General features: G+C 42.8%; 54 protein-coding genes, 1 rRNA gene and 1 pseudogene (2 of these 56 running past the window's edge). 8 read left to right on the top strand and 48 right to left on the bottom strand.

What is annotated here, in order from left to right; all coding sequences use genetic code 11:
* From NQ503_RS01475 to NQ503_RS01360, 24 genes are all read right to left on the bottom strand, one after another.
* On the bottom strand, window positions 1–1,122 hold the 5' portion of the coding sequence (locus NQ503_RS01475; protein ID WP_005425236.1) for an acetyl-CoA carboxylase biotin carboxylase subunit. Its footprint begins 225 nt before the window's first position; only the first 1,122 of its 1,347 coding nucleotides appear in the window; it begins with the start codon at window positions 1,120–1,122; the stop codon falls past the left edge of the window.
* A 10-nt stretch (window positions 1,123–1,132) separates the two neighbouring features.
* Complete coding sequence (gene fabZ / locus NQ503_RS01470; protein ID WP_005425235.1) at window positions 1,133–1,561, bottom strand: 3-hydroxyacyl-ACP dehydratase FabZ; 429 nt, start codon at window positions 1,559–1,561, stop codon at window positions 1,133–1,135.
* A gap of 93 nt (window positions 1,562–1,654) precedes the next feature.
* Complete coding sequence (gene accB / locus NQ503_RS01465) at window positions 1,655–2,125, bottom strand: acetyl-CoA carboxylase biotin carboxyl carrier protein (protein ID WP_005425234.1); 471 nt, start codon at window positions 2,123–2,125, stop codon at window positions 1,655–1,657.
* 5 nt (window positions 2,126–2,130) lie between these two features.
* Entirely contained in the window at window positions 2,131–3,372 is a 1,242-nt protein-coding gene (fabF, locus tag NQ503_RS01460; RefSeq protein WP_005425233.1) for a beta-ketoacyl-ACP synthase II, read from the bottom strand.
* Window positions 3,369–4,118: a 3-oxoacyl-[acyl-carrier-protein] reductase gene (gene fabG / locus NQ503_RS01455; RefSeq protein ID WP_044925725.1), complete on the bottom strand. Its 750-nt coding sequence runs from the start codon at window positions 4,116–4,118 to the stop codon at window positions 3,369–3,371. Before fabG ends, fabF begins: the two co-directional genes overlap by 4 nt.
* Before the next feature lie 62 nt (window positions 4,119–4,180).
* Window positions 4,181–5,101: an ACP S-malonyltransferase gene (gene fabD / locus NQ503_RS01450; RefSeq protein ID WP_005425231.1), complete on the bottom strand. Its 921-nt coding sequence runs from the start codon at window positions 5,099–5,101 to the stop codon at window positions 4,181–4,183.
* The gene (gene fabK / locus NQ503_RS01445) at window positions 5,094–6,032 is read right to left on the bottom strand and encodes an enoyl-[acyl-carrier-protein] reductase FabK (protein WP_005425230.1); all 939 of its coding nucleotides are present in this window, start codon (window positions 6,030–6,032) and stop codon (window positions 5,094–5,096) included. Before fabK ends, fabD begins: the two co-directional genes overlap by 8 nt.
* Window positions 6,033–6,066: 34 nt before the next feature.
* Window positions 6,067–6,294, bottom strand: coding sequence for an acyl carrier protein (acpP, locus tag NQ503_RS01440; RefSeq protein WP_005425229.1), 228 nt, complete (start codon window positions 6,292–6,294; stop codon window positions 6,067–6,069).
* Between the two features lie 162 nt (window positions 6,295–6,456).
* A complete protein-coding gene (locus NQ503_RS01435; protein WP_005425228.1) occupies window positions 6,457–7,458 on the bottom strand; it encodes a beta-ketoacyl-ACP synthase III in 1,002 nt (333 codons plus the stop codon).
* Between the two features lie 118 nt (window positions 7,459–7,576).
* Window positions 7,577–7,996, bottom strand: a complete 420-nt coding sequence (locus tag NQ503_RS01430) for a hypothetical protein (protein ID WP_022388393.1) — start codon at window positions 7,994–7,996, stop codon at window positions 7,577–7,579.
* Window positions 7,997–8,209: 213 nt separating this feature from the next.
* Window positions 8,210–9,313, bottom strand: coding sequence for an RNA-guided endonuclease TnpB family protein (locus NQ503_RS01425; protein WP_117628856.1), 1,104 nt, complete (start codon window positions 9,311–9,313; stop codon window positions 8,210–8,212).
* Window positions 9,310–9,717, bottom strand: a complete 408-nt coding sequence (gene tnpA / locus NQ503_RS01420; RefSeq protein WP_005421991.1) for an IS200/IS605 family transposase — start codon at window positions 9,715–9,717, stop codon at window positions 9,310–9,312. The genes NQ503_RS01425 and tnpA (NQ503_RS01420) overlap by 4 nt, the downstream gene beginning before the upstream one ends.
* A gap of 794 nt (window positions 9,718–10,511) precedes the next feature.
* A complete protein-coding gene (locus tag NQ503_RS01415; protein ID WP_005422001.1) occupies window positions 10,512–11,180 on the bottom strand; it encodes an energy-coupling factor ABC transporter ATP-binding protein in 669 nt (222 codons plus the stop codon).
* 29 nt (window positions 11,181–11,209) lie between these two features.
* The gene (locus NQ503_RS01410; RefSeq protein ID WP_005422002.1) at window positions 11,210–12,034 is read right to left on the bottom strand and encodes an energy-coupling factor transporter transmembrane component T family protein; all 825 of its coding nucleotides are present in this window, start codon (window positions 12,032–12,034) and stop codon (window positions 11,210–11,212) included.
* A 6-nt stretch (window positions 12,035–12,040) separates the two neighbouring features.
* Complete coding sequence (cbiM, locus tag NQ503_RS01405; protein WP_044924742.1) at window positions 12,041–13,045, bottom strand: cobalt transporter CbiM; 1,005 nt, start codon at window positions 13,043–13,045, stop codon at window positions 12,041–12,043.
* 344 nt (window positions 13,046–13,389) lie between these two features.
* Window positions 13,390–13,962 (bottom strand): DJ-1/PfpI family protein, encoded by a 573-nt coding sequence (locus NQ503_RS01400; RefSeq protein WP_005422007.1) that lies wholly within the window; start codon window positions 13,960–13,962, stop codon window positions 13,390–13,392.
* Window positions 13,963–14,009: 47 nt separating this feature from the next.
* Window positions 14,010–14,768 carry an ABC transporter ATP-binding protein gene (locus NQ503_RS01395; RefSeq protein WP_005422008.1) on the bottom strand — a complete coding sequence of 253 codons (759 nt, stop codon included), beginning with the start codon at window positions 14,766–14,768 and terminating at the stop codon, window positions 14,010–14,012.
* Between the two features lies 1 nt (window position 14,769).
* Window positions 14,770–15,570: an ABC transporter ATP-binding protein gene (locus tag NQ503_RS01390; RefSeq protein ID WP_005422010.1), complete on the bottom strand. Its 801-nt coding sequence runs from the start codon at window positions 15,568–15,570 to the stop codon at window positions 14,770–14,772.
* Window positions 15,571–15,593: 23 nt separating this feature from the next.
* Complete coding sequence (locus NQ503_RS01385) at window positions 15,594–17,129, bottom strand: ABC transporter substrate-binding protein (protein ID WP_005422012.1); 1,536 nt, start codon at window positions 17,127–17,129, stop codon at window positions 15,594–15,596.
* A 26-nt stretch (window positions 17,130–17,155) separates the two neighbouring features.
* Complete coding sequence (gene nikC / locus NQ503_RS01380; RefSeq protein WP_005422014.1) at window positions 17,156–18,031, bottom strand: nickel transporter permease; 876 nt, start codon at window positions 18,029–18,031, stop codon at window positions 17,156–17,158.
* The gene (nikB, locus tag NQ503_RS01375) at window positions 18,028–18,972 is read right to left on the bottom strand and encodes a nickel ABC transporter permease (RefSeq protein ID WP_005422015.1); all 945 of its coding nucleotides are present in this window, start codon (window positions 18,970–18,972) and stop codon (window positions 18,028–18,030) included. The genes nikC and nikB overlap by 4 nt, the downstream gene beginning before the upstream one ends.
* Window positions 18,973–19,129: 157 nt before the next feature.
* Entirely contained in the window at window positions 19,130–20,038 is a 909-nt protein-coding gene (locus tag NQ503_RS01370) for a LysR family transcriptional regulator (RefSeq protein WP_005422017.1), read from the bottom strand.
* Between the two features lies 1 nt (window position 20,039).
* Complete coding sequence (locus tag NQ503_RS01365) at window positions 20,040–22,493, bottom strand: methyltransferase domain-containing protein (protein ID WP_259893035.1); 2,454 nt, start codon at window positions 22,491–22,493, stop codon at window positions 20,040–20,042.
* 87 nt (window positions 22,494–22,580) lie between these two features.
* The gene (locus NQ503_RS01360; protein ID WP_044925851.1) at window positions 22,581–23,123 is read right to left on the bottom strand and encodes a VanZ family protein; all 543 of its coding nucleotides are present in this window, start codon (window positions 23,121–23,123) and stop codon (window positions 22,581–22,583) included.
* 236 nt (window positions 23,124–23,359) lie between these two features.
* Here NQ503_RS01360 and NQ503_RS01355 point away from each other — a divergent pair, with 236 nt between their 5' ends.
* Together NQ503_RS01355 and NQ503_RS01350 are read left to right on the top strand one after the other, a co-directional pair.
* Entirely contained in the window at window positions 23,360–24,778 is a 1,419-nt protein-coding gene (locus NQ503_RS01355; protein ID WP_005425982.1) for an ATP-binding protein, read from the top strand.
* An 87-nt stretch (window positions 24,779–24,865) separates the two neighbouring features.
* Window positions 24,866–25,063, top strand: a pseudogene (locus NQ503_RS01350) (IS256 family transposase); the annotation flags it as partial.
* Window positions 25,064–25,145: 82 nt separating this feature from the next.
* Here NQ503_RS01350 and NQ503_RS01345 read toward each other — a convergent pair.
* The gene (locus NQ503_RS01345) at window positions 25,146–25,361 is read right to left on the bottom strand and encodes a hypothetical protein (RefSeq protein WP_005425576.1); all 216 of its coding nucleotides are present in this window, start codon (window positions 25,359–25,361) and stop codon (window positions 25,146–25,148) included.
* A gap of 101 nt (window positions 25,362–25,462) precedes the next feature.
* A complete protein-coding gene (locus NQ503_RS01340; protein WP_005425565.1) occupies window positions 25,463–26,368 on the bottom strand; it encodes an AEC family transporter in 906 nt (301 codons plus the stop codon).
* Window positions 26,369–26,941: 573 nt separating this feature from the next.
* Here NQ503_RS01340 and NQ503_RS01335 point away from each other — a divergent pair.
* The 5 genes from NQ503_RS01335 to pyk all read left to right on the top strand — a co-directional run bounded on the left by NQ503_RS01335 (window position 26,942) and on the right by pyk (window position 34,581).
* Window positions 26,942–28,270 (top strand): MATE family efflux transporter, encoded by a 1,329-nt coding sequence (locus tag NQ503_RS01335; RefSeq protein WP_005425563.1) that lies wholly within the window; start codon window positions 26,942–26,944, stop codon window positions 28,268–28,270.
* A 184-nt stretch (window positions 28,271–28,454) separates the two neighbouring features.
* Window positions 28,455–28,865, top strand: a complete 411-nt coding sequence (locus NQ503_RS01330; protein ID WP_005425562.1) for a metal-sensing transcriptional repressor — start codon at window positions 28,455–28,457, stop codon at window positions 28,863–28,865.
* A gap of 11 nt (window positions 28,866–28,876) precedes the next feature.
* Window positions 28,877–31,432, top strand: a complete 2,556-nt coding sequence (locus tag NQ503_RS01325) for a heavy metal translocating P-type ATPase (protein WP_044925776.1) — start codon at window positions 28,877–28,879, stop codon at window positions 31,430–31,432.
* Window positions 31,433–31,441: 9 nt separating this feature from the next.
* Complete coding sequence (locus tag NQ503_RS01320; RefSeq protein WP_005425560.1) at window positions 31,442–32,737, top strand: chloride channel protein; 1,296 nt, start codon at window positions 31,442–31,444, stop codon at window positions 32,735–32,737.
* A gap of 419 nt (window positions 32,738–33,156) precedes the next feature.
* The gene (gene pyk / locus NQ503_RS01315) at window positions 33,157–34,581 is read left to right on the top strand and encodes a pyruvate kinase (protein ID WP_005425558.1); all 1,425 of its coding nucleotides are present in this window, start codon (window positions 33,157–33,159) and stop codon (window positions 34,579–34,581) included.
* Between the two features lie 139 nt (window positions 34,582–34,720).
* Here pyk and NQ503_RS01310 read toward each other — a convergent pair whose 3' ends face one another.
* From NQ503_RS01310 to NQ503_RS01260, 11 genes are all read right to left on the bottom strand, one after another.
* Window positions 34,721–36,214, bottom strand: coding sequence for a hypothetical protein (locus NQ503_RS01310; RefSeq protein ID WP_005425557.1), 1,494 nt, complete (start codon window positions 36,212–36,214; stop codon window positions 34,721–34,723).
* Between the two features lie 239 nt (window positions 36,215–36,453).
* Complete coding sequence (locus tag NQ503_RS01305; protein WP_173904661.1) at window positions 36,454–37,782, bottom strand: transposase; 1,329 nt, start codon at window positions 37,780–37,782, stop codon at window positions 36,454–36,456.
* Window positions 37,783–37,881: 99 nt separating this feature from the next.
* Window positions 37,882–38,310, bottom strand: a complete 429-nt coding sequence (gene tnpA / locus NQ503_RS01300; protein ID WP_117739776.1) for an IS200/IS605 family transposase — start codon at window positions 38,308–38,310, stop codon at window positions 37,882–37,884.
* A gap of 113 nt (window positions 38,311–38,423) precedes the next feature.
* Window positions 38,424–39,179 carry a tRNA threonylcarbamoyladenosine dehydratase gene (locus NQ503_RS01295; RefSeq protein WP_005424017.1) on the bottom strand — a complete coding sequence of 252 codons (756 nt, stop codon included), beginning with the start codon at window positions 39,177–39,179 and terminating at the stop codon, window positions 38,424–38,426.
* Entirely contained in the window at window positions 39,180–40,013 is an 834-nt protein-coding gene (gene larE, locus NQ503_RS01290; protein WP_330368395.1) for an ATP-dependent sacrificial sulfur transferase LarE, read from the bottom strand.
* A 214-nt stretch (window positions 40,014–40,227) separates the two neighbouring features.
* A complete protein-coding gene (locus tag NQ503_RS01285; protein WP_044925350.1) occupies window positions 40,228–41,577 on the bottom strand; it encodes an FAD-dependent oxidoreductase in 1,350 nt (449 codons plus the stop codon).
* A 15-nt stretch (window positions 41,578–41,592) separates the two neighbouring features.
* Window positions 41,593–42,888, bottom strand: coding sequence for a TRAP transporter large permease (locus NQ503_RS01280; RefSeq protein ID WP_055066666.1), 1,296 nt, complete (start codon window positions 42,886–42,888; stop codon window positions 41,593–41,595).
* Window positions 42,870–43,370, bottom strand: a complete 501-nt coding sequence (locus tag NQ503_RS01275; RefSeq protein ID WP_005424008.1) for a TRAP transporter small permease — start codon at window positions 43,368–43,370, stop codon at window positions 42,870–42,872. The genes NQ503_RS01280 and NQ503_RS01275 overlap by 19 nt, the downstream gene beginning before the upstream one ends.
* A gap of 91 nt (window positions 43,371–43,461) precedes the next feature.
* Window positions 43,462–44,451 carry a TRAP transporter substrate-binding protein gene (locus tag NQ503_RS01270; protein WP_005424006.1) on the bottom strand — a complete coding sequence of 330 codons (990 nt, stop codon included), beginning with the start codon at window positions 44,449–44,451 and terminating at the stop codon, window positions 43,462–43,464.
* A gap of 54 nt (window positions 44,452–44,505) precedes the next feature.
* The gene (gene dapA, locus NQ503_RS01265; RefSeq protein ID WP_005424004.1) at window positions 44,506–45,426 is read right to left on the bottom strand and encodes a 4-hydroxy-tetrahydrodipicolinate synthase; all 921 of its coding nucleotides are present in this window, start codon (window positions 45,424–45,426) and stop codon (window positions 44,506–44,508) included.
* A gap of 35 nt (window positions 45,427–45,461) precedes the next feature.
* Window positions 45,462–46,343 carry a dihydrodipicolinate synthase family protein gene (locus NQ503_RS01260; protein WP_005424001.1) on the bottom strand — a complete coding sequence of 294 codons (882 nt, stop codon included), beginning with the start codon at window positions 46,341–46,343 and terminating at the stop codon, window positions 45,462–45,464.
* A 310-nt stretch (window positions 46,344–46,653) separates the two neighbouring features.
* Here NQ503_RS01260 and NQ503_RS01255 point away from each other — a divergent pair, with 310 nt between their 5' ends.
* Window positions 46,654–47,361, top strand: coding sequence for a FadR/GntR family transcriptional regulator (locus NQ503_RS01255; RefSeq protein WP_005423997.1), 708 nt, complete (start codon window positions 46,654–46,656; stop codon window positions 47,359–47,361).
* A gap of 147 nt (window positions 47,362–47,508) precedes the next feature.
* Here the strand turns inward: NQ503_RS01255 and NQ503_RS01250 are convergent, their stop codons facing one another.
* From NQ503_RS01250 to NQ503_RS01200, 11 genes are all read right to left on the bottom strand, one after another.
* Window positions 47,509–48,375, bottom strand: a complete 867-nt coding sequence (locus NQ503_RS01250) for an EamA family transporter (protein WP_005423996.1) — start codon at window positions 48,373–48,375, stop codon at window positions 47,509–47,511.
* Between the two features lie 280 nt (window positions 48,376–48,655).
* On the bottom strand, window positions 48,656–48,916 hold the full coding sequence (locus NQ503_RS01245; RefSeq protein WP_005423994.1) for a hypothetical protein: 261 nt from the start codon (window positions 48,914–48,916) through the stop codon (window positions 48,656–48,658).
* A 13-nt stretch (window positions 48,917–48,929) separates the two neighbouring features.
* On the bottom strand, window positions 48,930–49,205 hold the full coding sequence (locus NQ503_RS01240; RefSeq protein ID WP_005423991.1) for an acylphosphatase: 276 nt from the start codon (window positions 49,203–49,205) through the stop codon (window positions 48,930–48,932).
* A 2-nt stretch (window positions 49,206–49,207) separates the two neighbouring features.
* A complete protein-coding gene (locus tag NQ503_RS01235; protein ID WP_005423990.1) occupies window positions 49,208–49,738 on the bottom strand; it encodes a phosphatase PAP2 family protein in 531 nt (176 codons plus the stop codon).
* 68 nt (window positions 49,739–49,806) lie between these two features.
* Window positions 49,807–50,025, bottom strand: coding sequence for a hypothetical protein (locus tag NQ503_RS01230; RefSeq protein WP_005423984.1), 219 nt, complete (start codon window positions 50,023–50,025; stop codon window positions 49,807–49,809).
* 46 nt (window positions 50,026–50,071) lie between these two features.
* On the bottom strand, window positions 50,072–51,097 hold the full coding sequence (locus NQ503_RS01225) for a transglutaminase domain-containing protein (RefSeq protein WP_005423983.1): 1,026 nt from the start codon (window positions 51,095–51,097) through the stop codon (window positions 50,072–50,074).
* Between the two features lie 16 nt (window positions 51,098–51,113).
* On the bottom strand, window positions 51,114–51,284 hold the full coding sequence (locus NQ503_RS01220; protein ID WP_005423981.1) for a hypothetical protein: 171 nt from the start codon (window positions 51,282–51,284) through the stop codon (window positions 51,114–51,116).
* A 32-nt stretch (window positions 51,285–51,316) separates the two neighbouring features.
* On the bottom strand, window positions 51,317–53,128 hold the full coding sequence (locus NQ503_RS01215) for a DUF6320 domain-containing protein (protein WP_044925346.1): 1,812 nt from the start codon (window positions 53,126–53,128) through the stop codon (window positions 51,317–51,319).
* A gap of 20 nt (window positions 53,129–53,148) precedes the next feature.
* The gene (locus NQ503_RS01210) at window positions 53,149–54,069 is read right to left on the bottom strand and encodes an alpha/beta hydrolase (RefSeq protein WP_005423977.1); all 921 of its coding nucleotides are present in this window, start codon (window positions 54,067–54,069) and stop codon (window positions 53,149–53,151) included.
* A gap of 190 nt (window positions 54,070–54,259) precedes the next feature.
* The gene (locus NQ503_RS01205; protein WP_227235226.1) at window positions 54,260–55,930 is read right to left on the bottom strand and encodes an IS1096 element passenger TnpR family protein; all 1,671 of its coding nucleotides are present in this window, start codon (window positions 55,928–55,930) and stop codon (window positions 54,260–54,262) included.
* Between the two features lie 132 nt (window positions 55,931–56,062).
* Window positions 56,063–57,671: ribosomal RNA gene (locus NQ503_RS01200) — 23S ribosomal RNA — on the bottom strand; it runs 1,275 nt beyond the window's last position.

Genomic DNA, 57,671 nt, shown 5'->3' with positions numbered 1-57,671 from the left:
ACTGTACACAGCGGAATCAATACGGATTCCTTTTCCTCCTGGAAAATACATGTCCGTGATCGTTCCTGGTGACGGACGAAAACCTTTGGATGGATTTTCTGCGTTGATCCGGCATTCAATCGCATGCCCTGTCAGCTGAATATCTTCCTGCTTACAGGATAGTGGAAGCCCGGATGCAATGCGGATCTGCTCTTTGACAAGATCCACACCTGTCACCCACTCCGTAACCGGATGCTCCACCTGAATTCGGGTATTCATTTCCATAAAATAAAATCTGCCTTCTTTATCAAGAAGGAATTCAATCGTTCCGGCATTTTCATACCCGGCTGCTTTTGCCGCTTTCACCGCTGCCTCTCCCATTCTGGCACGAAGTTCATCGGAGATCACCTCACATGGGGACTCCTCGATCATCTTCTGATGATTTCTCTGAATGGAACAATCACGTTCCCCCAGGTGAATTACATTACCGAATTTATCTGCCATGATCTGAAATTCAATATGTCTTGGATGACGTACAAAATGCTCCACGTACATCGTAGAATCGCCAAAAGCCATCTGCGTTTCTTTCTGTGCGGTACGGAAACTTTCTTCAAAATCTGCCGGTGTATCAGCAACTCGCATTCCCTTGCCGCCTCCACCAAGAGCAGCTTTGATGATGACCGGATAACCGATCGTTTCGGCTTCCTTCATTCCCTCTTCTACTGTATAGATTGGATTTTTGCCACCAGGAATGATCGGAACCCCTGCATTTGCCATTGTATTTTTTGCCGCCTGCTTGTTTCCAAGACTTGCGATCACAGTTGACGGCGGCCCGATAAATGTAATATTGCACTGTTCACAGAGTTCCGCAAAACGACTGTTTTCGGAAAGGAAACCAAATCCCGGATGAATTGCATCCGCACCTGTAACGATCGTTGCACTGATGATATTTTCCATGCTGAGATAGCTCTCGGATGACGGTGCCGGTCCGATGCAGACTGCCTCATCCGCAAGCTGAGTATGAAGTGCATCTCTGTCTGCCTCTGAATAAACAGCAACCGTCTCTATTCCCATTTCTCTGCATGCGCGGATGATCCGTACTGCAATCTCCCCTCGATTCGCAATCAGCACTTTTTTAATCATAGTGTGTCACCTATCCAATCATAAAAGTCAGTTCTGCATCAACTACCACTTTGCCGTCAACACTTGCAACTGCATGACCGACACCAACCGGTCCTTTGCATTTGATGATCGTTGTTTCCAGACGAAGTTTATCCCCCGGAACAACTTTTCCACGGAATCTGCAGTTCTTGATCCCGCCAAAGTATGCAATCTTGCCTTTGTTTTCTTCCAGGCTTAAGATTGCCACAGCGCCTGTCTGCGCAAGAGCTTCCACCATCAGGACACCCGGCATTACCGGTTCCTGTGGGAAATGTCCTTTAAAAAAGTCCTCACGGAAAGTCACGCATTTATAACCGACAGCAAATTTGCCCGGCTCATAATCCTCGATATAATCCACAAGAAGAAATGGATGTCTGTGAGGAAGAATCTGTTCAATTTCTTTTACTCCTAATTTATTCATAATCTATACTCCTACAATGGAAACTTCGTTTATCCACATTAATTTCTCTGTACATTCGAATGATCCACATTTTTTCAGGTTTATACCCTGAATTTATGCAATCCGGAACAACGGCTGTCCATACTCCACTGCCTGTCCGTTTTCCACATAAATTTCCGCAACTTTACCGTCAAAATCACTTTCAATCTCGTTCATCAGTTTCATTGCTTCCACGATGGCAAGCGTCTGACCTTTTTTGACCTGATCTCCAACAGAAACAAACGGATCTGCATCCTCGGCAGGTGCTGCATAAAAAGTTCCCACAAGAGGAGATTTTATAAGCATACCCTCTGGTTCACCATCTGCAATATCTTTCTCTATCTTTTCTTCTGATTCCGTGATCTGTCCCAACGGCTGCACTGTTTGGAGTCCCATAACCGGTACATTTGAAGAAGTGCCAGAAACCACAACGGTTTCTTTTTTCTTCTTCAGTCGGATGCGGGTACCATTTTCTTCGTAATCAAAATCTGTCAGTTCAGAATCTGATACTGTTTTTATTAATGTAAGAAGATTTTCAAATTCCATAATTATCAACCCTCATATTTCTTTACAAGAAGTGTCGCATTGTGTCCGCCAAAGCCAAGAGAATTGCTCATTGCATAATGGATCTCTTTTTCTACCGGAGCACCGATCGCATAGTTCAGATCACACTCTTCGTCCGGATCTGTTGTTCCAACTGTCTGGTGGATAAATCCCTCTTCCAGAGATTTAACGCAGGTCACAAATTCCACTCCACCGGCTGCACCAAGAAGATGTCCGATCATGGATTTTGTAGAATTTACAACCAGATTTTTTGCCGCATCTCCAAATGCTTTGTGGATCGCTCTTGTCTCAAACAGGTCATTGTGATGCGTACTCGTTCCATGCGCGTTAATGTATTCTACCTCAGATGGCTGAACACCAGCTTCTTCCATTGCAAGCTCCATTGCTCTGGCTGCGCCTGCTCCGTCCTCTGCAGGAGAAGTGATGTGGAAAGCATCTGCTGTTGCACCGTAGCCAACCAGCTCGGCATAGATTCTTGCTCCTCTTGCCTTCGCATGCTCCAGTTCTTCAAGAACTACGATTCCGGCACCTTCTCCAAGTACAAAACCACTTCTGTCTTTGTCAAATGGAATAGATGCTCTTGCGACATCTTCGGTCTTGGTCAGTGCTGTAAGTGCGGTAAAGCCAGCCACTCCTGTCGGACAGATACAACTCTCGGTTCCACCTGCCAGCATGATTTCCGCATCCCCATACTGAATTGCACGGAATGCATCACCAATGCTGTGTGTTCCGGATGCACAGGCTGTCACAACATCTGTACATTTGCCGCGGAGTCCCAGCTGAATAGAAATATTTCCTGCAGCCATGTTGGAGATCATCATCGGAACCATCAGTGGATTTACTTTTCCAGGTCCCTTGGTGAGGATCTTTTCATAGTTGTTTTCTACCTGCGGAAGACTTCCGATACCAGAACCAACAATAACACCCACACGGAAAGAATCCTCTTTTTCCATATCAAGGCCAGCATCCTCAAAAGCTTCTTTTGCTGCTGTCACTGCATACTGGCAGAATGGATCCATACGTCTTGCGGCTCTCGGATCCATATGATCTTTTGCATTAAAATCCTTAACTTCTGCTGCGATCTTTACCTTGTAATCTGTTGTATCAAATTTTGTGATCGGTCCGATGCCGACTTTTCCTTCACGGATTCCTGCCCAGAAATCCTCAACATTATTTCCAATAGGAGTAACGGCGCCAAGTCCGGTTACAACTACTCTTCTCTTACTCATATGACCATTCCTCCATCAACCTGAATTACCTGTCCGGTAATGTATGCTGCATCGTCAGATGCCAGAAAAGCTACTGCTTTTGCAATGTCTTCCGGTCTGCCGAAATGTCCCAGCGGAATCTGTGCAGCAGATGCTTTTTTTACTTCTTCAGATAATACTGCTGTCATCTCTGTCTCAATAAATCCCGGAGCAACGGCATTTACCGTGATTCCTCGGGAGGCAAGCTCCCTTGCCGCACTTTTGGTCATACCAATAATTCCTGCTTTGGATGCCGCATAATTTGCCTGTCCGGCATTTCCTGCGATCCCTACAACAGATGCCATGCTGATCATACGTCCTGAACGCTGACGGAGCATCTGTCTGGAAACAAAACGCATCATATTGAAAGTTCCCTTGAGGTTGATATCGATCACCTGATCAAAATCTTCTTCTGACATTCCCATCAGAAGTCCGTCTTTTGTGATTCCGGCATTGTTTACCAGAATATCAATGCTTCCATGAGTTTTTACAATGTCCTTTACGGCACTTTCACAGGCTTTATAATCCGCAACATTCCACTGTCTGATCTCAGCCTCGCCGCCTTTTTCCTCAATCTCTTTCTGCACTTCTCGTGCCCGTTCCTCAGAACCGTTATAATTGATTACAACTGCTGCACCTCTGGAAGCAAGCTCCAGGGCAATGGCTCTTCCGATTCCTCTGGAAGCACCTGTTACAACAGCAACTTTCTTCTTACTCTGCTCTGCCACTTATTTCTCTCCTCTCGGCATCTGCTGTGACCAGATGTACCTTTATCCGGTCTTATCAAATTTTATTTCAATTCCTCACACACCTGAACTGCTTCTTCCCAGCTGCCAATGTGATAAGCTTTTACATTTTTATCAATCTTACGAAGGAAACCTGTCAGGGTTTTGCCAGGTCCGATCTCAACGAAGGTGTCCACCCCTTCACGGATCATGGTTTCCACACTCTGCTGCCAACGGACAGATCCACTGACCTGTTCCACCAGAAGCCCTTCGATTCTTCCACAGTCTGTGATCACTTCTGCATTAATGTTCGCCACATATGGGATCTTCAGAGGATTCATGCTGACTCTGGCAAAAACCTTTGCCAGCTCTTCTCCTGCAGGTCTCATCATCGGTGAATGGAATGGTCCGCTCACTTTAAGCGGAAGTACTCTTCTTGCTCCTGCTTCTTTTAAAGCAGTTCCTGCCTCAGCAACCGCAGCTGCCTCACCAGTAATAACGATCTGTCCCGGGCAGTTGTAGTTTGCAATAGAAACGCCCTCTCTGCCATTTAAGACATTTTCGATCACTGACGCATCCATACCAAGTACTGCAGACATTGCACCGCTTCCTTCCGGTGCTGCATGCTCCATAAAGATTCCTCTGGAGCGTACCGTACGGATTGCATCCAGGTCACACATACCGCCAGCCACAGCAATCGCACAGTATTCACCAAGACTCAAACCTGCTGTCATATCCGCATGAAGTCCCATGGATTCAACAGCTCTTGTCATTGCCAGACAGGCAGTCACCATTGCAACCTGTGTATATTCTGTTTTATCCAGAAGATCATTTTCTTCAAAGCAAAGCTTCTTAAGGTCGAGATTCACTGCCTCAGATGCCTGGTCAAATATTGTCCTGGATAAAGGACTTTTCTCATAAAAGTCTTTTCCCATTCCAACTGCCTGCGCGCCCTGTCCCGGATAAATAAAAGCAATCTTACTCATTTACACTTACTCCATTCATCAGTCTGCATGCATCGGATACAGTAGATTTAATAATATCCTCACAGGAACGTTCCTCTTTGATCATACCTGCGATCTGTCCTGCCATCAGGCTGCCATTCTTAGCGTCACCCTCCTGAACTGCTCTTCTGAGACTGCCAAGAGTCATCTTTTCCAGTTCCTCAAACGGTGCGCCCTCTTTTTCCATTTCCAGATATTTGCGTGCCATATCATTGCGAAGAACACGGATCGGATGTCCCGTACTTCTGCCTGTTACACGGCTGTCGATGTCTTTTGCTTTAAGAATACTGTTCTTATAATTTTCATGGATCACAGATTCCTTAGATGCTGCAAAAATAGTTCCCATCTGGATTCCTCTGGCTCCCAGCATAAAGGCTGCTGCCATACCTCTGCCATCTGCAATTCCGCCCGCTGCGATCACCGGGATATTCACTGCATCGACAACCTGCGGAACCAGTACCATTGTGGTAAGCTCTCCAATATGTCCTCCGGCCTCAGTACCCTCGGCAACGACTGCATCTGCGCCGCAGCGCTCCATACGTTTTGCAAGTGCTACTGATGCAATGACAGGAATAACCTTAACTCCGGCTGCCTTCCAGTCTGCCATGTATTTTTCCGGACTTCCTGCACCTGTTGTCACTACTTTGATGTCCTCTTCCAGGATTACCTTTGCAATCTTGTCTGCTTCCGGATTCATCAACATGATGTTCACACCAAATGGTTTGTCAGTCAGCTTTTTTGTCTCGCGGATCTGTTCTCTTACCCACTCTGCCGGTGCACCGCCTGCGGCGATCAGCCCAAGGCCACCCGCATTGGATACGGCTGCTGCCAGATGATAGTCTGCAACCCAGGCCATACCGCCCTGGATCACCGGATACTCAATTCCTAATAATTCTGTGATCTCTGTCTTCATAAATTTATGTCCTCTCGATCAGCCAGGTTGACGATTACGCCTGATGCTCTGTCAGATAGTTCATTACATCTGCAACTGTTGTGATCTGCTCAAGATCCTCGCTTGGGATTTCTACAGAAAATTCTTCCTCGAATGCCATTGCAAGCTCAAAGAGATCCAGGGAATCTGCATGAAGATCATCTTTAAAAGATGTCTCTGCTGTGATTGTTGCTGCGTCTGCTCCTAAGTTTTCTGCTGTAAGTTCGATAATTCTTTCTAACATTTTTGTTTTCTCCTTTTTCTGTTTTAATTAAATTTATATAATTTGGGTTTCAGATTTCACTTTTATGATGAAATTCTGTTCCCCTTTTTGCCAATGTTATATGGTCTCTATTCTTCTGTATCTATTTAATATTGAGATATCGGATATCTACGAATTGCTTCATCACTCCGTGATGTCCCAGTCCAGCACGCTGGCTCCCCAGGATAATCCTGCTCCAAATCCTGCCAGGACCAGTTTCTGTCCCTTTTTCAGGACACCTTCTCGATTCAGTTCATTCAGCAGAATCGGAATGCTCGCGGATGAGGTATTTCCATAATCCTGAAGATTCATTGGAAATTTTCCAATATCCAGACGAAGTCGCCTTGCAACCGCATCTACGATTCGCGCGTTTGCCTGATGAAGAACAAACCAGTCGATATCCTCAAGGAAAAGCTCGTTTCGCTCAAGGACTTCCTGTATCACCTGCGGAACCTTGCGGACTGCAAACTGGAAAACATCCTTGCCATTCATGGTAATGTATTCTGTTTTTGTTTCTTTTGGATCCTGATCAATACTGCGTGCTCTTCCAAGCACTCCCGGTCCGGTCAATGCCGGTCCGCCTCGTCCATCGGAATGTGAAACCGGCTGATAGCTTTTTCCTTCCTTCGCCTGAAGAAGAACCGCTCCGGCTCCATCTCCAAACAAGATGCAGGTTCCACGGTCAGTCCAGTCAACAATGCGTGAAAGACTCTCGCTTCCAATGATCAGAATCGTACGGTAGATTCCAGATGCTATGTACGCCTGCGCTGTATTGTAAGCGAAAAGAAATCCACTGCATGCAGCATTGAGATCAAATCCAACGGCACCCAAAGCTCCAAGAGCCTCCTGTACCTGGCAGGCTGTACATGGAAAAACCCGGTCAGCTGAGCCGGTAGCCACCAGGATCATATCGATTTCTTCCGGTGAGATTCCGGCCTCTTCGACTGCTTGGCGACCGGCCTCAACAGCCATGGAAACAGTTGTTTCCTCTTCTGCTATATGACGCCGTTCCACACCTGTCCGCTCCCGGATCCACTCATCACTGGTCTCAACAAAACCAGCAATCTCGTCATTATCCATGACTCGCTTTGGAACACAGGCTCCCGTTCCGCGGATGACACCGGTTAAGGTCTGTTCTTTATTCATAATAATTGTTTCCTCATATTCCTGATTTGTTTTGAGTTTAGAATATTTTGATTATCAAAGTATATATCCAAAAAAATTAGTTGTCAAGCATAATTTCAACAATTATTTTCTCTTTCCTTTATTTCTTTTTCTCATTTGTACGAATCAGACCAAACTCCTGAAACATGCTGAAGATATATGAGATTCCAAAGATCTGCCCGATTGATTTTGGTCCGCGGTATTCCGGAGGAAGAAGATATGCTGCTCCATTGATTTCTTTGAATTTCATCTCGGCGAGGACTTTGTGGAATGCCAGCATCACGGAGCTTCTGGTCAGGGTCTTGCTTGTCTCCTTACGTGAGATCAACAGTTCTCCACTGTAGTCTCCGTTTTTCTTATGTTTTACCGTGTAGGAGAATTCCAGACCGGAAAGCGTGTAAAATGTTTGATTCTGGTATGCGAGCACCCCCGCCCAGAGAAGCCCCTCTAGCTCCTCCATATTCCTTTGCTCCACGATTGCCTGATGGAGTTCCTCAATGACTGCTGTATTTGCTGACATAACGCTCCGCCTCTTCCTTCTGAACTTTTTCTGCTCTTCTTCTGCTCTTTCTTGTGACATGCTCCCACCACTTAAATCTCTGATTTTGAAGTGGGGGCTTCTTGCTCAATGGCTCTACTGAGCCAAGTATCTACAAGCTATCCTCGCGTGCCCCGCGATTTTTTTGCCCGGACACGGGCATATTTTCTTTCTTATTATCCGGATACGGACAGTTTATGCTGCCAGCATCCTTCTTGCCTCTTCGCGGATGTTGATTGCTGCATTTCGATCTCTATCCATCTCATTCCCACACGTACAGTGATAAACTCTTTCGGATAATTTCAGCTCTTTTTTTATCTTTCCGCATTTACTGCATTTTTTGCTTGAAGGGAAAAAGCGGTCTACCTTTATTAATTCTTTTCCCTTCCATTCAAGCTTATATTCCAGCATATTCCGGAACATCCCGTATCCATTATCCTGTACACTTTTCCCAAAATGCAGACACTGGCTCATCGCTTTCATATCAATATCTTCTACCGCAACTATATCGTATTGGTCTGCGATCCTGCGGCTCAGTTTATGCAGATAATCTCTTCTCTGGCTGCGTATTTTTTCATGACATCTGGCAACTTTCTTTTTCTGCCGCACATAATTGTGGCTCCCTTTTACACATCTTGACAGTTTACGCTGTTCCCTTGCCAGCCTTTTTTCATTTTTTCTGAAGAACCCTGCTTTTTCAAGCTCGATCTCTTCTGAAAACACTGCCATCCCCTGCATCGCATAATCAATCCCCAGTATTTTTGCATTGCTGTAATCCTTATCTGCTGCTTGGTTTTCGCAGCTGTATCCTTCATACAGCAGGCTTGCAAAATACTTTCCAGATGACTCCATACTGACTGTCACTGATTTCAGACGACAGTTTTCTGCAGGCTCCCTGTGTTTTTTCATGGAGATCCATTTTAATTTCGGAAGCCGGATCCGGTTACCTTCTACCAGAATATTTCCGTTGACCACATTTGTTGTGTAGCTGTTTTTGGAATGATGTTTTGACTTGAAACGCGGAAATCCAACCTTCGGATCACGAAAAAAGTTCTTATATGCTTTCTCCAGATGAAGCTGAACATTTGCCAGAGCCAGCGAATCAACTTCTTTCAGAAATGAATACGTTTTTTTATACATAGCTGGTGTATTCTTTAACATCGTTTTTGACTTTTTATACTCCTGGATCTTGTCATTAAGCATCTGGTTGTACAGAAAACGACAGCAGCCAAATGTTTTTCCAAGGAGTATCTTCTGTTCTTCTGTTGGATAAATCCGGAAACGATATGCTATGTTCAATTCTTTTTCTCTCCCTGGGTTTCGATGTATTGACGGATCACTTCTACTGGCGCCCCTCCTGCCGTCAAAAGGCAGAAACTCTGGCTCCAGAATGCTTCTTTCCAAAGTTTTTCCCGGATTTCCGGATACTCTTTTTTCAGCAGCCTACTGCTGGCACTTTTATAAGCATTGATAAATTTACTGAGTTCTGTTTTTGGCTGTGCTCGAAACATTACATGCACATGGTCAATATCATGATTCCATTCTTCCAAAACAATTCCATACCGTGGGGCAATATATTCCCATATTTCCTTTGCTCTTTCTGAAATTGGATCATTGATAACTTTTCTTCGATATTTTACCACCATAATCAAGTGATAATACATCAAGTACACTGAATGTGCATTGTGATCCATATTTTCCATAAAACCAGCCCTTTTTTGAATAATTACCTTATCTTATCGACTGATTCTATTATACCATGGATTGCGTTGCCAAACAAATGTTCTTTTTTATTTTTTACAATTCATCTCCCACCTGTAGAGGAAGGAGAATTCTTGCTATATATTATGTTAAACATACCCATACCAGCCATGATTGTCAACAGGTGTCTTTTATATGTTTTTGTCAGAGTCGAATTACGCTTCCCTCTGTACCTTCCTTCTACAGCTGTCCTGGGGACTGCATTTGCAATTTTTCCCATTTGCAGATTACCCCTGCGCTATACTTGTGACCACATTTCCTTTTTTTCTCATTTGTAGATTATCTCCTGCTCTATACTTGTGACCGCATTTGCAATTTTTCCCATTTGTAGATTATCTCCGCGCTATACTTGTGACCGCATTCACAATTTTTCCCATTTGTAGATTATCTCTGCTCTATATTTGTGACCGCATTCGCAATTTTTCTCATTTGCAGATTATCTTCCCCTCCGAACCAGTGACCGCATTCACAATTTTTCTCATTTGCAGATTATCTTCTGCGCCACACCTCCCCTACGACTGTGTCTGGGGATGCTTACAGGCAGGATTATCCCCCCAGGAGGCTTGTTTTCCCCCTCCATTTTGTTAAAATAAAGACAACACAAACAACTATGTTATCTCCCAAATAAAGTGCATGACCTCCACATATTGATGCACATTCAATTCAACCCATAAAAAAAGTACTTCCAAATCCGCGGGAAGTACCTTTTTTTATAATATTACTACCTTCTGAACAGTTATAATACTTTCAATTCATGCTCTTCATTCATAACTGCAAAACGCGTTCCCAGATTTTCCGCAAGCTGGCGATTGTGTGTGATCGTGATCAGCGTTTTTCCTGCATTATGAAAGTTTTTAAGAAAATCCAGAAGCATATCCTGCGTCTTCTCATCCAGACCGGCAAGCGGCTCATCCAGGATCAACACCTCCGGATTCAGGGAAAGAATACATGCAAGAGAAACCTTTCGCTTCTCACCTCCGCTCAGATGATACGGTGGTCTTTCTCTAAGCTTTTCAATTCCAAACAGACGAAGACAATCCTCTGTTCTCTCCCTGACTTCTGCCTCCGAAAGCCCCATCTGAATCGGTCCAAACGCAACTTCCTCTTCCACGCTTCCGCAAAACAGCTGTGTATCCGCGTTCTGAAAAACATATCCCATCTGCTGGTGAAACCACTTTGCAAACTGCCTGTCTTTCAGCGCTTTTTCTGTAATCTCATGGCCTTTATATAAATAATGCCCTTCTGATGGAAAAATAATCCCGTTCAATAATTTGATAAGCGTTGATTTGCCGCATCCATTCGGTCCCTGAATTACCAGTGACTCTCCCTTTTCGATATGAAGATTCACATATCGAAGTGCAACTTCATGTTCATATGCAAAACATACTTTTTCAAGTGTGATCATGCTTCTTCCCTTTCTTTAAAAATCTCGGACTACATATTTACATTCAAATATAAAAACAGGCAAATACCACACACCATCATCAGAATACCCAAAACATCCTGCAAACAAAGTCTGTACTTCTTGCTCATCTGATATTCTCCTGTGAATCCCCTGCAGCACATAGACGCATACATTTCTTCTGCCATCTCACTGGATTTCAGGAATGTGATTCCAAGTACTCCGGAAAAAGATTTTGCCTTGTCCGGGTTTTTTCCCACCGATCTGAGCCCGACAGATGTCAGAATATCCACGCAGATTTCTCCAAGAACAGAAATATATTTCAGCGTAATATCCAGTGTAAAAATAAACAGTGACGGAATCCGGAAAGTTCGCATACTGGCTGTAAGTTTATTCCAGGATGTCCCAGCCGACAATATTCCAACCAAAGTTACCGATACATACACCCTGGCTGTAATATTCGCCAGTGTCTGAGGATTCCCCATAAAAACTGCCGGCAAAAGAAGAAACACAGAAATCATTACTGCACCTGCTGTTTCACTTAAAACCTGCCGTATTGCTGCTGCCGGAAAAAGTGCCAGTCTGACAGTTACTGCTGCACACATGATCAATACAAATAAATAATTTCTCGCAGATGCTGTCAGTATAATATATATTAGCGTATAAAATAATTTAAGAGAAGGAGTAGCAGAAAATCTGCCATCCTTCCCTTCATGAAATCTTAGCTTTCCAAGTACAGACAAAACAGACTTTGTGCTCTTAGTCAAAAATGCTTCTTTATCCTTCGACGGAGTATATTCTTCCTGCTGGCACATCCATTCAGGAATTTCTGTTTTTTCTGTTCTGTAATCGTTCATTATTAATTATGCTGCTTTCTTTTTAAAATCAACTTTATCCTTCATAAGAGAAGAAATAATTTTGAAGAAAATTACCAGAAGAGCTACTCCAACAACTGCCGACAGAATATATCCTGTCCATTCCGGCATACCTGCCATCGAATAATCCGGGAACAGTGTTGAAAGCTCAAATCCACTCTCCATACCAGACGGAGTATATCCCAGCTGAGCGCCGCCACTGACAAGTGTCGCCATCTCATCCACACCCCATTCTCCCCAGGCAGTACCTGTTGCGAGAAGTCCGATCGGTGTCAGAACGATAAGTACTCCAATTAATATGTACAGTGGTTTGAACGAAGATTTATCCGGAACATTGTTCAGTGCTGCAGGTGAAACTTTTTCTACAAAAGTCAATACAACTACTGTTAATACAATCTCTGCCAGGCCAAATAACGTAATGTGTCCGACCATCATTGCCGGTATGGACACACTTAACGGATATGGACAATACAGCGCCTGACCTGCTGCATTTTTAAACAGCAATGGCTGGATACCAAATTCAACAGCTGCACAGAATGCCGCTGCATTGATTCCTATATATGCACCGATCGCTGCACTGAGTTTACGCTTGCCTGTCTTTTTCAGAAGTAACTGATACAGGAAAAATCCCAGATACGGCAGTACAAAAGCCATGTTGAAACAGTTTGCTCCAAATGCAAGAATTCCACCGTCTCCAAAAAGCAGTGCCTGGATCAGCAACGCAATGGATACCGATATGCACCCGGCCGCCGGACTGCCGGTAAGAATTGCGATAAGAGTTCCGCCTACCGCATGTCCTGTCGTACCTCCCGGAAGCGGTACATTAAACATCATTCCAAGAAACGAAAATGCTGCACCAATTCCCAGTAACGGCATCTTTGCCTTAGGTATCTCCGTTCTGATCTTATTGATCGAATATCCCCATGCCGGAAGCATGGCTGCCGTCATTACCGCACATGTTGACGGACTTAAATAGTTCTCAGGTATATGCATAGATATACTTCCTTTCCCTGTGAAAACTTTATTTTATTCGGCGCGCACCTCGTAATTAACTGTATTCTATCACTGTGTTAAAGTATCGACAACCACCCCGGGGGGATATCTATATATTCATATACAGCATAAATAACGTTCTTTTTTTCATAGGTAATAATCCCCCCGGGAGGCTTGTTTTTACCCCCTGTTTTGTTAAAATATAAACAACACAAAGAATTGTGTTATCTCCCAAATAAAGTGCATGACCTCCACATATTGATGCACATTCAATTCAACCCATAAAAAAAGTACTTCCAAATCCGCGGGAAGTACTTTTTTTTATAATCTCTCACACACTCCGCTCAGAAACTGCTGTCCCAGGAATATCCAATCTCTTCTGCAATCTTTTCTGCAATAGAAACATCCAGATTATCACTGATCAGAGCAAGCGTCATATCCATTGCAGCCACCGTCGTACTACAGGAATAATATTTTCCATCAGAAATCCATTTCTCACCGTCTATGTAATCAATTCCAACCGTAAACATCCTCTTCCAGTTTTCATCATACGCATAATCGGCCACCTGTCTGTGGAACAAAAGCCCCGTCCTTGCCAACAGCGCAGAGGCATTCTGAACCATCATGCAAAAAGATGCCTCCTCCACCGCCTGTTTCAGCAGCTGCTGGCCATTTTCTCCCTCCATATGAAGAAAGCTCTTAACTCCCGTTCCGCCCGGGATCAGGAAAATATCCTCAATCTCCACCGGATTCAGCGGTTCTGTCCAAATTTTCATTTCCTGTTTTCCTGTGATCAGACCCCCGCGCAGAGAAATAAAACGCACATAGAAATGCTCCGGTACACGCCCAAAAATCTCCACCGGACCAAACGCATCCATCACTTCAAAATCATCAAACAGAAAAACATTGACTACCATAGTTCCTGCCCTCCAACTATTATTTGCTACTTATTATAGTAATTGCCCTATAAAACCGACTCAATCAGTCTCTTCGTATAATCCATTTTCGGATGATCAATGATCTCATCCGGACTTCCGTATTCTACTGTCTTTCCATGATAAAGAACCAGAACTTTGTCACAAAGTGCCTGTACCAGTGCAAGATCATGACAGATCAGCAGAAATGACAGATTTTCCTTCTCTTTCAGTTCAATCAGAAGTTCCAGTATCTGTTTCTGCACGGTTACATCCAGTGCACTGGTTGCTTCGTCACAAATCAGGATTTCCGGATCTACTGCAAGAGCCCTGGCAATCGCAGCTCTCTGGCACTGACCTCCGCTGACCTGATGAGGATAACGGTCAGCAAATTCCTTTTCCAACCCGCACTTTTCCAGAAGATTTTCCACTCTTTCACGAGTTTCCCTGCGGCTTATCCCCATATTCCGGAGACTTTCCCCAATTCCATCACCCAGCGTACGTCGCGGGTCAAACGATTCCATCGGCATCTGAAAAACCATCTGCATGTCCTGGTAGATATCACGCAGTTCTTTGCCTTTTGCATTTGTGATGTTTTTTTCATCGAGGAAAATCTGACCTCCTGTAACTGGTTCAAGATGTGTGATCATTTTTGCGATCGTACTTTTGCCACTGCCGGATTCGCCTACGATTCCCAGGCATTCACCTCGCTGCAGTTCAAAGCTGACATCATCCACTGCAGTCATGGACTTTTTTCCTGATATAAATACTTTTTTGAGATGCTCAGCTTTCAGGATAATGTCTGTCATTTCAACGCACCTCCTGATTCTCTGCCCGCTTCAGATGAAGCACCGAACTCATCAGTTTCTTTGTATACGGATCTTTCGGATGATCCAGAACAGCCTCAGTTTCTCCATACTCCCTTGCCTGTCCGTTCTGAAGCACCAGTATTCTGTCTGCCATCATCCTTACAACACCGATATTATGAGTTACAAGAATCATCGCGGTATTGTATGTTTTGCGCATAAACAGAAGTTCTTCTGCCACCTGCTTCTGCACGGTCACATCCAGCGCACTGGTAGGCTCATCTGCAAGAAGCAGGTTCGGATGCAGGATCATGGCCGTACAGATTCCCACTCTTTGGTTCATTCCACCCGAAAGTTCAAACGGGTAGCTGTCCAGCACACGGTCACTGTCATCCAGACCGATTTTTTTCATAATCTCTCCTGCACGTTTCCGTGCTTCCTTTTTGCTGATTTTCTCATGTTCAGACACTGCTTCGTATATCTGTGCTCCAATCGTCCGTACAGGACATAATGCGGCTTTACAGTCCTGAAATACCATTCCGATCTCTGTTCCCAGAAGCTTACGAAGTTTTTTTTCGCTCATGTCTGTAAGATTTTCACCTTTGTACCAGATATCGCCTCTTGTAACCAGACCTTCTTCTCCCAGAAGTCCCATGATTGCTTTTATGATCGTACTTTTGCCGCTTCCGGACTCACCCACGATTCCAAGGATCTCGCCCTGCTTTACTTCAAAGCTGACATCCTCTACCATTGGTTTTCCATTATAAGAAATTGTCACATGCTCTACACGAAGCAAAGAATTCATAATTTATTTTCTCCTCAGAAATTTTATTCTACATCCAGGTCAGCAGTGATCTCATAGTAATCGCATGGATGTGCTGCCATTCCTGTAACATTTGATTTTGTCACGATTCCCATGTTCAAATGTGATACGAAAAAGAATGCATCATCATCCAGGATATCCTGCTGGAGTTCTACTGCAAGCTTTGCTCTTTCATCTTTGTCGAAAGTCTGATGAAGCTGGTCTGTCAGCTTTGTTACTTCTTCATTCTGATATTTTCCATAGTTTTTGGCACCTGTAACTGTACTGGTAAAGAAGTATTCCGGATCACCGGTCGGTGCTGTAGTTGTTGAGCTTACATATACATCAAAATCTCCACTCTTTGCAATTGTCATGTGGTCAGATGTATTGTTTACAACTACATCAATTCCGATATCTTTCAGCGTAGCCTGTGCATACTCAGCAAGCTTCGGCTGTTCCAGACGGGTCGGATAAGTCAGCCAGTTGATACTGAGCTTCTGTCCGTCCTTGTCTACATATCCATCACCGTCAGTGTCTGTCCATCCAGATTCTTCAAGAAGCTTCTTGGCTCCGTCCGGATCATAGGAAACAGTTTCTACTGCATCATTTCCATAAGAAAAGCTGCTCGGGAATGCTGCCTTGGCCGGCACTCCACGCCCCTGCATGATCACAGAACAGAAGCCTTCTTTATCGATTCCCATCTCAACAGCCTTGCGGATATTCTGATCCTGCATAAGCTCTGATTCCATATTAAACTGTCCAAAGAAACAGCGACTGGTCGCGCAGGAATTGATGGTATAATCCGGATTATTTTCAAACAACGGATAGTTATCATACTGCAGTCCATATGTACCCTGGATGTCCCCTGTCTGCAGTGCTGCAGTCAGCGCACTTCCGTCTGCAAAGGATTTTACTGTGATATTATCAACCTTTACATCGCCGCCCCAGTAGTCTTTATTTTTGACCAGATCGATCTGGGTAGGAGTTACATTTGTCGCAACATATGGACCTGTTCCAGCTACATTTGCAGAGCCGCTCTCACCCTGAATTCCATATTCCATATCAATGATCGCACCATATGGATCGCCAAGATAATTGATGATTGCCGGGCATGGTTCTGTAGTATAGATGGTAAGTGTCAGTCCGTCTGCATCGATATGATCGATCTTCAGATCATAAGGTGCACGGTCATGAACTGCAATCAGATCTTCCAGACATTCCTTGACAGCCTCTGCATCCATAGTGCGTCCACTGGAGAATTTTACCCCGTCACGAAGTGTGATCTTTACGGTTGTATCATCCACAAATTCATAATCTGTTGCCAGCCACGGCTCTACTTCCATGTTGTCATTGTATTTGAAAAGGGTTTCACCAACGCCATAACGAAGTGCACTCCATCCGGAATAATTATCATGTGGATTTAATCCGGCATCTCCCATCTCCTCGCTGTATCCGGTTGTTCCATACACGAATGACTTTTCACTCTCTGCCCATACACCTGTGGACATTCCTGCCACCAGCATTGCTCCTGTAAGAATCGCTGCAATTAATTTCTTCTTCATAATAGTTGTTTCCTTTCTTTATATGCTTATCTCTTTGCTCTTTCTTTTGGATCCATAAAATCTCTCAGTGTATCTCCAAGGAGATTAAATATCATAACGGTTATAAATATGGCAAGTCCCGGTGCAAGCACCATCCATGGTGATATCTGAAGCATACTTCTTCCATCATTGATCATGCTTCCCCACTCTGCCATCGGAGGCTGTACACCAAGTCCAAGGAAGGAAAGCCCTGCAAGTTCCATCATCATAGTTCCAATATCAAGTACAGATGTGACCAGTATCGGACCTACAATATTCGGTAAGATATGTTTGAACATAATCTTGGGTGTAATGCTTCCTGACAGTCTCACTGCCATCAGATACGGCGAATCTTTTTGTGCAAGAGTCAGTCCCCGGGCAAGTCTGGCAAACTTTGGCCAGCCGATCACCGCCAGAGCTATGATTGCATTCTGAATACCACCACCGAGTACACCTGCTACTGCAAGAGCAAAAACAAGACTTGGGAATGCAAGAAAAAGATCGGATATACGCATCAGCACTGTATCAAGGATTCCCCCGCACCATCCGCAGATGATACCAATCACAGTTCCAAGCACAGTAATGATTGCTACAAGAAGCAGAGTTGCATAAATACTGGTCGTACTTCCCACCAGTACACGCGAAAACATATCTCTTCCATAACGGTCGGTTCCCAGTATATGTTCTGCACTGGGTGGCTTCTGTGCCATCAGAAGATCCTGTACATCCGGATCATATGGACAGAGTTTCCGGGCAAAAGCTGCTGCAAGAAGCAGGATCAGTGCCAGTATTGTAAAAAAGATCAGTTTTTCTCTGACATGATTTTTGCGGATTTTCTGCTTTCGGACAGTAACATTTTTATCTGTGTTATTTATACATCTCATGCTCCGTCACCTCCTAATCTTACTCGAGGATCCAGGTAATGATAAATGATATCCGTGATCAGATTTACAACCACATAAATAATCGCCATCCATGCCACATATGCCTGAATGATCGGATAGTCTCGCATGGTGATCGCATCTACTGCCATTTTACCAACGCCATCCCACATAAAAATTGTTTCAACAATCGTGGTTCCACCCAAAAGGCTTCCTATTGATAAAGCCAGCAGGGTAATGATCGTGAGCATGGAAGATTTCATAACATTCTTCCATATAATTACACTTCCTCTCACACCTCTTGCCTTTGCTCCGGCCACATAGTCCTTATTCAGTTCTTCAAGGATCGTTGCCCTCACCTGTCTGGTATATTTGGATGCCATGGAGATTGCGAGCGTCAGCGTCGGAAGCACCAGACTCTGTAATTTATTCTCTGTTGTAATAACCGGAAACCATCCCAGTTTAATAGAAAGAAAATACATCAACACCAGTGCTACAAAAAAATTTGGCATGGAATTTCCAATAAAACTTAAGAAACGTATCAGGTAATCGCTCCATTTATTATGCTGTACCGCTGAAAGAATGCCGAGTGGAATTGCGATCAGCATTGTAAGCAGTACAGAAGATATTGTGAGCATGATCGTCGCCGGAAGTTTCTCTATGAAAGTTTCATAGACATCCCTCCTGGATACGTAACTCTTTCCCATATCTCCAGTTGCCATTCCCGCAAACCACTTTGCATACTGAACAAGAAACGGCTGGTCGAGACCATATTCTTTTCTTGTCTCGTCAATCACTTCCTGAGAAACTGCCGAACCTGCATTCTCATACATATACGTGACAGCATCGCCGCCTGCCAGACGCATCATGGCAAAAGACAAAAAAGTGATCCCGACTAAGATCGGAATCAACTGAAGAAGCCTTTTAATAATATATTTAATCATGAGTACTCCTTTATGTCTGTCTGAAACAGATCAAATATCCGCACATTAATTCGTTAAATAAAGTCTAACAAATCAAAAAAAAGCACACAACCCCCGGGGAGGGTTATGCGCTATTCTAAAAAAGAATATCTCTCGTGCATTATGGAATAAGTCTGTTTTAACTTTTATGTAGTCGTGCCACCAAAAAATCGATCAGTTCCTGTACACTTTCGTCAATTTTTTCCCCTTTATGAACAATATAACCGAAGAGCACCTTGCTGTCCCCCATATTCAATGGAATTCCAGGTGTTGTACCCGTTTTATTCTCAGAAAGATAACTTCCACTCACGTTGGAAACCCTGCTGTTTTTCAGCATCTTTTCCATAATATAATCACTGTTGGTCAGCACGGAAATGTCGATATCCTTCCACTGAAAAGACTCTTCATGCACAGAACCAATGTCAAAAAATTCATCCTGATAATTCTGAATAAACCGGACTCCATCCAGATCTTTCAGCTCAACTTTGCTCTTACCAGAGTCATAAAGCTCCGTCTCTTTTCCCGGATAGAACACCACATCCGTCTCATACATCGGAACAAACTGCAGCTTATTCCGGGATATTTCATGCAAAAAATTCTCCTTCTGCTGGCTCAGGATATAAACAAAACCAATGTCATCCACGTAGTCCCTGACACGATCCATAACGCTCCGGACACCTGCAGTAGTCAGCTGAAAATGATAATTTTTCTCATAAGTTTCGTTATAAAAATCCACAAACTGATTCGCAAACCAGGAGCTCGGGTTCAGCGAAACACGGATCCATTTTGTCATTCCGTGCGACGCCATATTCTCCAAAACGCTGATCTCGTTTGTGATTCTGCTTGCATACTGATAAACTTTCTGTCCCTGCACTGTGAGGCGTATTCCTCTCGGAAGCCGCTCAAAAAGCTGCATTCCAAGAGCATCCTCCAACGCCTTGACAACCTTGCTCACACTCGGCTGCGTAGAATAAAGAACCTTCGCTGCATCACTGAAAGAACCCGTCTGCGCACATACCACAAAATACTGTAATTGTTTTAAATCCATACTATTTTACCGTCCTCAGCATAAACAGTGGTGTCGGATTATAGAACTCATCTTTCTCAAGATAGATCCTGCTGCTGATGCCCAGATCCACATGGAACTCCTTCAGACTCATCGCTCCCAGCGTCTCCAGATCCCATGCCGGACGACTGTAAGAACTGATCGGAAGCTGCCGTTTGATTTCCTCACACTCACGCATCATCTCGTTTCCAAGCATATTGTGGGCATGATTTTCCGGAAGGTCTTCTACATTGGAAAAATCTGTAATTCCATAATTTGCATCAAAATTCAGCAGAACACCGCCTTTCCTAAGTACACGGAGCCACTCCTGATAAGCGTGACGTACATGCGGCAGTGTCCAGGTAAGATTTCTGGAGATGATAACATCAAATGTATCATCCGGAAACTCCGGATTTTCGGCATCCATGACTGTAAATTCACAGTCTGCCCCTTCTTCCTGTGCCAGAATACGGGCATTTTTGATCATATCCGGTGTCAGATCGATACCTGTCACCTGATGGCCAGCCTTTGCCAGAAGAATCGTAAAAAATCCTGCTCCACATCCAACGTCCAGGATGCGAAGCTTTTTATTATCATCAGGAAGCTGTGCCTGAATCTCCTTCATCCAGCGGTCCGCCATCGCACTGTGAAGCTCCGCACGCCTCTGTTCCAGAAAGCTGTCGCTGCGTTTTTCCCAGTAGTTAACGATACGCTCTTTGCGCTCATCATAGCGGCTTACAATACGTCCATAAGTCACCATCGGACCATTTCCAACCACCTGCAGCGTGCCCGTCTGATACAGGATCACCCCGTCAAACTCCGCCTCACTGACTTCCTTAACCTTGCCTTCATAGTCACGGACTTCACCCAGGATATCGCCCTCCTGGATCATGTCACCAACCTTTTTAAACGGATACCAGAGCCCGTTTTCTTCCGCATCCTGATAGCGCACATCCGCTACCTCGAGCGGATAATACGTACGAAAATCCTTCAATCCCTGATAGATTCCCATGTGACACAGAATATTCCGGACGTCTCTTCGAGTCGAACGGACCTCCTCATAATTCCAGTCGCCCATGCCGCCACGCTCGATCAGGATACTCGGGATTCCCTGCGAAGCCGCATAATTATACGAACCACCCGAAGCCACGTTGGACTTTACCATATATGGCACATCCACCTGCTCCGCCATCTCACGAGAAACCTTAACCACATCCTCCGGTGCAGCTCCCGCATAATACACATACGGAGTCAGCTTCTCATAATCATCTCCACTGTGCAGATCAATATAAAGATCAGCCACCGGCTGCAGCTCCTGCGAAACCGCCCATGCCAGACGCTCCATCTCCGTACCATCCTGGTTTCCCGGAAATTCACGGTTCAGGTTCTTTGCATCCGCCAGCCCCATACTTCCATTACGCGCCTCAAAAGCCGGACGGTTCAGCACCTTCACGATAATGATCGTACCAGTGACCTTCTCAATCTTAAGCTTTTGTGAAAGCTCGATCGCCGCCTGGATACCAACATACTCTCCGGCATGCACACCTGCAGTGATCAGCATCGTCTTACCCGTTCCATGTCCGTGAAGTACTGTTGTCGGAAAACGCAGTTCACCATTAGCCAGTTCCAGCTCGCCATTCCACTTTTCACCCGGCTCAACCGTGATGTTTTTCAGATGAAAAGCTTCTCTTTTGCGTCCACTTAAAAGGAAGATCGGAGAAGAACTGTTGTTGATGATCTCTTCCTCCGTCCAGACCTCTTTCCAGACATTTTCATCACAGGAAACATCCAGAAATCCTGTCTTTCGCATCGTTTCCAGATCCCATTTCGGACGCTCTAAGCGGCTCAGCGGAACCTGGCGCGCGATCTCTTCCATCTTCTCGATGTCCGTGCCACTGTAGTAATCCTCTACATTCTGCTCTTCCGTCTGCTGACGGTCCTTCTCGTAACCACTGCGCTTTTCTTCATTATATAAATGCCCATACCAGTCCGCATCAAAATTATAAAGAACTCCGCCCGGTTTCAGCACACGAAGCCATTCTTTATATGCCAGATCCGGTCTTGGCAGATTCCAGGTCACGTTTCGCGTCACGATAGCATCAAAGCTGTTGCTTTCCACATCAAGAGCCTGCGCATCGCCTGTTTTCCACACTATACACTCCGCTAATCCACCGGCATTCTGCTGTGCTTCCCTCAGCATTTCTTCTGTATAGTCGACCGCCGTCACCTGATAGCCGGCCTCCGCAAGAAGGATCGCAAAAAATCCAGGGCCCGTTCCTACATCAAGGATTTTTATTTCCCCTGGTTCACGTTCCGGGAACGCCTCCCCCAGCAGGCTTAAAAGCTTGTCTCGCCACATCGTCCGTCTCGCATCTGCCATTTCCTGCTGATTATATTCTGAATAACCCCTGGCACGATTCGTCCAGTAGTCATGAATTTCATTTTTCAGATCACTCATAATTATTTTCTCCGCCTAAAATAGTATTCTTTTAGTATATAAAAAAAAAGTCCCCGCCACAACCCTGTGGGGGGGATAGGGGAAAGTTTATCTTTCGTCCTTTTTTCCAAAAAATCCAATCATCCAATTCACAAGAACCGCACCAACCATGCACCCCAATCCATTGTGAATCATGTCATCCCATTCGAACAATCCACGCATTGTGATCAGTTGGCTCGTTTCTATTGTGGCTGATATCAGCACGCCAAATACTAGCGCCTCCTGCCATTTCACCTTCCGGTTCATGATCAGCGGCAGCAACGCTCCCGCCGGTAAAAGCAAAATACAATTCAGCAGATTCTCCTTCAGCAATTCCATATCATGGTACCTGAGTATGGCACTCCATGACCAGAATGGAATCAGTTCACACTGCCGGACCGAACCCATCCTTGTAAATACTGTAGAACCAAACACAATCCCAAGGAAGACCAGTTCTGCCAAAATCGCAGCTGCCTGGAGCTTATTCATTTTTTCCTTACGTAATAAATAAATCATCATAATAACCGCGATCACCATAATACACGAGAAACAAAAGATTTCCCGGCTTGACCACGGATTATTGTATTCCGTCAAGATCTGATAGATGTCCATCTACTGCTCCTTCACATAAAATATTCCAAGTGGTCTTATTATACACTATCTGTCAAATCTTTTGTAAATGTCTCACGTTCTCCTGCATTCTCCCTTCGCCAAATGGATTTTCAATAATAAAACTGCAAAAACTACTTGTAATATATAATAGTATGTGCTATCTTATTTTTATTCAAATCAATTTTAATAAAATAAATTTTAATAAAACTATTTTAAATAAAAGGAGGGCTATTCATATGTTTGTAGGAAGAGAACAAGAGCTGGCATCGTTAGAAGAATTTTATGCCAAAGACGGCATTGGCATGACCGTTATCTATGGGCGAAGACGTATTGGAAAGTCTACTCTTATTACCGAATTCGTCAAAGATAAAAAAACTGTATTTTATACGGCAACAAAAATCGGAAAAGCCAGAAATCTGGAGCTATTTTCCAAACAAGTGTTAGATTTATTCATGCCCGGAATTGAAAACATCAGTTTTAACAGTATAGAAGCTGTTTTTGATTTTATTGATAAAAATATAGCTAATGATAAGATAGTACTTGTAATAGATGAATTGCCATACTGGGCTGAAAAAGATGACTCTCTTTTATCTATTCTGCAGAAATATATAGATACGATTTGGAATGACAAAAATCTGAAAATAATTTTATGTGGTTCAGCATTAAGCTTTATGGAAAATAAAGTGCTCAGTGAAAAAAGTCCTTTATTTGGAAGACGTGATTCACAGATAAAATTAGAATCATTTAATTATTTAGATTCAGCCAAATTTGTTCCTAACTATTCAAACGAAGATAAAGCAATCTGCTATGGCATTACTGGCGGTGTTGCAAAATATCTTTCCATGATCGATCCGAAAAAAAACATTGACGAGAACATTATAAGATTATTTTTCAGGACAGATGGTTATTTATATGATGAAACCAGAAACTTACTGACACAGGAATTTTCTGATATATCACTCGTAAATAATATTGTGGAACAGATTGCCTCCGGAGTAAATACACTTAATACCATTTCCGGAAAAATTAACGAGAAAGAGCCAACTGTCTTATACTCATTAGAAAAATTAATCAGTGTTGGGTTAATTGAAAAAAAGAAATGTATCACAGAGGAAAAAAACAAAAAGAAAACTCAATATGTTCTAAAAGATTATATGTTCAAATTCTGGTACGAATTTATCCCAAAAGCAACCAGTGTAATTGAAATGGGACAAGGTGCACTTTATTATCAAAAAGCTGTCAAACCATTCTTACATTCATTTATGGGTTCTGTATTTGAAGAAATGTGCCGATACTATACTCTGAATCAGGGAATAACCGGTGCATATGGTTGTTTCGTTACTTCAGTCGGAACCTGGTGGGGTGTAGAAAATATTACAGATAAAAACGGTTATATACGAGCACAATCTGCCGATATAGATATCGTTGCCTTATCTGATATAGATAAAAAAGCAGTTATTGGCGAATGTAAGTTCAAAAACGAAAAAATTGACAAGGGTATTTATGAAACCTTGGTCAGAAGAGGAACTCTTATATCCAATAAATACAAAATTTCAAAATATATTTTCTTTTCTCTATCAGGATATACAGATTGGTTCAACTCATTATCTGATGAAGATGTTTTGCTGCTTACATTAGATTCACTTTATAGGTGAACAATTGATGCAGGGGGAGTATCCCAAAGTTTGTGTAAACCTTCAAACTGATGTAAGATAGAATTACTCAGTTTGGAGGTTTATTTTATGGCAAGAAAAAAGAATTCACCACAAAAAGCAGCGCTTAGAGAACTCATGGGAAACTACCTGAAAGAAAACAATGTAAAAGTAAAAGATGGAACAGATGTTAATTCCATTATGCGGGATATGATGTCTATCATTTTGGAAGGCGCCCTTGATCAGGAACTGGATGAAGAACTGGGATATTCCAAATATGATTATCGCTGTTTCACTTTTATTAATTTTCTTTTTTCACGTTTTCAATGCTGATTGCAAAATCATACTCCACCATTCGGATCACCATTTTCTAGTCACCTGTACTCTGGCATTCGAAATGATAACCTTTTTTTCCAATTCTGAAGTATGAATCAGTAATTTTTTCACCATTCAGCGTCTGGTGTTCATTTCGTAGCTGTTCCAACGGAACATCAAGTGGATAATTTGTTCCAAATATCTCATTGAACACTGGCACAATCGGCTCCGGCATCTTCTGTAAATGAAAGTAACCCTGCAAATATTTCATCCAGCATATTTTTCAGGCTTAAGGTTTCCACCTGCCTCTCCCTTTTGTTCTATTTTAGCATATCCATATATAGAACTCTATGTATTATTACAAATTCCACCTTACTGCAAAAAGATACTCCACAGACAGATCGTCGGCAATGACAGCAGCGTGGAAAAAATAACCATCTTCGTTGCAAACGGAGAATCGACCTGATATTTCTCTGCGAGGATACTGGTTGTCGCACCCGCCGGCATCGCTGCCAGAAGCACACAAAGACCAAGAACTGTTTTATTCAATGGCAGAAAACTACATACAATATAAACGACCGCCGGAATAACGACCAGTCTGTGTACAGTATATTTTACAACTGTCCAGTCCCAGAAATCTTTGAGATCAATGTCAGCCAGGATCATGCCAATGACCATCATAGACATTGCGGTGTTGCAGTTTCCGACTGCAGTTACTGCGTCGTCAAGTCCAGGAGGCAGTGGAAGTCCTGTAACCATCAGAATAATTCCGAGAACGCATGCCAGAATACACGGATGGGTTACGACTTTTTTCAGTGTTTTCATCTTATCACTGCTTCCGGAAAAAACAGCCAACCCGGAGGACCACATCATGATTCTCTGTGGAATCAGATAAACACTGGCAAGCACCAGACCTTCTGCACCATAAATTCCCTCTGCGATCGGATTTCCAAGAAATCCCGCATTCGAACAGATGGTTCCATACTGAAGACATTTATATCGTCCTTCCGGTTCTTTTCGGAACATCACTTTTCCATAAATCACACAGAATACCTGAATACCTATAGATATAAGAAGGATTTCCAGATATTTTATAAAATTTCCATCTGCTGCACTCTGCGTAAACGCATGAAGAATGTTGCACGGCAGGATCAGATAAATAACAAGGTCATTGATGTTTTTTTGCCCCTGTGGTCCGATGATATGTATTTTTTTCATCAAAAATCCTACAGCTACGAGGAGAAAGATCGTGAGCTGTAATGTAAGAAGTGTTTTCATAATATTCTACTTTCCGCATGTTTCCTTCCTTTGAAACACCTGCTTCCTTTCTTCTTAATTCATTTTCATCCTCATCATTTCAAATCATACTTTAGTGTAGCACATTGTTGAAATCCCCGCAAGAAGGCCAGTTGTACAGAGTTGTATACAATAATCTGCGAACGATTCCGTTTATATTTAATACATTACTCCACCCATACGTTTCAAAAGAGATCACCCTCCAGCAGCGAAATCCATGGACGAATCAGAAGATCCGTGATCTGGAGATTTGACGGAAGGAAATACCTGACCATCCAAATGAGGTCGGATATCTCCTTTTTGTACAATCTTCTTATTGACGTTCTTCTTATTTATATGCTACAATCTGTGTCTGTAAACAACGATTCTGTTTTTTTCATGTTTACAACAATTTTAATTTCCAAAACATAGTGTGGATTTTTCTGGTCCGACCATTTTTCGCCACACAATTACCCATTGTGGTAGTTGTGCGGCGTTTTTTTATGTCTGCTCCGCCGATACAGATTTTTCAGAAATACCGGCACTTGCAGATGTTTTTATTTGAAAGGAGTTTCTATGAACGACACATTTATGAAAGAAAAGCCGGTCTTTCCGCTGATCATGTCCATGGCCCTGCCAATGGTCATTTCGATGCTCGTAAATTCTCTGTACAATATCGTGGACAGTTTCTTTGTCGCACAAATCAGTGAAAATGCCATGACCGCGCTGTCGCTTGTTTTTCCTGTCCAAAACTTCGCCAATGCGATTGCGATTGGTTTTGGAATTGGTATCAGTTCACAGATTGCCATCTGTCTTGGTGCCGGAAACAGAGAGACTGCCAGCAAAGCAGCCACACACGGGCTTGCATTGTCCGGTCTGCATGGTGTAATTCTGACAATCGGTTGTATCCTTGTGATGCCTGGATTTCTGGCACTTTTTACTGGTGATACAGATGTCATTGACCTTGGAATCCGTTATTCTACAATTGTTTTTCTGTTTGCAACGATAAATACGCTTAACCTTGCCTACGAAAAGATCTTCCAGGGCGTTGGCAAAATGAAGATTACGATGATCGGGCTTCTGGTCGGCTGTGTTTCCAATATCATTCTTGATCCGCTGCTGATCTTTGGCCTTGGTCCGTTCCCGACACTGGGTATTGAAGGCGCTGCACTGGCAACCGGACTTGGTCAGGTATTCAATCTTGTTTTCTATCTGATCATTTACAAAATGCAGCCAATCCAGGTAAAACTCAGCCGCAGACATCTCCATCCGGACATGGCTCTGGCAGCAAGATTATACTCTGTCGGTATCCCGGGAGCACTGAATCTTGCACTTCCTTCTGTCCTGGTTTCTGCACTGAATGGACTTCTGGCAGCCTATTCCCAGAGTTATGTGGTGATTCTGGGAATTTACTACAAACTGCAGACTTTCCTGTATCTTCCGGCAAGCGGGATTGTACAGGGCATGCGCCCGGTCATCGGATACAACTATGGTGCCGGTGAACATAAACGTGTAAAAAAAATCTACTTCGTCACACTTGGCATGAGTGGTGTGATCATGTTGATCGGAACAATCATCTGCCTGACAATTCCGGGACAGCTGATCGGCATGTTTACCACAAATCCTCAGACAATTGCCGCAGGCAAAACAGCACTCCGAATCATCTGTGCAGGTTTCCTGATCTCTTCTGTATCCGTCACAGCATGTGGTGCACTGGAGGGACTTGGCAGAGGAACTGCCTCATTGATCGTCTCTCTCTGCAGGTACCTGGTCATTATCCTTCCGGCAGCATTTGTCCTGAGTCATTTCTTCGGAGCCATTGGTGTATGGAACGCTTTCTGGATTGCGGAAGCGCTGACCGCCGGGGTATCCTTGCTTATCAGCAAGAGGGTTATCGGGGTATAATTCCCTGATATCCCTCTTTTTTTATATTTTCCCTTGACGCATACCCTCATGGGGTATATATTACAAGTATAGTGAACATACCCCTGTAGGGTATGCGATTCAGGAATGCCATCGGCATTCTTGCTGCGAGGTGGAGTCATCTCACATCTGATATAATAAATCTCGAACGAAAGGAAGTTTGCTTATGGATCATAATAACTTTAATGCCAGTTCCTCTACAAAGACAGAAGAAATTATAAAGGAACAAGCAGCTACTCAGGAAAAATCTTGTTGCAGCAATGATAATGCCACCCCATCCGCTCCTGCCTGCTGCTGTACCAGGCACACCGACCGTTCAGAAGCTGACCGCAAGAAACTCATCAACCGTCTGAAACGTATCGAAGGGCAGATCCGGGGAATCATAGGAATGTTGGAAAACGATGCTTACTGCAACGATATCCTCATTCAGTCAGCCGCCGTTAATGCCGCCGTCAATTCTTTTAACAAAGAACTTCTCGCGAATCATATCCGTACCTGTGTGGCTCGTGATATCCGCGAAGGTAAAGATGAAACCATCGATGAGCTGGTTGCAACTCTGCAGAAGCTAATGAAATAGGAGGTAATACAATGGAACAATACAACGTCACCGGGATGAGCTGCGCTGCCTGCAGTTCCCGTGTGGAGAAGGCCGTATCCAAAGTGCCGGGAGTTACATCCTGCTCGGTCAGCCTTCTGACAAATTCTATGGGAGTTGAAGGAACCGCATCCTCTCATGACATCATCACTGCCGTAGAGCAGGCAGGTTACGGCGCATCACTCAAGGGTGCAAATAAAGAACAGGTTTCCATGTCTGAAGCCGAGGAAGCCCTGGAAGATCACGAGACACCGGTTCTCAAACGCCGCCTGATCGCTTCCATCGGATTTTTACTCGTTCTGATGTACTTCTCCATGGGACACATGATGTGGAACTGGCCACTCCCGGCATTTTTTAACAATAACCACGTTGCTATGGGACTTGTCCAGCTTCTGCTTGCCGGAATCGTCATGGTCATCAACCAGAAATTCTTCATCAGCGGATTTAAGAGTCTGTGGCACCGTGCCCCCAATATGGACACACTGGTTGCACTCGGCTCCATGGCCTCATTTATATGGAGTGTCTACGCACTTTTTGCCATGACAAGAGCACAGGTAGACGGTGATTCCGCTGCCGTTATGAACTACATGATGGAATTTTATTTCGAGTCTGCCGCAATGATCCTGACGCTGATCACTGTTGGAAAAATGCTCGAAGCACGTTCCAAGGGAAAAACGACCGATGCTCTTAAGAGCCTCATGAAACTTGCCCCGAAAACCGCCATTGTTCTTAGAAGCGATCAGGAAGTAACCGTTCCGATCGAACAGGTTCACAAGGGTGATATCTTTGTCGTACGTCCTGGTGAAAATATCCCGGTCGATGGTGTGATCATTGAAGGAACCAGCGCCGTCAATGAATCTGCCCTTACCGGCGAAAGCATCCCTGTTGACAAAGCAGCCGGAGATCTTGTTTCCGCCGCAACCGTCAACCAGTCCGGATTTATCAAATGCGAAGCAACCCGTGTCGGCGAAGACACCACTCTCTCCCAGATCATCAAAATGGTAAGTGATGCTGCCGCTACCAAAGCTCCGATCGCCAAGATCGCAGACCGTGTTTCCGGTATTTTTGTTCCGGCAGTTATTACGATTGCAATCGTTACCACGATCATCTGGCTTCTGACCGGACATGAATTTGGCTATGCTCTTGCCCGCGGTATCTCCGTTCTCGTTATCAGTTGTCCATGTGCTCTCGGACTTGCCACTCCGGTAGCGATCATGGTCGGCAACGGAATGGGAGCCAGAAATGGTATCCTGTTCAAAACTGCCGTTTCTCTTGAAGAGGCCGGCAAGGTTCAGATTGTTGCCCTGGACAAGACCGGTACGATCACCAGCGGCCAGCCGGAAGTTACTGATCTGCTCCCTGCAGACGGGATCTCCGAACAGGAACTCCTCACCATGGCATTTGCCCTGGAGAAAAAAAGTGAACATCCGCTCGCGAAAGCGATTCTTAAACATGCTGAAGAACAACATCTTACAGCGCCGGAGGTTACTGATTTCCATGCTCTTCCCGGAAACGGACTCTCTGCAGTGCTCGAACAGGAAACTCTGATCGGTGGAAGCATGAAATTCATCAGCAGCCAGGTAAACGTTCCTGCCACCCTTTCCCAGAAGGCAGAAAAACTTGCAGAAGAAGGAAAAACGCCCCTGCTTTTTGCCCGGAATGGTAAACTGGTCGGCATTATCGCTGTTGCCGATGTTATCAAAGAAGACAGCCCACAGGCGGTCAAAGAACTCCAGAATATGGGAATCCGTGTTGTCATGCTGACTGGTGATAATGAACGCACCGCAAGAGCGATCGGTGCACAGGCCGGTGTTGATGATGTCATCGCAGGTGTTCTCCCGGATGGCAAAGAAAGTGTGATCCGTTCACTCAGAGAACAGGGCAAAGTCGCCATGGTCGGTGACGGAATCAACGATGCCCCTGCACTTACCCGCGCAGATATCGGAATCGCGATCGGTGCCGGAACTGATATCGCGATCGATGCCGCTGATGTCGTTCTGATGAAGAGTCGTTTAAGCGATGTTCCTGCTGCAGTACGTCTCAGCCGTGCAACCCTGAAAAATATCCACGAAAATCTTTTCTGGGCATTTTTCTACAATGTAATCGGCATTCCACTGGCCGCCGGTGTATGGATCCCGATTTTCGGATGGACATTGAATCCGATGTTCGGTGCCGCCGCAATGAGTCTTTCCAGCTTCTGCGTTGTCACCAATGCCCTTCGTCTGAACCTGTTTAAGATCCACAACACAAAAAAGGACAAAAAAATTAACCAAGCTACTTCCATTGAAGTAAAAAATGATTATAATAAAAAAGAAAAGGAGCAAAAAACTATGGTAAAAGTTACAGTTAATGTTGAGGGAATGATGTGCGGACATTGCGAAGCACATGTAAACGAAGCTATTAAGAAAGCATTCGGTGTTGAAGACGTTGTATCTTCTCACGAAAATAACACAACCATTTTCACAGCACCGGAAAAGGTTGATGAGGACAAGATCCGTCAGACGATCAAAGATGCCGGATACGAAGTAACCGGAATTACACAGGAATAAAAGGAAGCTATGAACAACACACAGGATAAAAAAAAACCAGAAGAAATCCATAACCTGCACTATTATATCGATCACATTCGATATGATATGACCAATCTTATTAAATGGCTGGTTCTGGCAGTACTGACCGGACTGAGCGTAGGCTTCATCAGCAGCCTTTTTGCCAGAGTACTGAAATTCGTAACCAACTATCGTACAGAGCATTTCTGGGTATTCTTCTTGCTTCCTGTTTCCGGTCTGATCATTGTTTTTCTGTATCAGAAATTCGGTCAGGAAGATGGCGGAACCAATCAGGTTTTATCAACGATCCGTTCTCAGGATGATGTGCCTTTTCGTTCTGCTCCGCTGATTTTCGTTTCTACGATCCTGACTCACTTTGCCGGTGGATCTGCCGGTCGTGAAGGTGCTGCAATTCAGCTCGGCGGAAGCATCGGCAATCAGCTTGGAAGCTGGTTTCACCTCGATGAAGAAGACCGTCATGTCATGGTCATGTGCGGTATGAGTGCTGCTTTCTCCGCAGTTTTCGGAACACCGATGGCAGCGGCAGTCTTTTCTATGGAGGTCGTGAGCGTTGGCATTATGTATTATGCCGCACTGGTTCCATGTGTGATCGCATCCATTATTGCCTCAAAGTTTGCGGCCGGCTTTGGCATCAATCCGGAATCTTTTCATGTAGTCAATATCCCGGAACTTACCATCGAAACAGGACTCAAGATGGTTCTTGTTGCCATTGCCTGTGCTGCCATCAGTATTATTTTCTGTATGGCACTTCAGGGTGTCAGCAAACTTTATGCGAAATTTTTAAAAAATCCATATATCCGTATCGTCGCAGCCAGTGCCATCATTATTGTGATCACACTCTTTTTGCGCACCTCTGATTATATGGGTGCCGGAAATAACCTGATCGAGCTTGCTGTCGAGAATGGTCAGGCTCGCCCGCTGGACTTTTTCTGGAAGCTCGTACTCACTGCCCTGACCATGCGCGCCGGTTTCCGTGGCGGTGAGATTGTTCCTTCCTTCTGCATCGGAGCAACATTCGGATGTATCATGGGACACCTGATCGGCCTTTCCCCATCCATCTGTGCAGCCGCCGGAATGGCAGCCCTTTTCTGTGGCGTTACCAACTGCCCGATCACTTCCATCCTGATCGCATTTGAGCTGTTTGGCTTCCGTGGTGCGTCCTATTACCTAATTGCTGTATCTATCAGTTATGCCGTATCCGGTTACTATGGTCTGTACAAGGATCAGACGATCGTATACTCCAAATATAAAGCTAAGTACATCAATCGTCATACTCGTTTCTGAATTACAGCGATTCTCGCGAAATTAAATTTTTACATATTCCGATGTCTACTACTTTTTAATTCAAGTCGAACGTCCGTGAGACTTGGCGCGTGATTCTGGTTAGCGAAGCTGACATATTCCTATCAGAATCACTGCGCATCCTCGCGGAGCGTTTATCTCAGTCGGAGATTGGACTCCCACTGAGACAAATTTGCTATTACTCACCACCTGAAGATGTGGGAGTCTTCTCGACTGAGATAAATAGTTTCAGGCATCGGAATTTTTCTTTTATTTTACTTTCGATTCCCATATATTTTTCTCACAATAACGTAAAAAATGTTAGAAATTTAACGTGTATTTTATCAAAAACTTTACTTGTGCATTGAAAATAATGTGTTAGAATAAAGGTGTATTTTTTAGGAAAAGTAGGAGGAATTTGAATGCGCAAAACAAAAATTATCTGTACCCTTGGTCCGTCTACTGATAAGGACGGTGTTCTGGAAGAACTCGTTAAAGAAGGAATGAACGTAGCACGTTTTAACTTCTCTCATGGTTTACATGATGAACAAAAAGGCCGTATTGATAAGTTAAAAGAAATTCGTACAAGACTCAATAAACCGGTAGCTGCGCTTCTCGATACAAAAGGCCCTGAAATTCGTATCCGCGAATTTGAAAATGGAAAGGTCACACTGAAGGAAGGTCAAGAATTTACCTTAACTACAGAAGAAATCGTAGGAAACGAAAAAATCGTTTCTGTTACCTATAAAGATTTATATAAAGATGTCAAACCAGGCAACAGTATTCTGATCGATGATGGTCTGATCGGTCTTGAAGTCAAGAAGATCAAAGGTCAGAACATCATCTGTAAAGTCGTAAACGGTGGTGTTCTCGGCAATAAGAAGGGCGTCAACCTCCCTGGTGTAGAAGTAAACATGCCGTTTATCAGCCCAAAAGATCACGATGATATCCTGTTTGGTATTAAAGAAGGCTATGATTTTATTGCAGCTTCCTTTACCAGAACTGCTGCCGATGTCAAAGAAATCCGTGATATCCTTGAGAAAAACGGCGGACATGACATCAAGATCATCGCAAAGATCGAGAACCAGCAGGGTGTTGACAACATCGACAGCATCATTGAAGCTGCAGATGGTATCATGATCGCCCGTGGTGATATGGGTGTTGAAATTCCTCTCGAAGACGTACCGGTTATCCAGAAGGATATCATTGCAAAGGTATACAATGCCGGCAAACAGGTTATCACAGCTACTCAGATGTTGGATTCCATGATCAAGAATCCACGTCCAACACGTGCAGAGACTACTGACGTTGCCAACGCAATCTATCAGGGAACAAGTGCAATCATGCTTTCCGGTGAGACTGCTGCCGGTAAATACCCAATTGAAGCACTTAAGACAATGGTTAAAATTGCAGTTCGTACAGAAGCCGATGTTGACTACAATAAACAGTTCAGCACTTCTTCAAAAGATCATGCTACAAATGTAACTACCGCTATTTCCCATGCTACCTGCATGACTGCGATCGACCTGAACGCAAAAGCGATCATCGCAGTTACCCGTTCCGGAAATACTGCACGCATGGTTTCCAAATATCGTCCGGGATGCCAGATTATTGCATGTACTCCGGATGAGCGTACCTGGCGTCAGATGAACCTGATCTGGGGTGTAACACCACTCCTGACCAAAGAGGAATACAGCATGGAGATTCTTCTTCTTCACGCTACAGAAGCAGCTGAAGAAAAAGGTTATGTCAAAGAAGGAGATATCGTTGTTCTTACAGTTGGTGTTCCTCTTGGACATCCTGGCAACACAAATCTGCTCAAAGCAACCGTTGTTGGTAAGTATTAATCTGCTTACCACGTCCGGATTGACTATCCTGTAAAATTGTATACAAAAATAAACAAGGTCATTATCTCCTGTTTCGGACGATAATGACCTGTTTTTTACTCACATAAAAAATCCAGACATATCTGTTATAAAAACACTTTTATTTCTTATAAACTGTGATTACGATCGGTTCCTGGTTTTCCTCCCCATATGGCTGAATCCAGTATAATTCTTCATCCGGATCTTTCTGTTTCTCCGCTTCAGCACCTTTGGATTCAGAATCTCCTGCTTTGGTATTTTTAGTTTCCAAATTTCTTGCAGCATCTTCGTCTTTTTCAGATGCAGATGTCGTTGCAACCTCGTCTTTCACATACTCAAGTTCCAGATATGGAGCACTTCCATTTACATCATTCAGAATGATCTGGTTCTTTCTGCCCAGAGTTTTCTTATCTGAATATTTCCCATCTTTATCCACCGAAATATTCTGAACCGCCTTATTGATCACACAGGTTCCATCGGTGGAAGTCGTCAAAATCACATCTTTCTCTGTGTCAGAAACCTTGATGATATTCAATGGTTTCTCATTTTCCGTAAGTGTTATAATAATTTTATTATTTCCATTGCGGAGACGGATTCCCAGCTCAGTGGCAGATTCTTTGGCACTCAGCGTGATCCAATGATCTTTCGGATTTTTCTTATCACTAATAGAAATCGAATGAAGTTTCTTATTCTCACTTGTCAGAGAAAATCCGTTTTTAACCTCATCAATAGCTGTAGAAACTGCCAGATCCGTGATGTTTCCATCGGCATCTTTCTTGATTTCTGTCGTTCCCGCTGGAACTGTCATACCGGTAACTTCCTCTGTTTCCGTCGGATCATCCGAATCTTTCTTTGCAACACAAATCGTACCAACTGCAGTTTCCGGATCATACTCCGTCACAATATCAGTCGAAGTGGAAGATGCAAAAGAAGCATATTCTTCATCGATATCTTCATCTGGCAGGTCTTCCTCTGCATCTTCATTTTTACTATCGGCAGAAGTGTCTGAATCAGCAGGATCTGTTTTTCCGGAAGTACTGTCTTTATCTACGGAAGCATTTTCTGTATTAGAATTCTTATCTTCTTCAGAAGCATCTGTTTTGCCATCTTCTGATTTGCTGTCGGCATCTGTTCCCGGCGTCTCATCTGTCTTTGTATCTGCATCGTCTGTTTTGCCATCAACAGTATTTGTATTTTTGACCGGTATCTCCGCCAGTTCTGTATAATCGCATCCCTGTCTCTGACATTTATATGTGATCACACCTGGTTTATCTGCTGTCGCCTCCTGCATGGAAACTTCTTTCAGTTCATGACCAAGCGCAGCTGTCTCATCTCTCTTTTCTTCGTAGGTACAGCCATCCACTTTACACTTGTAGATCGTATAACCTCTTTCTGTACAGGTTGGCAGAACGACTTTACTTTCTATAAGCTCATGCTCACCTTCATTGCATGGAGCAGATTCATTCTCTGCTGCCCTTGTGTCTTCCTTTTCATTATCATCCGTTTCAGTTGTTTTCGCAGAAGGATTCTCCTCAGCATATACCGCAGAACTTCCTGCCAGGGTCATCGCCATGATCACGGCCAGTATCGCTGCACTTTTACTTTTCTTTCTCATACACATTCTCTCCTTTGTACAAAATATGGAGTCAATAAAACAGATTTATCTTATCATTGATTCTATGCTTTGTGGATCTCACATGACTAAAGTCACATGCTCCTCGGTCGCTTTAAGCGACAAGACTAAATATCGGCGGATACGCCTGTAGCTTAGGATATGCACAATCATGCGCTTTTTCCATGCCAGATATGACAGGTTCCCACACTGCAGGTAATCCGCTGTATATCTGCCTGTGTTTATGCTGCTCTTAAGAGTTCCATTTCTGAAAATAGTTCTCTTAAGTCTGCATATACACATGAGATCCTACGCTTTACTGAAGGGACTTTTGCCTCCAGCAAAGACCTTTCCGTTGCCGGAAGGGGTTTTAAGAGTTCCCGTATAAAATATCTTGCTCCAATATTATAGGACGCCGAAAGATCACAGTTATATCTTTTTCCATTCTGGAATGTACATAAACTGTGATTACCTGGATCACGGACAACTGTTCCCGACCCATCACAGGCAAGCCTGCTGGTATTCCATGCACAGATCCTGGAAATCCGCATCCCTCTGCGATGCGCCTGATGTTCACATCTTATCTGGATATCCCTTTTTCTCCACAGATGCAGCTTCTGTTTCTTTCTTCCGGATATCTTTCCTTTTGTTTCCAGATACTCAAACACGATCACATCCGCGTGGTTTTCTTCCGCATATCCTGTAACTGCTCCTGCGATCTTTCTTCCAAGTTCTGTGTTAAGACGCTTCGCATAAGCCCATCTGCTTTTCACCTGTACAGAACCATGTTCCCGCTGGAACCTGCGTATCCGTCCCAACACACGGTACATCCGGTCTTTTTCACTGGGAAAATCAATAAATTTTCTTCCCAGGACAGTTCCATCTGACCGCATAATGGTACAGACTGCATCCGTATTGATCCCTAAATCCACACTGCAGATGATCTGTTCTTTTACAGGTGCCTTTGTAAGCGGCACCTCTTCTATATAAGAAAAACGCAGGAAGTATTTACGATGCCTTTTTTCCAGCACGGGAGCTGCTGCTCTTTTTCCCGCCCAGTATTTTCTCAGATATTCCATATCTGTATGGCTGAGACTGACCCGGAACCATTTCCAGTCATGGCCGTCATAAAGTTTCAGGCACGCTCCATCTTTTTCCTCAGTATCTTCACGGTACATCACATCACGGTAAAATACCGGCATGGCATGATTACCACACACCAGCTTCGGCGTGCCGCCTTTCTGATCCATTTTATTCCACAGTTCCAGCCTCGTCTTATATGAGGATACACTTCCCAGGGCATGCTGGATAGCTGCCCTTCTGAGATAAGAAGGCATCTTTGGAAATCGCAGGTCAAAATCAAACCTTGCCTGGATCTTTTTGGTGGTATGCACCAGATGTTCTGCAGTATTGAAACGTTTTTTAGGTTCCGTGATTGCTTCCAGTTCATCCCATGCCTGGGCATAGATCTCAATCAGACAGCTGACCGCAGAACGATAAATATCCAGTGTCTGGCGGATCGGGATATTCTGTTTTCGCAGTTCTACGCCATAACTGGATACTGTCCTCATCTTTTTTCCTCTTTCTATTACAATATAATTATGGTTAATATCCCTTACAGCCAGTAAGGAATTATCCATCTACAAATATAAAAAATGGGGCTTTGATTACTATTTTTCTTTTTGCCCTTCGATATAAGAACATACCTGTTCCCTGCTCCTGTCACTCACCGTTACTGCACAATAAGATGGATTCCACAGATGCCCTCCCAAAAGTTCCTTCTTCAGTTCCGGATGCGCAAGAAACATCTGCCTGGCAATGTTCCCCTTCATGATCTTGATCATATCCGAGATATAAAACTGTGGTCTGCAGTCTACAAGAAGATGGATATGATCCGGCATAACCTCCATTGCCAGAATCTGAAATTTGTATTCTTCTGCAAGATCATAGAGCATTTTCTTGCATTCTGCATCAATACCATCTTTTAAAACCTTTTTCCGATATTTTGTACACCATACCAGATGATACTGCAGGGAATACACATATCCTCTACCATATGAAAGTTCATTGTTATTGATATTAAACATATTTTTATCCATTTTTTTATTATACCATATGTAAATAGAATTTACAAACATTTGTTCTGCTTATTTTCAAAAAGATAGTGCGTCTAAATCATCACTGAAGTAACGAGAATGCGACGCACAGGTTTTCAATTATGCGCCAGATCTTTAATTACTTCCCCCGCTATGATCAGCCCTACTACCGATGGAACAAATGCAGTAGATCCCGGTATATCACGACGTTCTGTACATTTGTGTGCTGCACCCGGAGGACAGATACAATGTGAACGACAACTGATTGACATATCTTCAATCGGACGGATTGGTTTTTCCTGAGAATACACAACCTTTAACTTTTTAATTCCACGCTTCTTAAGTTCACGGCGCATAACCTTCGCAAGTGGACATACAGAAGTTTTATAAATATCAGCCACCTGAAAAGCAGTCGGATCAAATTTATTTCCAGCGCCCATACTGCTGATGATCGGAACGCCAGCTTCCTTTGCCTCCATAACAAGCTGAATCTTCGCTGTTACCGTATCAACCGCATCCACTACATAATCATATTTGGAAAAATCGAACTCATCTTTCGTTTCCGGCAGATAAAAACATTTGTGAACATTAACCTCTGCCTTCGGGTTGATATCAAGGATTCGCTCCTTCATAACATCTACTTTGTATTTACCAACCGTACTTCTTGTCGCAATGATCTGACGGTTCAGATTGGTCAGACATACCTTATCATCATCGATCAGATCGATTGCACCTACTCCACTTCGCACAAGCGCCTCTACTGTATAACCGCCAACTCCACCGATTCCAAAAACGGCAACTCTGGAACCGGCAAGTTTCTCCATTGCTTCTTTACCAAATAGCAGTTCTGTTCTGGAAAACTGATTTAACATTTATTTCTTAATCTCCTTCTCTTCCTTAGTTAATGTTTCATTCATGCTTCCTGTACGATATCCCAGAAGATCCAGAGTCACATAATCAAATCCATATTCCTTAAGCTGCTTCGCAATTCTGGTTCTGTTTTCTTCTTCTACAAGTCTTGCTATTTCCTCCGGCAGAACTTCAATTCTGGCGATATTTCCGTGAATGCGTACACGGATCTGATGGAAGCCCATGTCCAGAAGAAGCTGTTCCGCCTGATCCACCATTCCAAGTTTTTCCTCACTGATTGTTTCTCCATAAACAAAACGGGAAGAAAGACAGGCAAAAGACTGTTTGTCCCATGTAGGAAGTCCCATCTCTTTGGACAGTTCACGGATTTCTTCTTTATACAGCTCAGCCTGACGAAGCGGACTGCTGACACCAAGCTCTTTAACGGCAATCAGTCCCGGACGGTAGTCACCGTTATCATCCATATTGGAGCCCTCGGCTACTGCATTCATGCTGTTTTCTTTTGCAATCTGCCAGATTTTTTCAAACAGTTCATGCTTGCACAGATAGCAGCGGTTCTTCGGATTCTGTCGAAAGCCATCAATATCCAGCTCCTCTGATTTACAGATAATATGACGAACACCATTTTCTTTGCAGAATTCCGTCGCTTCTTTCAATTCTCTCTCCGGGAATGAACAGGAACTGGCTGTCACTGCGATTACTTTATCCTTTCCAAGTGCTTCCAGCGCGGCTTTCAGAAGGAAGGTTGAATCTACACCGCTTGAAAACGCAACTGCGACACTTCCCATATCTTTCAGGTTCTGCTGTAATACTTTATATTTATCATGAATACTCACTATAAAATCTCCTTTTTAACCTAGTAACCTAGTGTGTATTATAGCATAACGCCCCAGAGCGTACAATATAGAATTATCCTACAAACAAAAGCTGAGCTCAGCCTACTATATCAGTTTTAATTGATTGATATTCCAAGTCTCTCTTTAAATTGTTTTATATTTCTTGTCTCACATAAAAGGCCATGTCTCTTCACAGAAACATGACCTCTTATTATTAAATGATAGCATTTTGACTTACAAGTATATCTCTGGAGTTACGAATCAAAACTTCTTCGTTTATTCCTTCCTGATATTCAGAGGCCATAACTCCTGCTGCCTGCCCCGTTGCCATACACGTAATTGAAATTCTGCAAGATGCATTAGCTTCAAATGTAGAGCTTATGCATCTACCACCCATAAACAAATTTTTTATATGTTCTGACCACAAAGCACATGCTGGAATTCCATATCCCCTTAAAACTCTTTCATATTTCATTCCACTTCCCTGTTGATGTATATCCATAGGAAAAGCGCCTATTGCAACACTATCTTTGCATTTTTCTTCTGAAATAATATCTTGTCTGGTCAATACATATTTTCCCTTGACACGTCCGCTTTCTCGAACTCCCACATACCCATTTTGAACTATTTTGGCATTTTTAAATGCTGGAATTTTCTCTCGAAAATATTGAAACAACTCATATACTTGCCTGGAGCCATCAAGCTGTGCCTTGCTCATTTCAAAAGCATCATATGGATTCGCACCCATTCTGGAAAAATTGAGTATAACCTCTCCAGGTACTGTTGATTCCATTAGATGCATTTCTTCTCTTTTTAAACTTAATTTTCCAGTTTCGTATCCTTCAGTCAAAGTTTTGCCAAATCCCCATAGATGTAAAAACTCTGCTTCCACATCCAGTTCATTATTAAAAGAAGTAAATTCATCCATATGAGTGCGAACATATTCTCTCAACTGTTCTTTATTTATATTTCCCCATTTTGTTAATACCGTAACTGGCTGACTGACTCCATTCTCATCTCCAAATAAAATGTCACAGCCAGAATAATAACCCAATATTCCGCTCCCTGAGCAATCTACAAAAGACTTTGCATATACTGTAAGCCGTTCTCTTTTCGTTTGTATTTCTATACTGACAAGAACCTGATTTTTAATATTTGCCTCTACAAGCATTGTCTCCATCATAAGATCAACTTGATACTTATCCAGTAGACATAACATTGCATATTTCATACATTCCGACTGGTACGGAATAATTTTATTACAATATCCTGTTGTATCATCTACATTTTCAGCCTGCCTATCCTGCGCTTTTATTAATTCAAGTAATTCATCAGCAATTCCGCCAATAACTTTCCGATCAGCATCATACTGCGTCATTAATGCCTCTAGCGGTCCCATTGTTACAACGCCACCCAGAAAAGTAGCACTTTCAATTAATAATGTCTTACTTCCATTTTTAGCAGCTGATGCTGCAGCTGATACACCAGCAATGCCTCCACCAACTACTACCGTATCATATGTAATCTCTTTATTTTTCTGACAATTTGTACGTCTTATAATCATGTGCATTCCCTCCTGTCAGCCAAATAGTATTCCAGGAAGAAAAGTTGTAAGCTGTGGAATAAAAGTAATCGCTAACAGAGCACCAAACATTACAATGTAAAATGGTACACTTGCTTTTACCAATTGCTCAATATTTCTTCCACTTATCGCACTGCACACATAGAGTAATACACCAAACGGCGGTGTCATAAGACCAATTCCAAGGTTAAAAATCATGATTACTCCAAGCTGAAGAGGTGTAACACCAACGGCTGCTACAATTGGAAGAATAATCGGTGTAATAATCAGAATGCTACAGATCATATCCATCAACGCACCCATAACCAGCAACAGTAAATTAATTAATAACAACAAAACTATTTTATTCGAAGATATACTCATCATAAAATTAGTAAGTTTCATCGGTATACGTAAATAAGAAACTACCCATCCAAAAGCTGATGATACCCCGATTAAAGCCATTACCATTGCCAGCGTTTTAAGACTCTTCTTAAACACCCCAAACAGCTCTCTTATAGAAACAGATTTGTAAATAAACAATACGACAATAATAGAATAGACACATGCAATTGCTGCAGACTCTGTCGCTGTAAAAACCCCCGCAACTACACCTACTACTACAATAAGAATTGTGAGGATTCCCCAAATTCCATCAACAAATGCTTTTACTGCAATTTTAAGTGAAAACTTTTCACCTTTAGGATAATTTTTTTTCAATGCCACAAAATAGGAAAATACCATAAGCACGATTCCAAGAAATACACCTGGAATAATGCCTCCCATGAACATCTGTCCAACAGAAACGCCTCCCGCTGCCATACAGTAAATAACCATATTATGACTTGGTGGTATTAGTAATCCCTGAATAGCACTGCTCATTGTAAGTCCTGTAGAAAAATCTTTATCATATCCAGACTTATCCATCATTTCTATCTCAATCGGTCCTAATGACGCTACATCAGCAGTAGGTGATCCTGAAATTCCTCCAAAGAACATAGATGCCAGGACATTCACCATTGCCATACCGCCCCGCATCCACCCGACTAGTGCATTTGCCAGGTTAACCAGTCGATCCGTTATGCCGCCTGCCGACATAATGTCACCCATCAGAATAAAAAATGGGACAGCCATCAGAGAAAAAGAGTTTAAACCTTTAACTGACTGCTGGGCAACTGTCATAAGTGGAACTTTTAAGTATAACAAAGTTAATAATGTAGAAATACCTATTGAAAAAATGATATGATTTCCTGCAAAGATCATAATAAAAAAACTTGCAAGAAGAATAATCGTTCCTACTGTTTCCGTTGACATACTTTCGCCCCCATTCTATAAACTAGCATAATTGCCATAAGTAATCCGCCCACACAAATTGATGCATATAGTATACCTGATGAAATTCCACTGCCTGGAAGTTTTGTTCTGGAAGTCTGTATGACTAATTTAGATCCTTCCCAAAAAAGTATTAAACTAAAAGCAATATTACAAATTGAAAATATGATATCTCGAATTTTAAGTGCTTTTTCTCCAAAAAATTTATCAAACACGGAAATTCTTACATGTGAGTTGTCTTTAATTGCCATGCTGGCTGTGAGAAAAGACATCCACACCATTAAAACTCTGGCAATTTCTTCAGACCACGTGGGAGTGTAACTGAATATGTATCTTCCAATAACGGCAATTGAAATAATAATTACCTGTCCACATAAACAAAGCGCACTGACAAATTCAATCAATTTATAAATTATTTCGAAAAATTTAATTTCATGTTTTTCATCTACCTGTTCTTTCCCCATATGAATACCTCCATTGCCTTAAGCTGCCTATCTAAAACAGCCCGGATGACTCAGTTCACATTCTGATTCACCCGGGCTGCACTTTCACAGATTATTTCTGACAATCTATAATTTCCTGAAGAAGATCTTCATTTCCCTCTGTAAATTCCGAATAGATAGTCTGCGCCGCATCTTTCCACTCCTGCGGATCATCAGGTGTAACAAATTCCATTCCTTTTTCTTCCAGCTGCGAACGATATCCTTCCAAAGCCTCGTCGGAAATCTGTTTAAAGTATTCAGCGCCTTCCTCCATAGCCTCATTGATCACTGCCTGATCTTCCTCGCTTAAACTGTTGAAGAAATCAGAATTAATAATGATGACACTTGCTTCATACTGATGAGGCATATCCAACACATATGAACCAACCTCATAAAAGCTCATATTTAAGATTCCCTTCAGCGGATTATCTGCTCCGTCAACAATGCCAGTCTGCAGCGAACTATATAATTCATTGTAAGAAATAGGGGTTGCAGATGCTCCAAGACTACTTACCATTTTAGTCGCAAGATCATTCGTCTGTACACGAATTTTTAATCCTGCAATATCCTTCAGATTCGCAACTTTTTTATTTTTAAAGAAAAAATAACGTCCTGATGGTTCAAGATAACCAAGTGCTTTTACCATTGTGTCGCTTTCTTCTACCTGATTAAGGATTTTCTGTCCAACATCGCTGTCCAGAACCTTGTTAGCACTATCCAGATCATCAAACACGAAAGGAAGCGCAAGAAGATTCATTGAAGAAACACCTGCATCTGCAAGCCATGATGGATTTGTTCTGGTCATCTGCATAGATCCAGACTGTACTGCCGTCAAAATATCTGTCATTTCTCCCATCTGTCCAGCCGGATATACCTGGACTTCAATTCGACCATCGCTTTTTTCATTAACTAATTCTGCAAATTTATATTCAAATTGTGTTTCAACATCATTTTCGGCCTGCACATCTGCAAGTTTAATCACAACATCTGCTGCAAAAACATTTGTCGTACATCCTGTTATTGCTAATCCTAATGTAGTAAGTAATGCTAATCCTTTCTTCATTTGCCTACTCCTTTCATGTATTTACAGAATACATTCAATATTATAAACTATTTTTCAAATTTTTCCAATATCTTTCAGAATACCAAGAGTTACTTTCATTTCTTCATCCGTCGGCGGTGCCAATGGCAGTCTTGCATTTCCAAGTTTGATTCCAGATACTGCTTCTATTGCCGGACGCATAATCGAGTTCGGAAGAATACGGCCATTCTGACCTGTACTCTTGCAGAAACGGTAAAGCGGTTCAAAAGTTTCTTTTGCTTTCTCATTCTCACCAGCCTCAAACGCATCAAAAATTGCACGAATTTCATGTCCAAAAATCTGTGCTCCACCAGACACAAGTCCCATAGCTCCCTGCACAATCGTTGGAAGAAGCATTACATCGTCTCCATTATAAATTGCAAAATCTGGATCAACATCTTTTGTTGCAAGGAAGAAGTCTGTAACCTGTGTTGGATTGATTCCAGCTTCATCTTTAATTCCAATAATATTAGGAATTTCTGCAAGTCTTCTGACTGTTTCCGGTTCCATATTCACACCAACAAAAATAGGTATATTATAAAGCATAATATTTACCTTTGTATTCTCAGCCAATTTCTTATAGTGCAGATAAATACCTTCCTGTGTAGGTTTATTATAAAATGGAACTACTACAAGACAGGTTTCTATTCCAAGTTCCTCTGCTTTCTGTGTCAGCGCAATAGTTTCTTTAGTACTTGCACAGCCAGTTCCTGCAATTACTGGCATTCGTCCTGCTGCCGCATTTATAGCTGTTTCCATCAACTTGACTCTTTCATCAAATGTTAAAAGACTTGCTTCTCCTGTTGTTCCTGTAACGATCAAAGAATCTCCTAATTTATTAGTAATGATATAATCAATCAATTTTTCGTACTGAACATAATCAACTTCTTCATTTTCTCCATAAGGTGTAATAAGCGGTACCAGGATCCTTCCATATTTAGCAACAAATTTGTTCATAACTCATTTCCTCCTTTAATCTTTACATTTTATTTTTACTTTGTGAATGTTTCACGAATTGCTTTCTTTTCTTCTTCTGGTAAATACGTAATTGGACTTCTACAATATCCACAATCACGCCCCAGACACTTCAATGCATATTTCATTTTGATTGGGAACTGGTTGCCTCCAAGAACCTGCCATTTTTTATATAAAGACTGTTGAATTTCCAGTCCACGTAAATGATCTCCTGTCTGCGCGCATTTCCACATTTCTACTGATTCTTTAGGGAATACTGACAAAATCGCCGAAATTGCACCTTTGGCCCCCAGATCAAAGCAAGAATAAATCATATCATCTGTAGCCGCATATACACGACCTTTCCCTTCAATTTCCATAAGGTCTGCGTACAGAGCCTGTATTCCTCCAACACTCTGCTTTATTCCCATAATATATTCCGTTTCGTTTAACAACCGATGGAACAAATCAGGATATATCGTATTTTGTGGAATCACATTATAAATAATTGTTGGAAGTTGAACTTCTTCAGAAATTGTATTATAAAAATCAAACATACCTTCTGCATTTGGTACCAGGACATTATAAGCAGTAGGTGTAACCATAATTGCATCTGCCCCTGCTTCCTTTGCAGTTTTTCCAGCTCTGACAGCATCTCTTGTACAAGTTCTCATTATTCCGCAGACAACCGTTTTATCTGATCCTTCTTTTACGTATTCTCTGGCTATTTTAATCAGTTGAGTCAGCTCTTCATCACGTAATGTCGGTCCTTCTCCGGTACTTCCGCCAACACTGATTCCATCAGCGCCTGCATCCAGACAGATTTCCATTTCACGCCTGATTTTTTCTTCATCAATTTCTCCACTTGCCGTGAATGGAGTAACAATCGGGGGAATTATCCCTTCATACTTTACACTCATATGTTTTCTCCTCTCTTTGTTATATTGTCTTATGTTTGATTGTTTGTTTGTAGGATTGTCTTACAATTTGTATATTAGTCTTTTTCTTTCATTTTGTCAACATGAAATATCATTTCTGTCATAATGTCTCTTTTTTTGTCACATTTTTTATGCATTTTGCATAATTCTACAATCATTTTATCAGCATCCAAAAATATTGTATAATGTCCTACAATGTACTTGACATATTTTTTTTTATCCTCTATGATAATTAAAACTGTATCTCGTCATAGTTTTAATAAAAAATGCAACAGGGAAGGGGGCCATATGTATGGAACCAATTAAACGTGTGCCACTCGTTCACCAAGTAGAAGAACGAATTAAAGATTTGATTAAAGAGGAAAAATTACAGCCTGGTACAAAATTACCTACAGAAAAGGAGCTCTGTACGAACTTAAATGTCAGTCGTGGAACTGTACGAGAAGCATTCCGTTTTCTTCAAGCTAAGGGAATTGTTGAATTAAAGACAGGAAAGGGCGCTTTTGTTGCAGAAAAAAAGGCAGAAAAACCATCTCCTGCCATCAACTGGCTTGTAGCTAACGAAACTGATCTTAGAAATGTTTTCGAATTAAGATATGCAATTGAACCCATTGCTGCAAAAATGACTGCTGAAAAAATTGATGAAGAAGGCATCATATGTTTAAAAAATATTCATAAAGAATTTTGCGATGCTGCTGCAAAAAATGATGCTAATAATCTTGCCCTCATGGACGAAAAATTTCACTCTGAAATTATAAAAAGATGTGGAAATAACTTAATGATTGATGTTATGGAACGATTAAATATGGGATTAAAGGATTTTAGAAATAATACTTTTTCAATTAAACAAAATGTCAAAGATACTATTGGACCTCACGAAAAAATTTTAAAAGCAATTATAACAAAGGATTCTGCAAAAGCAGAACGTGAAATGAAAAAACATATTGTGTTAATGGAAACCAATCTCACATTAAACATTGTAACATTAGAAGATGAATAGGCAAAACCTGCATATGCGTTGAAGTTTACAACACATATGCAGGTTTTACAATATTCAAAAATCAAATTTTGCCTTATATGTCTCGGGATTTTGGCAAAAAACATGCCAAAACACCTCGCGGGATAGTGCCGTGTGAACGGTTACCGATCATATCATTGTCATCAGTACAGTTCCTGCCGTGATCAGGACAACCCCTGTTGCAGATTTCCGTGTCAGTTTTTCGTGGAATACGATCCACGAGAAAGCAATCGTCACGAGGATACTCAGCTTATCGATCGGTACAACAACGCTCGCCGGACCTTCTTGCAATGCTCTGTAATAAAAAAGCCATGATGCTCCTGTTGCAATTCCGGAAAGTCCGATAAAAAGAAGTTCTTTTTTCTCAATTTCCCGAACCTCATGCTGTTTTCCTTTCATAAATACCATCAGCCATGCCATAACCAATACAACTGTGGTACGGATCGCAGTACCCAGGTTTGAATCAATTCCGGAAATACCAATCTTTCCAAGGATGGCCGTCAGGCTGGCAAAGACTGCTGATAGTACCGCATAAATCAGCCAGCTTCCGTCTCTCGATTCGTTGTTTTCGGTTTCTTCTTTTCTGGTTATCATCATCATCGTTCCGATTCCGATCAGACAAACACAGCCCGCTTTTGCCCAGGACAGGCCTTCATGAAGAAAAATCAGAGCCAGAAGAATCGTCAGGATCGTGCTTGATTTGTCAATCGGTACAACTTTATTGATGTCTCCTTTTTGCAATGCGTGGAAATAACAAAGCCAGGATGCTCCCGTTGCCAGACCGGAAAGCACAAGAAACAGCAAAGTCATTCCGCTTATGTCCTTTATTCCGGACATTGTTCCTGTTACAAATACCATCAGCCAGGAAAACAAAAGCACCACGATCGTCCTCACAGCTGTTGCCACATCAGAATCCGTTTTCTGAATTCCACACTTTGCAAGAATTGATGTGATTCCTGCAAAAAACGAAGATCCCACCGCATACAGAATCCACATATAAATCCCCCCTTGGTAATTTTTCCTATTACAGAACAAAGCGGACAAGTCCGCTTCAAACTCCCTGAATCCCTCAATCTTTGAGGGACTTGTTACGCTTTGCGCGCCAGATGCAGTCTGCTTCAGCAGACATATTCCTCATGCATCTGGTCGCATCCTCGCGGAGCGTTTTTTGTAATAGGAACATTACGGAGTAATTTCCTATTACAAAAAAAGAGCAGGTTTTCACCCGCTCAGTTCGTTTTACTGTTCACAGAATATTATCGTTAAACAGTAGCCCTCAATCCTCATCAAAATTTGCTGCGTATACGCCTTCCGGAAGTCTCATGGTAAGGATTCCAAGATTAAATTCATGATCCATAATAGTAATGTGATATTCAAAGATCACATCATCTTCAAACTTGGACAGTAATACATAACTGCCATTTTCTTTTCCTTCAATCTGGTCACAGATATCTTCGTAAACAGCCTGTCCGGATATCTCTCTAGGATATCCTGCTGCCTTGATCTTCTCTTCAATTGCCTGGTATAATTCGTCCACGTGTGCGTCCTCCTTAATATCTTACCCCGAAACCTCGCTCTTCCTCATCAACCGGAAGACTGCGTTTTCGGATGTCATCAATCTCTATATAACGGTCATTGTAAAGTGCCTGAAGAATCTTGTCAATATCTTCTTCCAGTCCCTGCAATTCTGTTGAGACTGATCCGTCATATTCATTTCTCGCCCAACCGGTCACGCTGTATTTCTCAGCCAGATATCTCAGCTTGTAGCGAAATCCGACTCCCTGGACTCTTCCATAGAAACATATGGATACTCTGATCTTGTGCATGATTATCTTACTGTCTTTTTCCCTTCTGCAAATTTCACAATGTGATATCCAAGCCATCCGGAAAGACATCCAAAAATGATTCCACCTAGAACATCTGTTGGATAATGCACATACAAATATAATCTGGATACAGCTATCAGGCATGAAATCACAAGAGCTATAAGCCCAATCCTTCTTTCTCCTGACAGGTACAGTGCTGTCACTGATGCAAACGATGCCGCTGTATGTCCAGACGGAAATGAATAATCGCGAAGTTTTGCAACCAGTAATTCTACTGTCGTATTCACATCATAAGGTCTGGTTCGTGCTACAAGATTCTTTAACAATACATTACATAATAATAAATCTACGATAAGCGCAGCTGCCATGGTCACACCTGTCTTTCTCATTTTCGGTATGATAAGAAAGATCAGAGTCAGTATAATCCAGAATATCCCGGCATCCCCAAGCTTTGTGACTGAAGTCATTAATTTATCCATCACCGGCGTATGCAATGTCTGGAACCAGTCAAGTATATTTAATTCAAATCCCATCTTTTAGTGTCCTTTGCATATATTTGTCTGCACCCTTTTTAAAAGCTGCATCAGCTAATCCTCTGCTCTCAGCGGAGCTTTCGCATTTCCCCTTCAATCAGAAATACTTTGTCTCCCTCATTGATGTCCAGCTCATATAACCGGGCATCTTTTTCCTGAACGGTCATCTCCTGACCTGTATAATTGCTTTTCAGAAGGACATTATCCTTCACTTCCATCCCGTCCGGACGCCCCTCACATCCGAAATCAGGCTCATCGATACGTAAAACATTGAATGTTTCAAGCATATATATCTCCCCTTTTATTACCAGATATCAGACTTTCGTGTATACGTTACTCTTTTTCCCCTTCATTCGCATCCTCCATCGTGATGCATTCCTGCATCTGTGCCTCTGTATAATACAGGCGCAATACAGCCTGCGGCCAGTTGATATTGACAACCGCCGTCTTATTTTTCTCTTCACCGGCTTTGCGGATCAGTCCAAGAAGTTCATTCAGAACCTCTCTGGTCAGATAACCGCCTCTCCAGTGAAAGGTCAGTGTTTTTCCTTTTTTGGCTGCCTGAAGTGAACGTTTATACACATCTTCTGTCTTTGTGAATGACAGTTTCTTTTCTTTGTAATAAAAGTGATCGTGGTCTGTACAGTGCGGTGCCGCCGCGATCAGTGGTTCGTGATCTTTAAAAATATGTCCATCATCCAGATTAAAGTAATCATAACGGATATCTTCGACTTTATCACTCTTTCCAAGTGTATTATCAAATGTTGTATCCAGATGATAATATGCACCGCCGATCCGGACAATGTTCCAGGTATGACGGTATTTAATTCCTTTTTCCGGATTATTCCCGCATATTGCGATCACACACCAGACTCCCAGCGCATCGAGAAGAACTTTCACTGCTTTTGCAATGCCTTCACAGACGCCCACGCCCTGTCCCAGAGGACCAATGATCTCATGGGAATACGCCTTTTTAAGCTTATCGTAATGTACATTCTGACAGATAAAGTCATGTACATATTTTTCTTTTTCCCACTCGGAAAGGCTTTGTGCCGGACGAACCAGCTTCTCGACTCTGGATTTCATTGCTTTCTGATGTTCTTTTATTTTTCCTTTATCAAACAGATATTCCGGGATAAAAATAATGTTCGGTGAATCTTTATAATAACGATATTTATATCCTGTCGCCCAGAAAATCTCCGGATGATCCAGCCGGAGCTGAAAGAAAACATTGTATAAATCTTCTCCGTCCAGTGCCGGAATCTGGAATTCATCTGCCAGGCTGGTAATTCCCTGGAGGATGCCATGATAAGCAGCCTGTTTCTGTTTATCCATGTGGTTGTAGTAATACTGCTCCATTGTACTTCTCCTGGGGTTATTTCATACTATACTGCATCATTTCATAATGTAAGATACAGCCCTCGTAGATTTCTATCGGAAGAAGTGCCCTCGCAACCAGCTTCAGTTCCTCCTCTGGGCGGTCGATTCTCTGCAGATGTGCATAATCTCCATCAATCTGTTTCACTTCATAATCACATTTTAACATCGGTATTTTCCTTTCTCGTAATCTTGATTTTGTTACATTCTTAATTTCTTCCTGAATTCTCTCAAGGTATCCTTTTTCTGAAAGATAAACATCCCTGCTAAAGTCAGAAAACTGATACCTGTGCACAGTACAGACGGCAGCGTATAATGCACGATTCCGATCCAGATAAGGATTGCCGGTATGCATCCGATCATCGCTGCCTGCAACAGATAATACAGGTATTCTTCTGTTTCCAGGTGGCTGACTCCGGCAATTACAGGGATCGAACCCAGAACTGTCAGCGTCCCAAACGGAAAGACAAAGTCAATCGACCAGCCCTTCCATCCGGTAAAATGATCCCACAAAACACATAAAATAGTTATGATCAGAAGCTGCCAGGTCAGATTTTTCAGTATATTTCTCCGCTTGAAATATGCCACATTTACAACCAGCCATGCACAGGCACATCCTGCTGCCGCGAACCAGAACCAGTTCAGCGTTTCCAGCATAAGATAATTGATCATGCCACAGATCACTGCCACCGCAAGGCACAGAAACGTAAAAGTCTGCAAAATTTTTATTTCTTCTTTTTTATTCTGTTCACCGCATCCGGGGAAATCATTTTTCTCTTCTTTATATGGAATCTCCTCTTCACGAAGCATACGCATAAAGTTTTTCTGGATACTGTCATCCGGTATCTTGGACGTAAATCCAAGCACCATCTGGTCTCCATAAGAACAGGAACAAAGCTGCAGAGAATTCGTACTTGCAAAGATTCCAAACCGATCGATATATGCTTTGTACTCCTCCGGAAATTTCAGAATTCCTATATTTGAATAAACCGCTGTTACACTTCTGCTGCCAAGATTTGCACCTGCCATCATGAAATATTTCTTAATTTCCAGAGGAACCGCACGCACCAGAGGATTCTTCTCCAAACGTACATAACCATTCATATCCATGGCAACTTTTTCTTTGTCCAGCTTATCTTTAAACTGATTTTTTACAGATTCCAGCACATCCTGAAATACCGTTTCATCCGCAAAGGTATACCCAACTTCAATCCATCCAAAGAAATTTCCCATGGACTGTGATGGAAAATAATTTCTCAGATTTACTGGAATCATCAGAGCAATCGGCCTCTTCTGACGGTTCTTCGGTATCTCCTCATGTATTGAACAGAGCAGCATCGCCGTGAGAAATACAGTAATCGACACACCATAAGAACGTGCCTTCGTCAGTGTTTCTTTTACCGGTATAATGACCTCTGTGATCTGCATATCTGCATGCAGCAATTTCTCACCTTTCAGCTTCACTGCTGCCGGTTTTTTCTCTTTATTTTTTGGAATATCCGAGGAATAATACTGTGAAAAGCTGTCCTCTTCCTGTGCACCCGGAGTCGTTTCTTCTATCTGTTCAACCCACGGAAGATCTGCAGATGGGTGCGCCAGGATCAGATAATTCTGCACCAGTTCACTTAAGAAATTCATTGCTCCTGTGCCATCTGTCAGGGCATGATATACCTCAAAATTAATTCGATTTTTATAGTAGCTCACCTGAAAAAGCAACGTCTTTTGATCTGGTATATAAAGACTGCTGCAAGGCGGTCTTTTTTCTTTTTTTACGATAGCATGTATATCCCTTCTCTCCAGATAAAACCAGAACAGTCCCTTACGCAGAACCGCCTGGAACAATGGATATTTCTCCATCGTCTGATCCAGAGACTGCTGCAGGATCTCACTGTTTACTTCTTCTTTCAGCTGACAATAAAATCGAAATACCCTGGTGTCATTTTTGTCTGTGACAAGAGGAAATGCCAGTGCCGCGTTATCTAGTTTTCGCCATTTTGAATATCCTGTTTCCACGTTTTATTCGCTTCCTTTATTCAACTTTTGTTCAAAAAACGATTCATGATCTCAAAACTTTCCTGTACATGCAGAAACCGGATCCCAAGTGCAAAATATCCATGAAGCGCATCCGGAATCCTATGTATTTCCACATAATTATTTGCTTCTTTCAGACGTTTCCCATACTCTTCGCCTTCATCCCGAAGTGGGTCAAATTCCGCTGTAAGAATCAGTGTTTCCGGCATATGTGAAAGGTCTTTTTCAAGGATCGGTGCGAAGTAAGGATTCTGTCTGTCCTCAGGACTGCTCTCATATAATTTAAGATAGTCCTCCATTTTTACTGCTGTGAGAAGGTATCCTTCGCCGTTTTCCTGTACGGATTTATAAGGAGATCCTTCTGTATAGCAGTTGTTCAGTGCCGGATAGATCAGTATCTGCTTCTTCGGTATAAACTCTCCGGTATCCCGTGCTTTGAGACATACAGCCGCTGCCAGATTACCCCCGGCACTGTCGCCAATGATCGTGATCCTGTCCGGATCAGCGGGAAGGACCAGATGTCCCGTATAAAGTGCTTTTGCCGCTGCATAACAGTCTTCCAGCGGAACCGGGAAACGATATTCCGGTGCAAGGCGATACTCCACAGACATCACGATATGACCTGTAGACTGCGCCATTCTGCTGCACACGCGATCATAATTCTCCACACTTTCCGTCACCCAGCCACCACCATGAAAAAAGAGCAGCACAGGATATTTTTCTCCCTCTACAGGCTCGCCGCTCATGGCTTCCTCGCTCGGGAAATACAGCCGCACAGGCACTTCATAAGTTCCATTATATACTTTCGTATCCAGCTTTTTCACAAATATCCTCATCGCATCCAGCCTCTTAATATCTGCCAGCCGTCGCGATGCCTCCACCTCTATATTTCCATAGGATAATGCGTGCAGAATTGTCTGCATTGTCTTTGAAATCAAATGTTTACTCCTTGTCTGTATAGATTAATTCCGTCCTTTGAGTTTCTTTTTATTCAACACACTGTTATTATAGCAGAAATATCTATAGTACGAAATTGCAAAATAATTTTCTCTGATTTTTCATAAAAAAAACCAACGGCAAACCGCTGGTTTTTTTATGAAAAATTAAAGAAAATTATTTATTTCTTCCGCAGCATTTTTTATATTTTTTACCACTTCCACACGGACATGGATCATTCGGGTAAATTTTCTTTTTCGGCTGCATATTTACTATATTGTTTGTCGGAAGATTTCCCATCGGAACAAAAGACTGCATTGCCGGTGCTACCGGTGTTGTCTTCTGCTCAGATACACGGTTGATCTCATTTGGCGTATATCCACGGAAATCAAGCATTCTTGTGTTATTGTTTACTTCCATCATAATTGGAGCAAAACGTTCCATCTGGCGATCAGAGTCAAAAACAATATCACGTTTATTGAATTCTTCCATGATATCAGAAAGCATCCCGTCCATAGAAAACTCTTTGTATACAATGTAAAGAAGTTCTTCTGTCTTTTCTTCCTCAAGATGGAGTTCATCTCTCAGGAAGGACGATAATTTGCGATAAGAAACATCCTGAGAAGGATATCCATGTTTTGCATAATCCAGAATTTCATCTACCGTCGGAATATAGAAATCTCTTTCTCCCTGAAATTCTTCAATTCTCTCATAAAGATTATCCTGTAACACAGCTTTCCAGATCAGTTTATCTCCTTTTACGATACACATACCATCTTTTTCAGCAAGTTCGTTCAGAATATCCATAAATTCTTCATAGCTCACTCTGAAGCCATCACGTTTACGGTACATGCGATACACGATCTTAAGCGGCGCGATTGCATAAATCAGTCCCATCATACTTTCACAGGAACGCATCCAGCTGAGTTTGCGGCATTTTTCCTGTAATTCAGGGGTATTCACCTGTTTATAAACAGAAATTACCTCCTGCGGCACTTCTGCATAATTATCACTATAAGCTACGATATATCCTTTATTACTGAACCATTCCAGTTCTTTCCAGTCTTTATGAGTAGCCGGAAAACATTTTCTCTCAGTTGCACGATCAAATGCTTCAATTTCCCATTCATCTGCCTGAAGAAAAATCTCCTTCATGATTTCCGGATTCAAAACTTTTTCTGTAATGTTTTCTGCAAGTTCTTCTTTACTTAAACCATCAATTTCAATATCCAGCTCAATTGCACTGGCAATAAGATCTTCCTTATTATAAGAATTCAGGTAATCTCTGACTTTTGGATTTCTACTGAACGAATTTTCCTGCTGTTCAGGTTCCATCTTCTTTTCCATTTCGGCAACCTTTTTGGCAACTATATCAGCAATTCCAAGAGCACCATATTTCTTTTCCAGCTCTGTATTCTTCGTCTGCATATCTGCTGTCCAGAAATCATCTTCTGCACTTCTGGTTTCTTTAAGAATCTCAGGAGTTCCTGCTTTTTCTTCATCTGTTATTTTCTTTTCAATATCAGTACGATATTCCGGAAGCTCCATTCCTTTTACTCTGAAAGTAAACCATGCCTCTGTATCCAGAAGTTCTGCTATCTGTCTGCCTTTTGCTTCTGCATATTCATAGCTGCCTTTTGTAGCCTCTGCAGTCTGTGCCTCCAGGTTCTGCAGTCTGAGTTTTTTCTGGAAAAATTCAAATTCATAGTTCTCAGTGTCTGCATATTCCAGAATGTCTTCCAACATTGCAGCAAGTTTCGCAAAGTCTGTGTCTGCCGGTACCAGACAGCGTCTCCATACCGGAGGTTTTGTTCCTTTTCTTGTAATTTTTAACTGATAGAATTCCATATGTTCACCCTTTATATGCTTGTTTTTAGAAAACATAAAAGCCGGAACAGATTTTGTCCGCTCCGGCTTCATTATCGTATCTTCAAAACCACATACATGTTGACTAAGCAATTGAATCTTAACCACGCTTTCTTGGTCAAGCCCTCACCCTATTAGTAGCAGTCAGCTCCATGTGTTACCACACTTCCACCCCTGCCCTATCGACCTCGTCGTCTTCAAGGGGGTTTACTCCTTTCGGATGGGATATCTCATCTTGAGGGGGGCTTCACGCTTAGATGCCTTCAGCGTTTATCCCTTCCGGGCTTGGCTACCCGGCTATAGACTTGGCAGTCTAACCGGTGCACCAGCGGCCCGTCCATCCCGGTCCTCTCGTACTAAGGACAGCTCCTCTCAGATATCCTACGCCCACGCCGGATAGGGACCGAACTGTCTCACGACGTTCTGAACCCAGCTCGCGTACCGCTTTAATGGGCGAACAGCCCAACCCTTGGGACCTACTACAGCCCCAGGATGCGATGAGCCGACATCGAGGTGCCAAACCACTCCGTCGATGTGAACTCTTGGGAGTGATAAGCCTGTTATCCCCAGGGTAGCTTTTATCCGTTGAGCGATGGCATTCCCACTTAATACCACCGGATCACTAAGCCCTACTTTCGTACCTGCTCCACCCGTCGGTGTCGCAGTCAAGCTCCCTTCTGCCTTTGCACTCTTTGGATGGTTTCCGTCCATCCTGAGGGAACCTTTGGGCGCCTCCGATACCCTTTCGGAGGCGACCGCCCCAGTCAAACTCCCCGTCTGGCATTGTCCCACCGCCGGGTCACGGCGGCTGGTTAGAAACCCAATACTGCAAGGGTGGTATCCCAACAGCGGCTCCTCGGCAACTGGCGTTACCGATTCTCAGCCTCCCACCTATCCTGTACATGCAGTACCGGATCCCAGTACCAAACTGGAGTAAAGCTCCATGGGGTCTTTCCGTCCTGGCGCAGGTAACCAGCATCTTCACTGGTACTTCAATTTCACCGGATGCATTGTCGAGACAGCGCTCAAATCATTACGCCTTTCGTGCGGGTCGGAACTTACCCGACAAGGAATTTCGCTACCTTAGGACCGTTATAGTTACGGCCGCCGTTTACTGGGGCTTAAATTCAAAGCTTCGCTTGCGCTAACCTCTCCTCTTAACCTTCCAGCACCGGGCAGGCGTCAGCCCATATACCTCACCTTTCGGTTTCGCATAGACCTGTGTTTTTGCTAAACAGTTGCTTGAGCCTATTCTCTGCGGCCTGCTCTCGCAGGCACCCCTTCTCCCGAAGTTACGGGGTCATTTTGCCGAGTTCCTTGACAATGCTTCTTCCGCCGGCCTTAGGATTCTCTCCTCATCCACCTGTGTCGGTTTACGGTACGGGTATGGTATGAACAATAGCGGCTTTTCTTGACGCACAGCTCACGGACTTCATTACTAAACTTCACTCCGCATCACGTCTTCCCATTGCCGCACGGTTTTTCCAATGCGGCTGGTACCTCGCTTGCACCGGGATCCCATTCCCGGCTTCCGCTCTCTGCACGTGTCCCCACAGTTCTGTCATATCATAGTACAGGAATCTCCACCTGTTGTCCATCGGCTACGACTCTCGTCCTCACCTTAGGCCCCGACTTACCCAGGGCAGATCAGCTTTACCCTGGAAACCTTGGATATTCGGCCTAGAGGATTCTCACCTCTATCTCGCTACTCATTCCGGCATTC

Source organism: Blautia obeum ATCC 29174 (assembly GCF_025147765.1).
GTDB classification, from domain to species: domain Bacteria; phylum Bacillota; class Clostridia; order Lachnospirales; family Lachnospiraceae; genus Blautia_A; species Blautia_A obeum.
The sequence above is the reverse complement of the archived record's forward strand: the minus strand, read 5'-3'. Positions and strand labels throughout refer to the sequence as shown.

What these genes read in the sequence shown, in the direction of transcription:
- NQ503_RS01430 (WP_022388393.1), bottom strand. Translation starts at nt 7,996, where the DNA reads ATGTCAGCAAATACAGCAGTCATTGAGGAACTCCATCAGGCAATCGTG.
- NQ503_RS01230 (WP_005423984.1), bottom strand. Translation starts at nt 50,025, where the DNA reads ATGCTTGAAACATTCAATGTTTTACGTATCGATGAGCCTGATTTCGGA.
- fabF (WP_005425233.1), bottom strand. Translation starts at nt 3,372, where the DNA reads ATGAGTAAGAGAAGAGTAGTTGTAACCGGACTTGGCGCCGTTACTCCT.
- fabD (WP_005425231.1), bottom strand. Translation starts at nt 5,101, where the DNA reads ATGAGTAAGATTGCTTTTATTTATCCGGGACAGGGCGCGCAGGCAGTT.
- NQ503_RS01255 (WP_005423997.1), top strand. Translation starts at nt 46,654, where the DNA reads ATGGAACCAATTAAACGTGTGCCACTCGTTCACCAAGTAGAAGAACGA.
- NQ503_RS01335 (WP_005425563.1), top strand. Translation starts at nt 26,942, where the DNA reads ATGAACGACACATTTATGAAAGAAAAGCCGGTCTTTCCGCTGATCATG.
- NQ503_RS01410 (WP_005422002.1), bottom strand. Translation starts at nt 12,034, where the DNA reads ATGAACGATTACAGAACAGAAAAAACAGAAATTCCTGAATGGATGTGC.
- NQ503_RS01345 (WP_005425576.1), bottom strand. Translation starts at nt 25,361, where the DNA reads ATGAAATATTTGCAGGGTTACTTTCATTTACAGAAGATGCCGGAGCCG.
- dapA (WP_005424004.1), bottom strand. Translation starts at nt 45,426, where the DNA reads ATGAACAAATTTGTTGCTAAATATGGAAGGATCCTGGTACCGCTTATT.
- NQ503_RS01285 (WP_044925350.1), bottom strand. Translation starts at nt 41,577, where the DNA reads ATGATTATAAGACGTACAAATTGTCAGAAAAATAAAGAGATTACATAT.
- NQ503_RS01435 (WP_005425228.1), bottom strand. Translation starts at nt 7,458, where the DNA reads ATGAATAAAGAACAGACCTTAACCGGTGTCATCCGCGGAACGGGAGCC.
- nikB (WP_005422015.1), bottom strand. Translation starts at nt 18,972, where the DNA reads ATGATTAAATATATTATTAAAAGGCTTCTTCAGTTGATTCCGATCTTA.
- NQ503_RS01270 (WP_005424006.1), bottom strand. Translation starts at nt 44,451, where the DNA reads ATGAAGAAAGGATTAGCATTACTTACTACATTAGGATTAGCAATAACA.
- nikC (WP_005422014.1), bottom strand. Translation starts at nt 18,031, where the DNA reads ATGAGATGTATAAATAACACAGATAAAAATGTTACTGTCCGAAAGCAG.
- tnpA (WP_005421991.1), bottom strand. Translation starts at nt 9,717, where the DNA reads ATGGAAAATATGGATCACAATGCACATTCAGTGTACTTGATGTATTAT.
- NQ503_RS01390 (WP_005422010.1), bottom strand. Translation starts at nt 15,570, where the DNA reads ATGAATTCTTTGCTTCGTGTAGAGCATGTGACAATTTCTTATAATGGA.
- NQ503_RS01305 (WP_173904661.1), bottom strand. Translation starts at nt 37,782, where the DNA reads ATGAGGACAGTATCCAGTTATGGCGTAGAACTGCGAAAACAGAATATC.
- NQ503_RS01310 (WP_005425557.1), bottom strand. Translation starts at nt 36,214, where the DNA reads ATGAGAAAGAAAAGTAAAAGTGCAGCGATACTGGCCGTGATCATGGCG.
- NQ503_RS01260 (WP_005424001.1), bottom strand. Translation starts at nt 46,343, where the DNA reads ATGAGTGTAAAGTATGAAGGGATAATTCCCCCGATTGTTACTCCATTC.
- acpP (WP_005425229.1), bottom strand. Translation starts at nt 6,294, where the DNA reads ATGTTAGAAAGAATTATCGAACTTACAGCAGAAAACTTAGGAGCAGAC.
- NQ503_RS01210 (WP_005423977.1), bottom strand. Translation starts at nt 54,069, where the DNA reads ATGCAGACAATTCTGCACGCATTATCCTATGGAAATATAGAGGTGGAG.
- NQ503_RS01320 (WP_005425560.1), top strand. Translation starts at nt 31,442, where the DNA reads ATGAACAACACACAGGATAAAAAAAAACCAGAAGAAATCCATAACCTG.
- NQ503_RS01250 (WP_005423996.1), bottom strand. Translation starts at nt 48,375, where the DNA reads ATGTGGATTCTGTATGCGGTGGGATCTTCGTTTTTTGCAGGAATCACA.
- pyk (WP_005425558.1), top strand. Translation starts at nt 33,157, where the DNA reads ATGCGCAAAACAAAAATTATCTGTACCCTTGGTCCGTCTACTGATAAG.
- NQ503_RS01235 (WP_005423990.1), bottom strand. Translation starts at nt 49,738, where the DNA reads ATGGGATTTGAATTAAATATACTTGACTGGTTCCAGACATTGCATACG.
- NQ503_RS01205 (WP_227235226.1), bottom strand. Translation starts at nt 55,930, where the DNA reads ATGGAATTCTATCAGTTAAAAATTACAAGAAAAGGAACAAAACCTCCG.
- NQ503_RS01385 (WP_005422012.1), bottom strand. Translation starts at nt 17,129, where the DNA reads ATGAAGAAGAAATTAATTGCAGCGATTCTTACAGGAGCAATGCTGGTG.
- NQ503_RS01355 (WP_005425982.1), top strand. Translation starts at nt 23,360, where the DNA reads ATGTTTGTAGGAAGAGAACAAGAGCTGGCATCGTTAGAAGAATTTTAT.
- NQ503_RS01330 (WP_005425562.1), top strand. Translation starts at nt 28,455, where the DNA reads ATGGATCATAATAACTTTAATGCCAGTTCCTCTACAAAGACAGAAGAA.
- NQ503_RS01340 (WP_005425565.1), bottom strand. Translation starts at nt 26,368, where the DNA reads ATGAAAACACTTCTTACATTACAGCTCACGATCTTTCTCCTCGTAGCT.
- NQ503_RS01220 (WP_005423981.1), bottom strand. Translation starts at nt 51,284, where the DNA reads ATGTTAAAATGTGATTATGAAGTGAAACAGATTGATGGAGATTATGCA.
- NQ503_RS01415 (WP_005422001.1), bottom strand. Translation starts at nt 11,180, where the DNA reads ATGATCACACTTGAAAAAGTATGTTTTGCATATGAACATGAAGTTGCA.
- tnpA (WP_117739776.1), bottom strand. Translation starts at nt 38,310, where the DNA reads ATGGATAAAAATATGTTTAATATCAATAACAATGAACTTTCATATGGT.
- NQ503_RS01240 (WP_005423991.1), bottom strand. Translation starts at nt 49,205, where the DNA reads ATGCACAAGATCAGAGTATCCATATGTTTCTATGGAAGAGTCCAGGGA.
- NQ503_RS01280 (WP_055066666.1), bottom strand. Translation starts at nt 42,888, where the DNA reads ATGTCAACGGAAACAGTAGGAACGATTATTCTTCTTGCAAGTTTTTTT.
- accB (WP_005425234.1), bottom strand. Translation starts at nt 2,125, where the DNA reads ATGGAATTTGAAAATCTTCTTACATTAATAAAAACAGTATCAGATTCT.
- NQ503_RS01365 (WP_259893035.1), bottom strand. Translation starts at nt 22,493, where the DNA reads ATGAGTGATCTGAAAAATGAAATTCATGACTACTGGACGAATCGTGCC.
- NQ503_RS01400 (WP_005422007.1), bottom strand. Translation starts at nt 13,962, where the DNA reads ATGGTAGTCAATGTTTTTCTGTTTGATGATTTTGAAGTGATGGATGCG.
- NQ503_RS01395 (WP_005422008.1), bottom strand. Translation starts at nt 14,768, where the DNA reads ATGACAGACATTATCCTGAAAGCTGAGCATCTCAAAAAAGTATTTATA.
- NQ503_RS01360 (WP_044925851.1), bottom strand. Translation starts at nt 23,123, where the DNA reads ATGGACATCTATCAGATCTTGACGGAATACAATAATCCGTGGTCAAGC.
- NQ503_RS01225 (WP_005423983.1), bottom strand. Translation starts at nt 51,097, where the DNA reads ATGGAGCAGTATTACTACAACCACATGGATAAACAGAAACAGGCTGCT.
- fabZ (WP_005425235.1), bottom strand. Translation starts at nt 1,561, where the DNA reads ATGAATAAATTAGGAGTAAAAGAAATTGAACAGATTCTTCCTCACAGA.
- cbiM (WP_044924742.1), bottom strand. Translation starts at nt 13,045, where the DNA reads ATGCATATACCTGAGAACTATTTAAGTCCGTCAACATGTGCGGTAATG.
- NQ503_RS01275 (WP_005424008.1), bottom strand. Translation starts at nt 43,370, where the DNA reads ATGGGGAAAGAACAGGTAGATGAAAAACATGAAATTAAATTTTTCGAA.
- NQ503_RS01325 (WP_044925776.1), top strand. Translation starts at nt 28,877, where the DNA reads ATGGAACAATACAACGTCACCGGGATGAGCTGCGCTGCCTGCAGTTCC.
- NQ503_RS01370 (WP_005422017.1), bottom strand. Translation starts at nt 20,038, where the DNA reads ATGGATTTAAAACAATTACAGTATTTTGTGGTATGTGCGCAGACGGGT.
- fabK (WP_005425230.1), bottom strand. Translation starts at nt 6,032, where the DNA reads ATGAAGACAGAGATCACAGAATTATTAGGAATTGAGTATCCGGTGATC.
- NQ503_RS01295 (WP_005424017.1), bottom strand. Translation starts at nt 39,179, where the DNA reads ATGTTAAATCAGTTTTCCAGAACAGAACTGCTATTTGGTAAAGAAGCA.